Here is a 56,541-nt window from a genome sequence, read left to right as displayed (position 1 = left end):
TCCGGCGACACCGACCTGATCTGGACCGAGACGCCCGGCCAGTTCAAGCAGGCCGCCACCGACGGGCTGCGCAGCGCCACCGGGCCCGGCGCCACCACCACCATGGTCTTCAACACCACGTCGGCACCCTTCGACGACGTGCGGGTCCGCCGGGCCGTGCAGTACGCGATCGACCGCGAGGCCCTGGAGAAGGTCGTCTCCCTCGACCAGGGCGCCGTCTCGGACGGCCCGATCGGCTCCCGCTCCCCGTACCGCACCGCCGCCGGGTACCCGGCCCACGACCCGGCCAAGGCCCGGGCCCTGCTCGCCGAGGCCGGCCACCCCGACCTCGCCTTCGACTACCTCGTCGACAGCCGCCCCGAGGGCCAGCAGCGCGCCACCGTGATCCAGCAGATGCTCGGTGAGGCCGGGATCAAGGTGACCATCAAGCCGCTCGACGCCGCGGGTCTGGGCACCGCGATGCTCCAGCACAAGTTCCAGGTGATCGACTTCCCCACCAGCATGTTCGGCGACACCGACACCGCGCTCACCAGCCTCTACCTGCCCAACTCGCCCTACAACTTCATGGGTTGGTCCGACCCGGAGACCTCGAAGGCGATCGCCGAGGGCCGCGCCTCGACCGACCCCGCCAAGCGTGCGGCCGCCTACCAGCAGGCCGCCCGGCGGGTCGTCGGCGAGGTGCCGATGGCCTTCCTCACCGAGAACACCGTCGGCTTCCTCGCCGGCGCCAAGGTCGGCGGACTGCCCGACCTGTCCAAGCGCACCGTCCTCAACGTCTCCCCCGCCCCCCTGTGGGTGAAGCGGTGACCCCCCGCACCCGCACCGCGCTGCGCCACGGCGGGCGGCTCGGCCGCGCCGCGGCCGTGCTGCTGCTCGTCACCGTCGCTGCCCTGTACCTGCCCCACCTGATGCCGGGCTCCCCCGCCGTCGCCGCCCTCGGCCCCACCGCCACCCCCGAGCAGATCTCCGTCTACGAGGCCGGGCTCGGCCTGGACCGCAATCTGTTCGCCGCCACCTGGCAGTGGATCGCCGACGCCCTGCACGGCGACCTCGGCCACTCGCTGTCCACCGGAGCCGCCGTCACCACCGAACTCGCCGACCGCATCCCCGTCACCCTCGAACTCTTCCTCGCCGCCCAGCTGGTGGCGCTCGCCCTGGCCGTGCCCGTCGCCCTGCTCTCCGCCTGGCGCCCCGGCGGCACCTTCGACCGGATCGCCACCGCCGGCACCTTCGGCTGGCTCGCCGTCCCCGGCTTCGCCCTCGGCCTGCTGCTCATCTGGCTCGCCGCCGTCCAACTGCGCATCCTGCCCGCCACCGGCTGGACCCCGTTCACCGAGGACCCGGCCGAGAACCTGCGCCACCTGGTGCTGCCCGCCCTCACCCTCGGCCTCACCGAGGCCGCCGTGTTCACCCGCACCCTGCGCGGACAGCTGCTCGACACCCTCGACCAGCCGTACATCGCCGCCGCCCGCAGCCGCGGCATGGGCACCACCCGGCTGCTGCTGCGCCGCGCCCTGCGGCCCTCCAGCCTGCCGCTGGTCACCCTGGTCGGCATCGGCATCGGCACCTCGCTGGGCGGCTCGGTGCTGGTCGAGTCGCTGTTCGCGGTGCCCGGCGTCGGCAGCCTGGCCGCCGGGGCCATCTCCGGCCGGGACTTCCCCGTCGTCCAGGCCGTGGTGGTGGTCAGCGCCGTCGGCGTGGTCGCGGCCACGTTCGCGGTCGACCTGCTGTACCGCACGATCGACCCGAGGATCGCCCATGAGCACCGCTGAGACCCCAGTCGTGACCGTCGAGACGGTCGCGGCGCGCGCCACCCGCCGCCGGCGGCCCCCCGCCGGCGTGCTCGCCGCCGGGGCCTGGCTGGCCGTCGTCGCCCTCGCCGCCCTGCTGCTGCCCCTGCTGCCCGGCTTCGACCCGCTGCACGGCGACTTCGCCCACCCCGCCGCCGCCCCCGGCCCCGGCCACTGGCTGGGCACCGACAGCGCCGGACGGGACGTCCTGCAACGCACCGTCGCCGGCGCCCGCGCCTCCTTCACCGTCGCCGCCCTCACCATCCTGGTCGGCCTGCTCGGCGGCGGAACGCTCGGCCTCGCCGCCGGCTGGTTCCGCGGCCCGCTCGACAAGGCGATCGGCTTCGCGACCGACCTGCTGATGTCCGTGCCCAGCCTGATCCTGGTGATGATCGCGGTCTCGCTGCGCGGCCCCAGCCTCACCGTGATCGGCACGCTGATCGGGCTGTTCACCGTCCCCCACTTCACCCGGGTGGTGCGCGCCGTCGTGCTCTCGCTCAGCGAGCGCGGCTTCGTCCAGGCCGCCCGCATGCTCGGCACCGCCCCGCTGCGCGTCCTGCGCCGCGAGATCGTCCCGCACGTCGCGCCGGCCGCCCTCACCTTCGCCTTCACCGCCACCACCGTCGCCATCGTCGCCGAGGGCTCGCTCAGCTTCCTCGGCTTCGGGCTGCGCCCGCCGGAGCCCTCCTGGGGCGGCATCATCGCCGAGGGGCGCACGGCCCTCGGCAGCGCGCCGTGGATCTCGCTGGCGCCCGCGGCCGTGCTCTGCCTGACCGTCCTCGCCCTCAACTACCTCGGGGAGCACCTGCGTTCGGGTGGTCCCGCCGGCCCGAAGGGAGCGCGCGGATGACCTCCGCCCCCGACCTCGACGAACCCGTCCTCGACGCCCCCGACCTCGACGCCCCGGTGCCCGACGTCCCGGTGCTCGACGTCCGCTCGCTGGACACCGTCCTGCACACCCCCGACGGCCGCGCCCTGCACGTCCTGCACGGCGTCAGCCTCACCATCGCGGCCGGCGAGTGCCTCGGCGTGGTCGGCGAGTCCGGCTCCGGCAAGTCCGTGCTCGCCCGCGCCGTCCTCGGCGTCGAGTCCCGCACCACCAGGGCCGTCGCCACCGGCGAGATCCGGCTGAACGGCGAGGACCTGCTCGCCGCCTCCCGTACCCGCCGCGCCGAACTGCTCGGCACCGGCATCGCCATGGTCCACCAGGACCCGATGACCTCGCTCAACCCGGTGGTCCGGATCGCCGACCAGGTCACCGAGTCCCTCACCAACCGGCGCCGACTCTCCCGGCGCGAACGGCTGCGCACCGCCACCGAGTTGCTCGCCGCCGTCGACGTCCCCGACCCCGCCCGGCGGGCCCGCGCCCACCCGCACGAGCTCTCCGGCGGCCTGCGCCAGCGCGTCGGCATCGCCGCCGCCCTGGCCGGCGAACCCGCCCTCCTGCTCGCCGACGAACCCACCACCGCCCTCGACGTCACCGTCCAGCGCACCGTCCTCGACCTGCTCGACCACCATCGGCGCAGCCGCGGCCTCGCCACCCTGCTGATCACCCACGACATCGGCCTGCTGTACGGGCGGGCCCGCCGGATCGCCGTCATGTACGGCGGCCGGATCGTGGAGACCGGCCCCACCGAGGCCGTCACCCGCCACCCCCGGCACCCCTACACCGCGGCCCTGCTGCGCTCCGTACCCCGGGTCACCGGCCCGCTGCGCCGCACCCTGCCCGCGATCCCCGGCTCGCCGCCCGACCTCACCCGGCCCACCCCCGGCTGCCCCTTCGCCCCGCGCTGCGAACTGGCGACGGACCTCTGCACCACGACCGCGCCCCCCACCCACACCGCGGCGGACGGCCACACCGCCGCCTGCCACTTCCCGCTCACCGCGCCGCCTGACGCGCCGTCGCCCTCACCCTCCTCCGATTCCTCGCCCTCGCCCGATTCCTCGCCCTCGCCCTCGTCCTCGCCCGACGAACTGGAGCCCGCGGCATGACCACCGCCCCCGAAGCCGCTGCCCCCGAGACCGTCGCCCCCGGCGCCGCCGCTCCCGGAACGGCCGTCCTGGAGGCCACCGGCCTCAGCGTCGTCCACCGCACCCGCTCCGGCCCGCTGCACGCCGTCAGCGGCGTCGACCTGGCCCTCCACCCGCGCCGCACCCTCGCCCTGGTCGGCGAGTCCGGCTCCGGCAAGAGCAGCATCGCCAAGGCCCTGCTGCGGCTGCCCCCGCCCACCACCGGCACCGTCACCCTCGACGGCACCGACCTCGCCACCCTCTCCCCGCGCGCCCTGCGGGCCGTCCGGCCCCGCCTCCAGCTGGTGTTCCAGGACCCGCTCTCCTCCCTCAACCCGCACCGCCGCGTCCGCGACCTGGTCGCCGAACCCCTCGACGCCCACCCCGACCCGGCCCGCGACCGCGAACAGGTCGTCACCGAGCAGCTGGCGGCCGTCGGCCTGCCGCCCGCCCTGTTCGGCGACCGCCGCCCCCACCAGCTCTCCGGCGGGCAGGCCCAACGGGTCGCCATCGCCCGGGCCCTGGCCGCCGGACCGCGCGTCCTGATCGCCGACGAGGCGGTCTCCGCCCTCGACGTCTCGGCCCAGGCCACCGTCCTCAACCTGCTGCGCGGGCTCACCGAGGAACGCGGACTGGCCGGCCTCTTCATCTCCCACGACCTCGGCGTGGTCCGCGCGGTGAGCGACGAGGTGGCCGTGCTCCAACTCGGCCGCATCTGCGAACGCGGCCCCACCGAGGCCGTCCTCGCCGCCCCGGCCCACCCCTACACCGCCGCCCTGCTCGCCGCCGTCCCCGAACCCGGCCGCCCGCTGCGCGACACCGGCCTCCTCCCCACCGACCCGCCCTCCCCCCTCGCCCCGCCCAGCGGCTGCCGCTTCCGCACCCGCTGCCCCCTGGCCGACGCCCGCTGCGCCACCGAGGAACCGCAGCTGCGGGAGGTGGCACCAGGCCGCACGGTGGCCTGCCACCGGCCGCTGGTCGGCACTGCCGCGGGGGTCTGACCAGCCGGGCGCAGCACGGGCCGGCGTCCTGGCGTGACGGATGCGCCTTTCGCTCGCCGTCGAGCAGTCCCAGGGATATGTGAACGGCGGGCGACCGCAGGCCACTTCGACCTGTCGGCCGCCCGCCGCCCGCGTTCGCATTCGCGTTCGCGTTCGCGCCCACGGCGGCGCTACGACGGCGGTGGCGCTACGACAGCGGCAGCGCCCGCCTGAGCGCGCCGAAGGCCGCGTCCAGCAGGGCGCGATGATCGGGGTCGACCGCCGCCGCGCTCTCCCCCGCCAGCATCCGGCTCGCGGAGGTGAGGCAGCCGGTGCGGTAGGCGGCGACGGCGAGCGCGGCGGTCAGCCGGGGCTGCGGGTCCGGCGAGGTCCGCGCGATCACCTCGGCCAGCGCGCCCTCCAGCTCCTCGACGCCCTCGCGGGCCCGCGCCCGCAGCGACGGGGAGTCCACCACGACCTGCCAGAAAGCCGTGAAGCGATCCCGCAGAGCGGCCAACGGGTAGCCCTCGTCGATGAGTTCGAGAATCAGGCGGTGCAGCGCGGCGAGTGGGGACTCGGCGGCCGGGCGGTCGCGCACCGCGCTCGTGAACAGCTCGACGGCCTCCGGGATCCGGTCCAGGAAGAGGTCCTCCTTGCGCGGGAAGTAGTTGAAGACCGTCATGGTCGAGACCTCCGCCGCCTCGGCCACCTCGGCGACGGTGACCTGGTCGAACCCGCGCGCCAGGAACAGGGTGGTGGCCACGCCGGAGATCCGCTGCCGGGTCTGCGCCTTCTTGCGCTGACGCATCGTGAGGTTCCGGGACTGCGGTTCGTCGTCGGCATCTGGGGTCCTGGCTACATCCATGACCGAAATTATACCCACCACAGATTTTTAGTGACTACAGTGAAGTCATGAACACGGACATGCGCACAGACGCAGGCACCGACGCAGACACGGACGCAGGCACGGACTACGACGTGGTGGTGGCGGGCGGCGGCCCGGTCGGGCTGATGCTGGCCTGCGAGCTCCGGCTCGCCGGAACCTCGGTGCTGGTCATCGAACGGCTCACCGAGGTGGACCAGACGGTCAAGGCGGGCGCCATCAACACGCCCAGCGTGGAGGCCTTCTACCGGCGCGGGCTGCTGCCGGCGCTCGAAGATATCCACGCGCAGGCGATGGAGAGGTTCGCCCAGTTCGCCCGGCAGCGCCGCCCGGACGGGCCGTCCACCAACGGCGAAGCGCCCACCAACGGTGCGGTGCCCACGCGGGCGCCGCAGCGGATCGCCGGGCACTTCGCCGGGATCATGCTGAGCCTCGACCGCTTCGACCCCGCCGACGACCCCGACTTCGCCGACCGCGGCCCCGTCGACAAGGCCGCCCTGGTCCCGCAGGCCGCCCTGGAGCACGTGCTCGGCGAGCGCGCGGCCGAGCTGGGCGTCGAGCTGCGCCGGGGCGTGGAGTTGACCGGCTTCGACACCGACGAGCACGGGGTGACCGTGCACACCGACGGCGATGCGCCGATCCGAGCCGGCTGGCTGGTCGGGTGCGACGGCGGCCGCAGCACGGTGCGCCGGCTCGCCGGGTTCGACTTCCCCGGCACGGCCCCGGAGATCACCGGCCACCAGGCGATGGTGGAGATGACCGGCTCAGAGGCCCTGGGCGCCGGCTGGAACCGGACCCCGGTCGGGACGTACGTGCACGGGCCGGTGCCGGGCCGGATCCTCACCGTGGAGTTCGACGGCCCGCCCGCGGACCGCCAGTCGCCGGTCACCGCCGAGGAGTTGCAGGCCAGCCTGCGCAACGTCAGCGGCGTGGACGTGACGATCACCAAGGTGCACAGCGCGACCCGCTTCACGGACAACGCCCGCCAGGCGGGCACCTACCGCGCGGGCCGGGTGCTGCTGGCCGGCGACGCGGCGCACGTGCACTCCCCGTTCGGCGGCCAGGGGCTCAACCTCGGCATCGGCGACGCGATCAACCTCGGCTGGAAGCTCGCCGCCACCGTGCGGGGCTGGGCGCCCAAGGGCCTGCTGGACACCTACACCGCCGAGCGGCACCCGATCGGCGCCTGGGTCCTGGACTGGACGAGGGCGCAGGTCGCGCTGATGAGGCCCGAGCCGGGAAGCGGCGCGCTGCGCAACGTCGTCGCCCAGCTGGCCGACACCGCGGCCGGGACCACCTACTTCGTCAAGCAGCTCTCCGGCGTGTGGCAGCGCTACGACCTGCCCGGCGAACACCCGCTGGTGGGCCGCAGCGCACCGGACCTCGTACTCGCCGACGGCAGCAAACTGGCCGACCACCTGCACGACGGCCGCGCGCTGCTGCTGGACCTCACCGACGACCCCGAACTGCGCGCCCGCGCCGACGGCCACCGCGACCGGTTGCGGATCGTGACTTCCCACTGCCCCGAACAGCCCACGCCGGCCGCCCTGCTGGTCCGCCCGGACGGCTTCGTCGCCTGGGCGGGCGACAGCGGTGAGGCCTTGGACGGGCTCGACGAAGCCCTCGACAGGTGGCTCGGCGCAGCTCAGGGCTGAACTCAGGGCAGAACTCAGGGCTGAGCTCAGCCCTGGCGCAGGACGGCGGCTGCCAGGGCGAGCGCCGGGTCCCACCCCGGGCCGCCTTCAGCAAGCCGGCCTGCGCGGCCGGGGTCTCCACGTCGCCGGCCAACCCGGCGAGGGGCCTACTGGAACATGGAGGACAGTTCGCCTGCCTCAAACACCCTTTGAGGTCAGCAAGTCGAATGCGCCTCGGATGATGGTCTGGCCTTTCAGCGCCACGCCGGCCTTGTCAGGGGCTGTACCGGCGTCCGAGACCATCAGGCTGGTGACCAGAGTGCGGTCGTCGCTCGTGTGCGCCAGGTAGTTCAGCGTGATGACTCCGGGTTCGCTGCCGCCTTTGTACCAGACGGTCGGGAATCGGGATGGGGCCAGATTCAGTCCGTCGTCGTTGAGGGTGAGTGCGTGCTCGATCTCGGGCTGGTCGAACCGCCACAGCGCCGCGTAGGCGTTGCAGATGTCGATCGGTGAGGCGAACCATTCGATCTGGTCGATCTTCCTTGGATGGGGCCAGGTCTCGCGAACATCGGGCAGGGGGAGTCGTTCAAGCTCCCGCAGCGCGGCGGAGCGGTGGTGTTCGGGCAGTGCCAGGTACTCGTCCGCGCGGGCTGGGTACTGGTCGGCCTTGAGTTGGAAGAACGCCTTGGTGGTCAGGCACGGAATGTTCGCTCGGGACTGTTGGTGGCCGAACAGGTCCATTTGGTGCACCACCGCGTCCTGGCCGAGCCGGTGGATGAGGTGGTCGGTTGCGGTGTTGTCACTGAGGGAGATCATGCAGTCGGCGAACTCGGCCATCGTGATGGTGGTGCCGGCCGGGTGGTCCTGCAGTCGGCCCGAGGGCAGGCTCTTGTAGTCATCGCGGATGACCAGCGACTCGTCCCAGGACGCTCGTTGTTCGTCGACGGCCTGTGCGAGCGCGCCCAGCACGTACAGCTTGAACGCCGAACCGATCGGCCGCTGGGTGTCGGCGCGTACGCCGTGCACCAGCTCGCAGCGCCCATCCGGGCCGATCCGCGCTGCGGCGAACGACACACGGGCTCCCAAGTCGGCCAGCATGTCGTCGACTTGAGTCCACGACGAGAGCGGCGCCTCGTCGGGAGTCAGGCTCACATCATTCACCAGACCCGAGGGGGCCACGCGCACCCGCAGAAGGTAGTCGCCGTCACGGCCGCTGACCGCCGCCTGCACGTGATCCCGACCCGACTCGACAATCCTGTGCAGGGTGATGGGGCCCAGCTGGTGCAGCACCGCGTTGAAGGCGTTCGGACCGCCGCTGGCAGCCAGGAGCGGCGCAGCTATGTGGCCGTGGATCTCGGTGTCCGTCATCGGCGCCCGCGCCGAGGCGTCCACAAGCCAGTGCACCTGGGCCTGGGCGGTCGACGGTGGCGTGTCCGCGCCGGGTGTTTCGGTCATTCGTCCCCTCCGCGGGGTAGGGGCCGAGGGAGGCGGTCCCGCTCTCGGCGATTGAGTCAACTCTGCTGCTGCGAGGCACACTTGTTCACGCGAGAATGCTACCTTTCCAGTGGGGGATCTCTGGCGGCTACGACTACGGACAAGAAGTGGCCGCATTCGAACGGCGCCGGACTCTGGACGGCGGAACACCCGGCCGCCCCGACGCGGGGCCTCGGGGCCGTCCCACCGGCACCCGACGGTGCGCGTGCGACGGGCGAGCGAGGTCCGGGCTCGATCCTCGACGGTTCGCCAGCATCCTCGGCGTCGGCTGCCTACCGGACGCTCCGGGCACGGGAGCTCGTCACGGGGGCGGGTCGCGAGGAGACGGCCGAGGGCCCGTGGTCCCGAGCGATCACTGCGCCCCTGCCGCGGTGACGCGCGGGTCGGCCACCCGGTGGTAGATCGCCCGGATACCGTCGACCCACCGCTCGGCGCCGTAGACGCTGGTGGCGCGGTCCAGGCAGGCCTGTCGGCGCTCTGCCGCACCCGAGGTCAGTACGTCGACCAGCGCTTTCGCGAGCGAGGCCGGATTGCGCGGCGGCACCAGTACCCCGACGCGCGGGTCGGCGACACTCCAGCGCAGGCCGCCGACGCGGGTCGCGACCACCGGTGTGCCGCAGGCCATCGACTCCACGGCGACCAGGCCGAAGGGCTCGTAGTGGGAGGGCACGGCCGTGACGTTCGCGGCACTGTAGTAGCGGGCCGTGGCCTGGTGGGGAACAGGTCCGCGCAGGTCCACGCTCCCCGTCAGCCCGTGCCGCTCGACCAGCGCCGCCAGCGGACCGCGCCCGGTGCGCCGCTCCGGCGCCTCGCCGCCCACGACGACGAGAACCGCGCCGGGGAGCGCCCGGCGCACGAGGGCGAAGGCGGGGACGAGGTCCTCCCAGCCCTTGCGCTGTTCGAGCCGCCCGACGAACAGGACCACCGGGACGTCGGCCGGCAGGCCCAGTTCGGCGCGGGCGAGGGCCCGGTCGCGCGGGGTCAGGACCGCAGTGTCCACCCCGGGAGGCACCACGTGCAGTGTGTGCCGCGGCGTTCCCAACAGCTGCTGAAGGTCGGTGAGTTCGCCGGGACTGCTGGCCACGACAGCGGCAGCGCGCAGGCCGATGCGGCGTTCGATCCGGTGCCTGGCCGCGAAGTGCTCCCCGGCCTCGTCCGCCGCGTCCCGCCCGAGTGCCGCCCGGCGCACGGCCCCCAGGGAGTGGTGGGTGTGCACCAGCGGTACCTGGTGGCGGTCGCCCAGCCGCAGGGCGGCGACCGCGGAGTACCAGTAGTGACTGTGCACCACGTCGTATCCGCCCGCCTCCTTGTGGAGTCCGACGACACCCTCGCAGAACTCGTCGAGGACTTCGCCGAACCGCTCGCGCGGCAGCGGCCCGATCGGTCCGGCCGGTACCCGGACGGTCCGCGCGCCGGGGGCGATCGGCTCCCGCCGGGCCAGCCGCCCGTCCGCCCAGCGGGTGACGACGTCGACCGTGCAGCCGGAGCCGGCCAGCCGTCTCGCCAGTTCCCTGACATAGACGTTCTGACCGCCGCAGAACTCGCCTCCCGGAGTGGCCAACGGGTCGGCGTGGTCGGAGATGTGCAGGACGCGCATGGTGCTACCTCGCCGGTACGGAGCGGGTCGGGCTCGTCGGGTGTGGCCGGGGCGGCGGATGAGTGGGGAGACTACGATGTCAACCGTCGCCTGCGGAAAGCCTTTCAGGATCCGCGGAATCCGGCTACAGGCCAAATCCGACAAGTTGTCAGCAGGCCGCCAGGAACCGCAACGCAGCCGGGCCGGCTCCAACCGGCTCTCGTGGATGACAGGACCACCCGTCGTCGCCGATGCGTACCGGCCGGATCAACACCGCAGGCTCTGTACGCGCTCCGGGCACACGAGTTGGACTCTGAACGGCCTTGCCGAGGGGGAGGGTTACCGTCCGGGGCCATTGCCCGCAGAATCGTGGAGCGGCCCGCTCACTGTCCATTCTGTACAGGTACCGTCCATTTCGACGTGGAACCTACACGGCGCTCGCCGATGCCGTACTGGGCGGCCTGGAGCCGGTAGGCCTCGGAGTAGGTGGAGGGCTTGGCCATCAGCTCGTCGTGGGTGCCCTCTTCGATCAGGCGGCCGTGGTCGAGGACGTAGATGCGGTCCGCCTGCGCGGTGGCCGCGAGGCGGTGGGTGATCAGGACGATGCTGACGCCGAGTTCGGTCAGGGCGCGGATCTTCTCGAAGGCCTCGATCTCGGCTTTGGCGTCCATGGCGCTGGTCGGCTCGTCGACGACGATCAGGTGCGGGAGGCGGCCGTCCGGTGCGGGCGTGGTCATGCGGTGGCGCAGCCTGGCGAGGGCGACGCGTTGCCACTGGCCGCCGGAGATGCCGACGCCGCCTTCGAAGCCCTTGGCGAGGAGGGTGTCCCAGCCTTTGTCGAGTTCGGCGAGGACGGGGTGGAGGTCGGCGTAGTCGGCGGCGGCTTCCAGTTGCTGCTGGGTGGCGGGGGCGTCGGGTCGCCCGAGGAGGAGGTTGGCGCGCAGGGTGAAGGACCAGCGTTGGAAGTTCTGGGCCAACAAGGCGATGCCGGCGAACAGTTGGGCGCGGTCGGCGGTGGCGGTGTCGGTGCTGTCCCACAGGATGCGGCCCTGGTGGGGCTGGTAGACGCCGCACAGCAGGTGGGCATGGCACTCCTGCCGTAGGGGTACGGGCCGTGGAACTCACGGGGTCGAGGGCGCTGTTCGAGCTGGAATGCCCAGTGTCGGCGCCATGCCCGCACGTTGGGGCGGGCTCGTGCCGGATCACCCGAGTGGGTGACGGCGGACGGCGGGCGGCCGCTGCCCTCACCAACGCGGTGCGCCCGGTCCGGCCGGTCCTTTCGGTGCGCCGGCGGTCGGCCGCCGGTGGGCCCGGTGTGGGCTTCGGCGCCGGGGCCGAGGGGCCCGGCGGTGCGTGTCAGGCGGTCGAGACGATCGCCCGGATGACGGACGTGATCGCCGGGGTCGGGCGGCCGGGGAGTCGCGCTGCGAGAACGCGGCGGATCTCGGGAGGTGCGCCTTCGACGTGCAGCAGACTCACCCCGGGCGGCAGCACCGGGGAGAGCCGGGAGGGCGCCGTCGTCACCCCGAAGCCGCCGGCGACCAGTTGAAGCTTCGTCAGCCAGTCGCGCGCGCGGTGGACGATGTGCGGCCGTGCGGGCAGGCCGGGCCAGACGCCGAGCAGCGGCTCGGAGTTCGACGCCGGGGCGGCGATCCACGGGGCGTCGACCAGTTCGTCGACGTGCACCGCGGTGCGGCCGGCGAACGCTCCGGTCGAAGGCGCCGCAACGACCAGTTCGGTGTCCATGACGGTCTCGACGTGCAGGCGCGGCGACTCGCCGTCCAGGGGCCGGTGGGGCGGGCGGGACGTCAGTACGGCGAGGTCGATCGAGCCCGCGCGCAGTGCCCGGACCAGGGTGGGGGTGGCGCCCTCGGTCGTCGTGACCGTGATCTGCGGGTCGGTCGCCGCGAGGCGGGCGAGGGTGGGAGGCAGGATGGCCGCGCCCGCACTCAGGAACAGTCCCAGCCGCACCGGTTCGGTCCGCGGGGCGGTGCCGGTGAGGTCGTGCTCGGCCGCCGTCAGGCAGTCCAGGATCGTGCGGGCGTGGCGCAGCAGGGTCAGGCCCGCGGGGGTGAGCCGCACCCCGTCGGGGCGGCGTTCGAACAGGGTGGTGCCCGCGCTCCGTTCGAGGGAGGCGGCCTGGCGTGAGACCGCCGACTGGGTGTAGCCGAGCCGGGCGGCTGCCGCGGTGAAGCTGCCGGACGCGGCGATCTGCTGCAGGACCCGCAGGCCCGTGCTGGAGATGTCCATGCGGCATACGCATACCACAGATGCTTGATCATCGCTTCCGGCATGCTCTCCGGGCTCCTAGTGTCGAACTTGACGAACACGGATGAACGCGAATGAACACGGACGAACACGGAGGTCATCACGTGCGAGCAGCAGTCCTGACGCAGTTCGGCGCCCCGCTCACGGTGCGGGAGGTGCCCGACCCCGAGGCCGGCGGCGGCGAGGTGGTGGTCGAGGTGCTCGCCACCTGTGTGGCCCCGTACGCGGCCGAGGTCTTCGGCGGCCGGCGGAACTACCCCCTGGTGCCTCCCGTGGTGCCCGGGATCGGCGGGGTGGGACGGGTCGTCCACGTGGGCCCGGACGCCACCCGGCTGCGCCCCGGCGACCTGGTGTGGTGCGACTCCACGGTGCGCTCGCGGGACGACGCCCTGACGCCCGACATCACGCTCCAGGGCTGGAGCTCCCGCGGCGAGGGCGGCGCGCGGCTCGCCCGGCACCTGCACGACGGGTCGTTCGCCGAGCTCATGCGGGTCCCGACGGAGAACGTCTTCCCGCTGCCCGCGGCGGCGGGGGGCGACCCGGCCCGCTGGGCCGCGCTCGGCGTGCACCTCATCCCTTACGGCGGGCTGCTGGCCGGCGGGCTCGCAGCCGGTGAAACGCTGCTCGTCAGCGGGGCCACCGGCAACCTCGGCAGCAGTGCGGTCGCGGTCGCACTCGCCATGGGGGCGGGCCGCGTGGTCGCCCCCGGCCGCAACCGGGCCGCGCTCGACCTCCTCGCCGACCGGTTCGGTCCGTGGGTGCGCCCGGTCCCGCTGACCGGGGACGAGGCCGGCGACCGCGCGGCGATGTCCGCGGCGGGCGACGGCCCGATCGACATGGTGATCGACCTGCTGCCGCCGAGCGCACCCAGCTCGGTGGCGCGCACGGCAGCCATGACCGTGCGCGAGTACGGCCGCGTCGTTCTCATGGGTGGCGTCGGCATGCTCGGTGGCCACGACCTCGCGCTCCCGTACCCGTGGATCATGCGCAACTCGGTCACCGTGCGCGGCCAGTGGATGTACCCGCGTACGGCGAACGTCGGCATCATCCGGCTCCTCGCCTCGGGCACCCTCGACCTCGCCCCCGAACGGGTCCGGTCCTTCGGCCTCGGTGCCGTCAACGACGCCGTCGCGTACGCCGCCTCACACGGTGGCCCGTTCGACCGCACGGTCCTCACCCCACCGGCTCGCTGACCAGGGCCGACTGATCTCCGCAACCCGGCGCCACGGCCCACCCGCCCACCGCCCACCGCCCGTCAGGAGAGCCGGGCCGGCGCGTTCAGGCGGCTACTGGGCCAGCACCACGGTCCCGCCGACGAGCAGGACCATGGGGCCGAGGCCGAGGTGGAACTTCAGGTGGCCGGCGACGAGTTCGAGCGTGACGATGATGAGCACCGGCCCGAGATCGGACCAGTGCGGGCGGAATCTGTCTTTCCCCCGGAAGATCCGTTCTTTCACACTGCGCACACTACGCCGCCCTCGGCCCGGCGGGCCCGGCCTCACAGGGGGATGGGTCGACGGCCGTGCGGCTCCCGTCAGGGCAGGTCGAATACCGACGAGTCGGCTGGTACCCCTGCTGCCCGACGACGGTGAGCGGCGCGGCGTAGGCGCTGTGGTGGGGTCATGCCGGCCAGATTCCGGAGGAACCGCGGCGGTGGGAGTCCACCAGGTGGGTGTCGATGATGCCGATGGCTTCCATGAGGGCGTGCATGGTGGTCGGGCCGACGAACGCGAACCCCTGTGCGCGCAGTGCTTTGGACAGGGCCTGCGATTGGGGGGAGGTGGTGGGGATCTCGGCGAACGTGCGCGGTCTGGGGGTGTCGAGTGGCTTGAACCCCCACACGAAGTCGGTCAGGCCGCCGTGTTCGCGCAGCCGGACGGTCGCCCGGGCGTTGGCCACGGCCGCGAGGATCTTCGCGCGGTTGCGGACGATCCCGGCGTCGGCCATGAGGCGTTCGACGTCGGTGTCGCCGTAGCCGGCGACCCGGTCGGGGTCGAAGTCGTCGAACGCGGCGCGGAACGCCGGGCGCTTGCGCAGGATCGTCGCCCACGACAGCCCGGCCTGGAAGGCTTCCAGGCTGATGCGTTCGTACAGCCCTCGCTCGTCGCGTACGGGCATGCCCCACTCGGTGTCGTAGTACTGGCCGAGCAGCGGATCGGTGCCGGCCCACGCGGGGCGGGCGAGCCCGTCCTCGCCTATCACCACCCCGGGGTCGACGGAGCGTTCGGGGGCGGAGGCGGGGGCGGTGTCACCGGCCATCGGGAGGGTTCCTCGCTGTTCTTCAAAGGGGCGTGGGTTGCCGGGCGTTCGCGGTCGGGCCGCCCGGCCGGGGCGGCACCTCCGACAGGTCGGACAGCGCCGTCATCGTGATGTGCCGGGGTCGGTGACCGTGAGGCCGCCGTCGTCGGTGACGGTCCAGGTGGCGCCGTTCGTACCGGCTCCGGTCAGGCCGCGCAGCTGCCGGGCGCCGACCAGGGCCAGCGTGGCGGGGCGGCCGATGGCGGCGGTCGCCAGGGTGCGGTCGGGCCGCCAGGACGTGGACCACAGCAGCCGCCGGGCCACTTGGGCCCAGCCGACCTCCGGGCCGGTCATCACCCACACGTCGGCCGGCGCGTCGGCGAAGTGGCGGGCCTGGCACAGCCAGGAGGCTGCGGTCTCCGGCCAGGTGGTCGTGGCGGCCACGACGCCGCCGACGGCCTGCCAGGCCCGGGTGATCGCGTCGGCGCCTGCCAGCGCGGCCGGGGTCCGGCCGGAGCCGACGGCGATGCTCCGGGCGCCGCGCGCCTCGGCCAACGCGACCAGCACGGTGACTTCGGTGTCGGTGACTGCCAGGTCGGGGCCCGGCGGTGAGGGGTCGGTCAGCAGGGGGCTGGTCAGGGGGTCCATGGGGTGCCTTCCTCGTCAACGTTCTTCCACTGCCGGCAAGGGGCCCGGACGGCACACCCCGCCCAGCCGGTATCCGACCGCCGCGACACCGGCCCCGGCGGCGGGCACCGTCTGGCCGCGTCGGCGGCGGCACGGGCCGGTGAATGGTGGATGGTGAAGGCGGACAGGCCGCCGGGGACGCTAGGCGGCGTCGTGGAAGACCAGGGCCAGGGTGTGCCGGTGCCCCGAGCGGACCGCCGAGACGCCGTGCCGGACCGGGGCGGCGGACCAGCCGCGCGCGGAGCGCACGGGTCGGTCGCGGGTGGTGAACACGTAGCCGTGGCCCTGCGGGAGCAGGGTGGCGGTGCCGCGGGACTGGGCGCGGGGGCGCTGCTCGACCAGCAGGAACTCCCCACCGGTGTGGTCGGTGCCGGGCCGGTCCAGGTTGATCACGACCTGCAGCGGGAACACCAGGTCGCCGTACAGGTCACGGTGCAGCGCGTTCCAGTCCCCGGCGCCGTAGCGCAGCAGGATCGCGGTGGACTTGGACTGCCCGGCCGCGTGGCACATCCGCAGCCACTCGTCCAGGGTGTCCGGCCACGGCGCGGTGCGGCCGAGCCGTTCCCACCAGGTGCGGGCGATGGGCAGCAGCCGCGGGTACAGGGCCTGCTTGAGCCGCTCGACCGGCTCGGGGTAGGGGGCGTGGAAGTACTTGTACTCGCCGGACCCGAACCGGTGGCGGGCCATGTCGACGGTGGAGCGGAACAGCTCGGGCCGCCCGTACAGGTCCCGGAGCCGGCCGGCCTCGTCCGGGGTGAGCAGCTGCGGCAGCAGCGCGCCTCCGAACGCGTCGAGTTCGGCGGCCACCGCGTCCCAGTCCGCGGTCTCGGCCCGGCCGCCCCACGGCCCGCCCGCGGTGGCGCCGTCCGCGCCGGGAGCCGTTTTCCCCCTCTTCGCGGTGGTGACGGTGGTGACGGTGGCGACAGTGGTGGCGGTCATGCCGAGGCCTCCAGTTCCAGCAGTGCGGTCTTGGCCTCCAGGCCGCCGATGTAGCCGCCGAGGGTGCCGTCGGTGCGCAGCACCCGGTGGCAGGGGACGACCACCGGCAGCGGGTTGGTCGCGCAGGCCGTGCCGACGGCCCGCACCGCCTTGGGGCTGCCGACCAGTTCCGCGACCTGGCGGTAGCTGCGGGTCTGGCCGTAGCCGATCTCCGGCAGGTGCTGCTGGACCAGTTGCCGGAAGCCCTTGGACAGGGACAGGTCCAGCGGCAGGTCGAACGCGCGACGGCGGTGGTCGAAGTACTCGTCGATCTCCCGGGCAGCGGTGTCCAGCCGGCCGGGGGCGCGCAGGATGCGCGGGCTGACCTTGTCGGCCAGGGTCTGAAGGACTCGGTCGTGGTCCTCGACCGCGTAGGCGACACGGACCAGGCCCAGGTCGGTGGCGGCCAGCAGCAGAGGGCCGACCGGGGAGTCGACGACGGTGTAGGCGATGTCGACCAGGGCGGCGGCCTGGGCCTCGGCCTCCAGTCGGCGGTGCAGTCGGGCCAGGGTCCCGGCGTCGACGGGAGCCGACAGCACGTTCAGGACGTCATCGTGGGATCGGGTGCCGCTCATGTAGCTGCTCCTCTCGAGGTCGCGCCCGGATAGTGTTTTCGTAGATTCTTCAGACCGTCCGCCGCCGCCCGGCGCGCCGCCGCGGTGTTCCCACCCAGGACCGCCGCGATCTCGTCGTACGACATCCCGGCCAGATAGCGGAACGTGACCGCCTGCCGCTGCTTGCCCGGAAGACGCCCCACCATCTCCCACAGCTCGCCGTCGTCAGCGCCCGGAACGCCCGACGAACTGGGCGCCTCCGGCAACTCCTCGACCGGCAGCGGCCGGCGTCCGGCGGCGCGCAGCACGTCGATCGCCTTGCGCCGCGCGATCGTCACCAGCCACGCCTCCACGTTCGCCGCCTCCGGCAGCCCTGGCCAGGCCCGCATCGCCGCCAGGAACGTCTCCGACCAGGCGTCGTCCGCGTCGTGTGTCCCCAGCAGCGCCCGGCACACCCGCAGCACGGTCGCGCCGTGCTGCTCGACCGCCTTCTCGAACGGTTCCCTCATCCTCGCCCTGCCGTAGACCTTGAATCCGAACCGGTGTGTTCGAGCTCCCGAAACAGCAGGCCGGTCGCGGCCGGCACTGCCGTCCTCCACGTCCGGCGGCCTCCGCCCGGTCTTCGGGTCGTCGCCGTGCCCGGCCGCCTTCTGCACCTGCTGTCTCACCTGGAAGACGGTGCGGGTGCCGAGAACGTGAGATCCGGATTTCACCCGCCGACTCCGTGGATCCCGGCCTGCCGGCCTGCTGCCGCCGAGGACGAGCGCACGGGCGGACTCGGACGTACGGCCCGGGCGGAGCCCGCACCTCCCGGCGGGACCGGCACGCGCCGGGACGGCCTGGACGGCGGGCGGTCAGCGGTGGCTGACGATGACGGAGATGCCCCAGCCGATCGCCGCGAGCACCACCGCGAAGATCAGTCCCGCCAGGGTGGCGCCGACCGGCCCGGCGGCGGGCCGGACCGCAGCCGGCTCGCCGATCGAGCCGGTCGAGCCGGTCGAGCCGGTCGAGCCGGGCGGGTTGAGCAGGCGCAGGCCGAGGGCGAACAGCGCGGGCAGGCCGGCGCCGGTGAGCAGGCCCACCACGACGATCCTCCACACCGCGTCCAGGTTGATCCAGGCGTTCACGGGCTCACCTCGTCCGTGGCCTTGACGGGCTCCGGGGCCACCGAACCGGTCCACGCCGCGTTGACGTTCTCCGGCGTCACGGCCGGATGGCGGGAGGCGGCGAAGAAGGCGACCGACGCCGCCACCAGCACGCCGACGATCACCACCACGCCGGCCGTCCCGCCGATCCCGTTCGCGGCCCGGTAGGCCAGCGCGCCGACCAGGGCGGAAGCCGGCAGGGTGAGCAGCCAGGCCGTCACCATCCGGCGGGCGAGCTGCCAGCGCACCACGGCGCCGCTCCTGCCGATCCCCGAGCCCAGGATCGACCCGGTGGCCACGTGCGTGGTGGAGAGCGAGTAGCCGAAGTCGGTGGAGCAGAGGATCACGGCGGCCGAGGCCGACTCGGCGGCCATCCCCTGCGGCGGTTCGATCTCCACCAGCCCCTTGCCCAGGGCCCGGATCACCCGCCAGCCGCCGATGTAGGTGCCCAGGGCGATCGCCAGCGCGCAGGAGAGGACCACCCAGGCCGGCGCCTTCGCCCCGGTGGGCAGGGTGCCGTTGGCGATCAGGGCGAGGGTGATGGCGCCCATGGTCTTCTGCGCGTCGTTGGTGCCGTGGGCGAGCGAGACCATGGAGGCCGAGCCGATCTGGCCGATCCGGAAGCCGCGCCCGCGCGGGCCTTCGGGCACGTCGCGGGTGAGGCGGTAGACCAGGAGGGTGCCGACCGCGGCCACCCCACCGGCGATGAACGGCGACAGCGCCGCGGGCACGACCACCTTGGAGACCAGCCCCTGCCACTTGACGGCCGAGGCCCCGGCGGCCGCCACCGTCGCCCCGACCACCCCGCCGATCAGCGCGTGCGAGGAACTGGAGGGGATCCCGAGGAACCAGGTGGCCAGGTTCCACAGGATGCTGCCGACCAGACCGGCGCAGACGACCGTCAGGGTGACCTCTCCCGTGGCGACCAGGCCGTTGGCGATGGTCGCCGCCACGGCGGTCGACAGGAACGCGCCCACCAGGTTCAGCACCGCCGACACCGCGACCGCGACGCGCGGGGGCAGGGCGCCGGTGACGATCGAGGTCGCCATCGCGTTGCCGGTGTCGTGGAAGCCGTTGGTGAAGTCGAAGCCCAGCGCCGTGGCGACCATCAGCGCCAGGACCGCGTCGTTGCCGGTCACGGACCCGAACCTAGCCCGCGCACCGGCCGAGGCGGCGGCCGACCCGCCCTGGCCCGGGGCCGCGCACCCGTTCGTCCGGCCGTTCGTCCGGTTGCGGGGCCCTCGGTGCCGGTGCTCGTGTCACGTGAGACCGGCCGGCGGATCAGACCCCGCGGTGGGGGGCGACTCCCGCGGATTGCTCACGATCGAACACGCGCCCTGGCGCCGAACCGTTCCTGTACAGGGCCTCGGCCTCGGCCTGGGCCGCCGGGGAGAGCGGGAGGTGGTCCTTGCCGCGCGGGCAGGGTGGGGCCTCGACACGGGGCGGGCGGACCGGGCGTTGCAACACGATGGCCCTGTCGCGGTCGACCAGCCTCAGCCCAGCACCCGGCGGCGCCAGTGCGTAGCAGGCGATGACCGCTCCGCTCGCGGCGGTGATCGACAGGAACGATTCCCCGAGGCGTCGCTGGACGTGCACTTCCGCGCCGGTCAGATCGGCCGAGACCGCGTAGAAGTTCCCGCGATAGGGCACCAGGCCCTGCGGCATGACCGTGCGGTCGACGCAGCTCTGGAGCGGGTACGGGGTGCCCGGCAGGTCCAGCAGCGCCGTCGCCGGAGCCGACTGGTCCGGGTCGCCGACCGTGCGGCCGCGGTCGTCCAGGGCGGACGCGTACCGGTCGAGGATCTCCTGGGCACTCCAGAGGGAGCGACCGTCCGGAACGGTGAGCCACCAGTTCTGGACGGTGGCGCGATGGGCCGCGTCCATGGCACTGACCCGGTCGGACCGGCAGACCTTGACCGTCACGCCGTAGTACTTGGCCACCCGTGCGAAGGCCGGCGTCACCCGACCGGTGTCCACGCACCACACGGTCGGCGACCGGCGGAACCGCCAGCATCCGGTGGTACCGCCCAGCCGCCGCAGCACCTGGTCGATCCCCTCGACGAGCTGCGGGAGTTCTCCGCCTTCGACGATCACGGCGCGCCAACGATCCGGCCGGGTGACCGAGCCCAGTAGCAGCCGGGCCGGGCTCCTGCCGTCCCAATCCGCCGGTGGCCCGGGAAGCTCCAGCCACTCGAACCGGACCTTCTCGTCCGCCGGACGCGGGGCGACGGCGCCGGCACCGAACCCGGCTGAGCCGCAGAGCTCGCAGGCCGGCCGGACCCGGTGCTTGCGCAGGGCCCGGGTGAAGGTCGAGTATCCACCCGGATAGCCCAACGCCGAGACCTCGTCGAACAGCGTGGATGCCGGCAGGTGCGGATCGTCCGCGAGTCGCTGGCGGCAGTACGGGAGGAAAGCGGAGAGCTGGTCCTGGGCCGAGCTGCGGATCCCCACGGTCCGCTCCCCGCGGAGGTAGAGCCTTACCGTCTTGCGGTCGTGCCCCAGGTGCCGGGCGATGGCCGAGATGGACCACCCCTGCAGGTGCAGGTCCCGCACATTCTCGTATTCCTCCTTGGTGAGCATCCACTGCTCCTCACAACCTGGACTTCACCAGCAGACGGGGCTCCGAATTCGAGCGGTCCCCGTACGGCCGCAAATGCTACACGACCACTCCGGACGAATAGGGGGAGGATCGAGCGCCGGGCGTGCGCCCTGGGGAATTTCAGAGAGCGCCGCCATCGAGATGAATTACGTCACGGCCCGTATCCCCGGGGAGGTTTGACGAGCCGCGCCGGAAACTCATATGGGACGACGCCCATATTCCACGGTAATCGGCCGGCGGGCAGCGGCTCACAGGATCGACCATTCGCCACCCGGGAGGCAGGTGGAAATCAGGATTCACCGGAAATCCATTTTCCGGCACCGAAAGTAAAGGGCCGGTCATGTGAGTCCGCAGGTAGCGGCGGCACCAAGGGCGCGGGCCAGGCCGTCACGAACGCGGCACGGCTCCGGTCGAACATCGAGAACCGGGTCCACTCCGGCCACGACACCGCCTTCACCACCGGTGCCGGCACACCTCCCACTGGCCCTTCACCCGCCCGCTCGACCGCCTGGACATCCCCCGAGGGCCCGTCTGCACCGGCACGGGAATTTGCGACAGCCCGGGCGGGCCCCGGAGCGCGGCCGGGCCCGAACCAGTCCGGGTATTTTCGGAGAGCGCCGGAATGCTGAATATGGAACGACGCCCGGATGCCGGATACGCGTCCCGGCAGCCATTTCGTTGATGGGGCATGAGTTCAATGTGCCAACCAATGACTCTGCCGCACCGCCCGCCGAAGGAGCCGGCGACCAGGCTCGGCGAGTGGTTCTTCGTCCCGGATCGGCGGAACCCTGCGGGTGACGTACGGATCGGCTACTTGTCATGCAACGGCGAACGGGTCGTCCTGCACCACTGCTCCAGCTACCTGGCCGACTTCCTGCGGACGCTCCGTCAGCTCGAGGAGGACTTCGGCCGACGCTGTGGCGCGGAGCCGGTCCCGACCGGCGCATGACGACCGAGATGCGCGCCGAACGGGCAACCGTCGCCCGGCGGAGACGGCAAGGACATGGAGGGCGCCGTGTATGACCCGAGAGCCGCTTTCCTCCCCCCGCACGGTGGTGCCACCCAGTTCGAACCAGAGGACTTGCCCACGTACCCGACCATCGAAGCCTTGGGCACCTGGGACCCGGGGAGTCCCTTCGTCCCGCACCCCCGCGCTCCCGTCAGCGATCCAGGCCTGTCCGGCGCCGGCCCCGGACGCCCGATCTCCCGACACCGACGGCGCACGCCCCCCGCCGAGGCCACCTGGTCACAGGTCCTCGGCTCGCTGTTCCTGGTACTCAGCACCATGACCGTCATCGCGGTGTGCGTGCTGGGCTGGTTACTCGCCTACGACCCACTGCGCAACCTGGCGCTCGACCGAGCGCCGGGCGGACTTCCTCACCTGTGGCCGCTGGTCATCTACGGGCCGTGGCTGGTGGGCTGCCTGTCGGTACTGCACGCCGCACTGGACGGACGTCGGCCCGTGCACTCGTGGGTCGTGGTGGTCGCCTTCTCCGCCACGGCGGCCGGTCTGTGCGTGGCCGACGCCTCACCGACCGTCCCCGATGTGATCGTCGCAGGCCTGCCACCGATCACCGGGGTGGTTTCGCTGCACCAGTTGGTGCGTCAACTCCTCTCCGGAAAGCGACCGCAACGCCCCACCTCCCACAAGGCGGGCCCTTCGAGGCGGGTGCGGCGATGACCGCCGTCCCATGCGGACGAGGTGTGGCACGGCTCGTCAGGAGGCCGCCCAGGTGGCGGGAGTGACCGGGCGGACGCGGCGGCGTTCGCCCTGACCGCCGGGCGCCGAAACGCCCGACGCCGGCCTCCGCGGGTGTTCGCGGAGGCCGGCGTCGGGGGTGCTGCCCGCCTGGCCGTCAGGTCAGCGGGATCAGCTTCCAGGACTGGTTCGCGCCGCCGTTGCAGTCCCAGATGCCCATCTGGGTGCCGTTGGTGCCGTTCCAGCCGGGTTCCTCCAGGCAGCGCCCGGAGGGGGCGTCGGTGGCCGCCAGGCTGGTGATCCGGCCGCTGGCCGGGTCGTAGCGCCACTGCTGGGCCGCGGCGGTCGGCTTGTCCGTGTCACCCGACACGCATGGGGCGAGCACCACCTTGGTGCCGTTGCCGGTCGCGTTCTGGGCCAGCGTCACGCAGACGCCGCCCGTCTGGAGGGTGCCGTCGAAGGCGAAGGTGAAGCGCTGGTTGGTACCGCCCCAGCAGCTCCAGACGTCGACGATGTTGCCGGCCGCCGGGCCGCCGTAGGCGTCCAGGCAGGGGCCGGGCGACCAGGCGTTCTGCACCGCGACGGAGCCGTTGGCGTAGCCCATGACCGCGGCGTCCTGGAAACCGGTGACCTGGTTGGTCCCGGCGGTGCCGTTGGTCGTGGCGCCCTTCCAGATCGCGAACCGGCCGCTGCCGTCGACGGTCCACAGGTCCGGCAGGCCGTCCCCGTCGAGGTCGCCGGAGGAGCCGATCCTCGGGTAGTTGGCCGCGGTGGTGCCCCTGCCGTCCAGGATCACCGCGCCGCCGGCCGGGCCGGCCAGCGCGCCGTAGTCGGGTGTGGCGCCGCCGGTGACGGCGTACGAGCGGATCTGGCCGGTGGCCTGGTTGCGGGCCCACAGGGTGGCCTGCGCGGTGCCGGCCGCCGGGCCGGGGTTGATCAGGTCGTAGCCGTTCCACACGTTGTCGGCGGACAGCTTGCGGGCGTTCTGGAGGGTGCCCGCCGCGGTGGGGCTGTACAGCCAGAGCGCGCCGTTCTCGACGCTCAGCAGCACGGTCTGGGAGATCGTGTACTTCGTGACGGTCTGCCCGGGGTTCTGCGGGTCCGGCAGGGTGACCGGCTTGGTGACCTCACCGGTCGGTGTGCCCAGCGCCAGGACCTGGCTCGCCTGCGCCCAGTCGCCCGGGTAGTTCAGCGTGCCGCAGTCGGACGCGAGCACGTTGTCGGTGCCGTAGCAGGCGGTGGGCTTGGCGAGGTCGGTCGGGATGCCGTCGAAGTGGCCGTTGCCGTCGTTCTTCACCTTGTACAGGTGCTTGGCCAGCTCGCCGCCGCCGGTGGTGTTGTGCGCCAGGACGTCGTCGACGAAGCTGCCGCGCTGGAGGCTGCCGCGGTGCGTCACTTGGTAGTTGGACCAGTTGGTGCCCCGGAAGGCCGGGTCCTGGGCGCCGGGCGCGGCCGCGGCCGGGGCGGCCGGGACGTTGCCGGGATCGGTGTTGGCCTCCATCACCCGCAGGTTGCCGTTGGCGTCCGGGGTGAGCACGTCGGGGCGGCGGCTGCCGGTGACGTTGCCGAACACCGGGGTGGCGTTCTTGTTCCAGGGCGCGTAGAAGGTGTACGAGCCGACCTGGCTGTAGTTGCCGGCGTTGTCCTGGGCCTGGAACCAGACGGTGTTGGTGCCCCAGGTCCCCGGGCTGTAGCGGAAGGTGCCGTTGCCGCCGGCGACGACGCCCTCTCCGTTGCCGCTGCCGCCCCCGCAGCCCCAGCCGGTCTGGTTGGCGTGGGTGGGGACGGTGGTCCAGCGGATGCACGCCACACCGGAGGAGTTGCCGCCGGCGGGGGCCGGGTCGGTGCCGGTCAGGGTGAAGGTACCCGGGTTGCCGGGGTCGCTCGCGAAGAACTTCGGGCTCGGGTTCGGTGTGCCGGACGGCGGGAAGTCGGCCGAGCCCAGCGAGACGGTCGGCGGGGTCTTGTCGACCCGGAAGTAGCACCAGTTGGTGTCGGGCGAGGTCAGGCCGCCGTCGGTGGAGTTGGCCAGCCAGCCGTACTGGTGGCCGTCGGTCAGCGAGCCGACCGGGACGCTCAGGGTGTTCCAGGCGCCCGCCCACGCGGAGCCCTGCACCAGCTGCCAGCCCTTGTCGTTGTCGTCCCACACGTGGAAGTTCGACTGGAGGTTCTGCCCGGACGGCGACCAGCTGTTCGCCGACAGGGTGATGTTCTGGTTGGCGCCGATCCAGCCCGGGTTGTCCCAGGGGCGCCCGGTGTTCGGGGTCTGGCAGGCGGCGTTCAGCGAGGGGTTGGACGCGAAGCCGGGGGTCGGCGAGGTCGCCGGGCCCCAGGTGCTGGGCGCGATGTCGTACCAGGTGGTGATGTGCGGGTTGTTGCCGAGGTGGACGCGGTAGAGCTTGTTCCGCTCGTCGTCCGGGATCAGCGCGATGGTCCAGTTGCCGGCGTGGCCGGCGGCCAGCTGCTGCATCGAGGTGGTGACGTCGAAGTTCAGTCCGCCGGTGCCGGTGACCGTCGCGCCCGCCACCTTGTTGCAGTTGCCCAGGTTGTCCCAGCAGGGCTGCTGTTCCCAGGTGGTGTTGCCGTCGATCGGCGGGGTCCAGTAGACGCCCAGCGGCGTCTGGGTGCCCGGGGCGGCCTGGCTGGTGACGTTGGTGTACAGCGTCGAGTTGTAGACCGTGGGGGCGGCCGGGGCGCCGCCGGGCTGGGTCCAGATCGCGGCGTTGATGCCGAGCTGGTAGTAGGCGCGGTAGCGGCCGTACCCGTTGCAGTCGGAGTAGCCGCAGTACCCGGTGCCGAGCTGGCCGAGCGCGTTGTAGTTCTTGGTCTTCGGGAAGTTCTCCTGGACCTGGACGGAGGCCTGGGAGGGGCTGTCGGCGCTGATCGTCGGGTCCAGGTACCACGGGCCGGTGCCCTGGCCGAAGGTGGCCGGATCGGGCGTCAGGTCGATGCCGTCCGCCGTGACGGCCGTGGCGATCGGCGCGACCACGGCGGCCCCGCCCGGTGCCTCCGCGGTGGACGGGGCGGCCGGCGCCGGCGGCGCGGCGGGTGCCTCGGCCGGGGCGGCGGCGCGGGTCAGCGAGCGCGACGCCGCGACGGTCCGCAGGCTCGCCGGGGCGGCCGCCGGAGCGGCAGCGCCGGACTGGGCGGCCGTCGGAGCGGCCGGGGCCGGCTGGGTGGTGGAGTCCCACTGGAAGGCGGTCGGGGCGTGGAACCGGACCGCCCCGGCGGCGTCGGTGAACGACAGGTTCCCCGCCTCGTCCTGGTGGGCGCTCAGGCCGTCCGCGCTCAGCGGGAAGTGCAGTTTGGCCAGTGCCGGGTCGGCCGCGGCGGCGGCCGTGCGCACCACGATGACGTCCCGCCAGCCGCCGTCCGGCCGCGCGGTGACCTGGAGGTCGACGTCCGGGCCGAGCACGCCGCGGTAGGTCGCGGTGGAGCCGGCCAGCTCCGGCCTGGGCAGCGTGAACGGGCTGCCGATCGCCAGCTTCTTGCCGTCCCCGGTGGTCAGGGTGGCCAGCATGCCACCGCCGCCCCCGGAGAGCGCGAGCGCGTTCGGGGTGACGGCCGGGCTGACCGTGCCGTCCGCGTTGGCGTGCAGCGTGGTGTCGACGGCGGCCCAGCCGGCGTCGCGCTTGACCCGGACGGGCTCCGCGTAGCTGGTGGTGGCGAGCCGGCCGTCGGGGGCGACGGTGGTCTCGGTGGCCTCGGTGGTCAGCGCGTCCACGGTGACGGGCTGTCCGCTCGCCTTGGCCTTGGCCCGGGCGTCGAGCAGGGCCCGGACCTGCGGGTCCGGGGCGGGCCCGGCGACGGGTTGGGCGGCGGGCGCGGGCGCCCCGCCCGGGGCATCGGCACCGGCGGCGGGGACGGCGGCCAGGCCGAGGCCGAGGAGCGCGCTGGTGGTCAGGGCGAGCAGGCGTCTGCCCCGCCGACGGGTCGTGATGACCGGCGGGGCTGGGGTGGTTCTCATGCTGGTTCGGGAGGTCCCTCCGAAGGGCCCGCGCCGGTTTCGTGCGGGCGATCGAGGATGAACGATCGCGAGTGAAAAGCCGCAGGTCAAACCGCATGTGATCTTGTGTGCAGTTGTCCGCTTTGTCACCCGTGCCCAGGTAAATGCTCGGCAAAATATGAGGGCTCGACGAGGCTCGTTCAGCTTGACCCTCCGTCACGCGCCTAGGGTCCTGGACGATCACTCGATCTCATTCGTGATCAATCATTCGATACGGATCTCACTTGGAGAGTCACGTGGGTGTTTGGCGTGCCCGAATACGGTTCGGGCGCTGGATGATGAGACAGGACCACCCCTGGCTGGGGCTGCTGTCGGTGCTGGTCGTGGCGGTCACGCTGCTCAGCGCACCCCCCACCGAGGCCTGGGCGGCACACCGGCCGCACGGCAAGACCTGGATACCCCCGCACACCCCCCTGGGTGCGCGGACGAACTCCGTTTCCGGGACGGACCAGGGCCCGGGAACACCCAAGGCACCGGCATTCCCGGTGCCCGACGAATGGCGGCCCGCCGCCACCGCGACACCGACCGGTACCGCCGAGGTCACCATCGGGGCCGACTCCCCCGAGGCCCGGGCGGCCCAGCGCGCCACCGGCGGGTCTGCGGCGGCCTCCGGCGGACGCACGCCGGTCCGGGCCGGCGACCTCCCGGTGGCCCTGTCGCCCACCGCCGACGACCCCGGCACCGCACACCCGGTGACGGTGCAGGTCGTCGCCCCGGCCAAGGGCGCGGCGGCCGGGGTGAACGGTCCGCTGATCTCGCTGACCGAGGGCGCGGCCCCCGACGCCACCGGCTCCACCGGCGACCGCAAGGTGACCGTCGACGTCGACCTCAAGGCCCTCGGCCAGGGGCTGTCCGTCGACCGCACCCGGCTCGTCGCCCTCCCGGCCTGCGCGCTGACCACTCCGGACCTGCCCGAGTGCCGCACCCAGACGCCGGTCCCCACCACCACGGACGCGCCCGCCGGCAAGCTCACCGCCGACGTCGCACTCCCCCGGGGCCCCACCGCGACCGTCCCCGCCACCGCACCCGCGCACACCGGGGCCGTCGTCCAGGCCTCGCTGCGCGAGGGACCGGGCATCGTCCGGGCCTCCGCCGCCGGCGCCGCGCCGATGGTGCTGGCCGCCACCACCGACTCCGCCGGGGCCGGCGGCTCGTACGCCGCCACCTCGCTCTCGCCCTCGATGGCCTGGAGCGGAGGGTCCAACCTGGGCAACTTCACCTACACGTACCCGATCCAGCTGCCGGCCGGGCTGGGCGCCAAGCCCCCGACGGTCGCGCTCTCCTACGACTCCGCCACGGTGGACGGGCTGACCTCGTCCACCAACGCGCAGGCCTCCTGGATCGGAGACGGCTGGAACTACGCGCCCGGTTTCGTCGAGCGTTCCTACAAGTCCTGTGCCAACGCCGGGATCGCAAACTCGCGCGACCTCTGCTGGGGCGGGCAGAACGCCAGCGTCTCGCTGGCCGGCCACACCGGCGCCTTGGTGCGCGACGACGCCACCGGCGCCTGGCGCCTCCAGGGCGACGACGGCACCAAGGTCGAGCAGCTGACGGGCGCGCCCAACGGCCTCGACAACGGCGAGTACTGGCGGATCACCACGGGTGACGGCACCCAGTACTGGTTCGGCCAGAACCACCTGCCGGGCGGCGACGGCACCGACCCGGCCAGCAACTCCGCCTGGGGCGAGCCGGTCTACGCGCCGAACGCCGGCGACCCGTGCAACTCCACGGCGGGCCAGGGCTCCTGGTGCACCATGGGGTGGCGCTGGAACCTCGACTACGTGGTGGACACCCACCAGAACCTGGTCAGCTACTCCTACGCGACCGAGACCAACAGCTACAACCGCGGCGGCGGCCAGAACAACGGCAAGGGCACCGCGACCGCGTACGTGCGCGGCGGCTACCCGCGCCAGATCGCCTGGGGCCAGCGCCTGCCGGAGCAGGTCGCGGCGCACGGCTCGAAGCAGCCCGCCGCCCAGGTGCTCTTCTCGACCGCCGAGCGCTGCCTGCCCTCGGGCACCATCACCTGCGCCGAGGCGCAGCGCACCACCGCCAACGCCGCCTCCTGGCCGGACGTCCCGCTGGACCAGGCCTGTGACGGATCGTCGGCCTGCACCGGCAACGGCCCGTCCTTCTTCAGCACCAAGCGGCTGACCGGCATCACCACGCAGGTGCTGGCCGGTTCGGCCTACCGCACCGTGGACAGCTGGGCGCTGACCCACTCCTTCCCCGACCCCGGCGACGGCACCAAGCCCGCACTGTGGCTGGCCTCGGTCCAGCGCACCGGCTCCAACGGCCAGGCGAACGTGACGACCCCCGCCGTGACCTTCACGGCGCGGGAGCTGCCGAACCGGGTGGACGGCCTGGTGCCGGCCGCGCCGATCTTCAACCGGCCGCGCATCCAGCAGATCACCGGCGAGACCGGCGGCCAGATCGACGTCCGGTACAGCCAGCCGGAGTGCTCCCGGGTCAACAACACCATGCCGCCGTCCGAGGACGGCAACACCATGGCCTGCCGCCCGGTCAAGTGGTACCTGCCCGGTTCCTCGTCGACCACCCCGGTCAACGACTGGTTCAACACGTACCTGGTCACCTCGGTCAGCGAGCAGGACGCCGTGACCGGTTCGGTGATCTCCGCGATCGCCTACAGCTACCACGGCGGCGCCGCCTGGCACCGCAACGACTCCGAGCACATCGACCCCAAGACCCGCACCTGGGACTCCTTCCGCGGCTACCAGTCGGTCGACACCGTGACCGGCAGCGGCTACACCGGGGAGGCGCCCAGGACCCAGCAGACGGTCACCTACCTGCGGGGCATGGACGGCGACGTCAAGTCCGACGGCACCAGGCGGAGCGTGACCGTCACCAGCCCGCTGGGCAACCAGGTCACCGACGCCGACTGGCTGGCCGGCGGCAAGCTCGCCACCCAGGTCTACGACCAGGCCGGCGGCTCGGTGGTCTCGCTCACCGGCAGCACCACCAACGGCCAGCAGACCACCGCCACCCACAAGCAGTCCGACGGCCTGCCCGACCTGATCGCCCGCTACCCGGCCTCCCAGGTCACCGCCGTCACCAAGGAGAAGCTCTCCGGCGGCGGCTGGCGGACCCAGACGAAGATCTCCACCTCCGACCCCGCGCAGGGCAACCGGGAGATCCAGGTCGACGACCAGGGCGACGGCACCGCCGGCACCCCCGAGATCTGCACCACCACCTCCTACGCCGTCAGCAGCGCCAACCCGATGCTGCTGAACCTGTCGAGCGAGAAGCGGGCGGCCACCGGCCCCTGCGGCACCCCGGCGACGGCGACCACCGTGGTCACCGACGTCCGCACCCTCTACGACAACCTGCCGTTCGGCCAGGCGGGCGTGCTGGCGGAGCCCACCGGCGCGCAGCAGCTGGACCACTACGACGCCGCCGGCAAGCCGGTGTTCGTCAACGCGGGCCACTCCGGCTTCGACGTCTACGGGCGCCCGGCCTCCTCCAGCGCGAACGACGGCTCCAGCTACGACGACCGGGGCAACCAGCTCTCCGCCCCCGACCCGGCGGCTCCGGCGGCCACCACGACGGTCGCCTACTCCCCGGCGACCGGCGCGCTGCCGACCACGGTCACCTCGACCGGCCCGATGGGCACCGCCTGGAGCACCACCGTGGTCCAGGACCCGGGCCGCGGGCTGCCGTTGACCTCCACCGACGTCAACGGCCGGGTCACCACGCAGCAGTACGACGGCCTCGGGCGCCAGACCGCCGTCTGGCTGCCGCAGCAGCCGGTCAAGGGCAACCCGACCTACAAGTACTCCTACGCGGTCAACGGCCTCACCGGGCCCTCGGTCGTGACCAGCCAGGCGCTGCGCGAGGACAACACCTACTCCTACAAGACCGAGCTGTACGACGGCATCGGCCGGCTGCGTCAGACCCAGGCCACCTCGCCGACCGCCGCCACCGGCCGGCTGATCACCGACACCGTCTACGACTCGCACGGCTGGGCGATCAAGAAGTCCGCGCCGTACTACGAGAAGAGCACCTTCCCCAACGGCACCGTCTTCGTCCCGCAGGACGCGCAGGTCCCGTCCCAGACCTGGCTGAGCTACGACGGCCAGGGCCGGGTCACCACCTCGGCGTTCGTCTCCTACGCGCAGCCGCAGTGGTCGACGACCACCAGTTACCCGGGGGTGGACCGCACCGACGTCGTCCCGCCCCAGGGCGGCACGGCCACCTCCACGTTCACCGACGCGCGCAAGCACGTCAGCGCGCTGTGGCAGTACCGCGGCCCGACCCCGACCGGCAACGCCGCCGACGCGGACGTCACCGGCTACGGCTACACGCCGGGCGGCCAGCCCGCGACGCGGACCGACTCGGCGGGCAACACCTGGTCCTACGGCTATGACCTGATGGGTCGCCAGACCACCGCGACGGACCCGGACACCGGCACCACCCACACCTCCTACGACGTCAACTCGCGGGTGGACCACACCACCGACGCCGTCGGCAACACCCTCTCCTACACCTACGACCTGCTGGGCCGAAAGACCGGCAGCTACAACGGCCCGGTGGCGCCCGCCAACCAGCTGGCCTCCTGGAGCTACGACACACTGGCCAAGGGCAAGCCCACCGGCTCGACCCGCTACGTCGGCGGCGCCGGCGGCACCGCCTACACCAAGGCGGTGACCGGCTACGACACCGCCTACCGCCCGCAGGGCACGACGGTCACCGTCCCCTCCGCCGAGGGCGCGCTGGGCGGCACCTACACCACCGGCAACACCTACAACAACGTCCTGGGCACGCTGGCGACCACCACCCTGCCGGCGCTCGGCGGCCTGCCCGCCGAGACCGTCACCAACGTCTACGACACCGCGGGCAACCTGCAGAACACCGCGGGCAACGACACCCTGGTCCACGACGTCCAGTACGACGCGTTCGGCAACACCGTGCGCACCACGCTGGGCGACTACGGCACCCAGGTCGTCTCCACCCAGGTCTACGACGTGGCCACCGGCCACGTGGTGTCCTCGTTCCTGGACCGCCAGGTCGGCACCACCTCGCTCGACCAGACCACCTACACCTACAACCCGGCCGGCAAGCTCACCTCGGTCACCGACCTGCAGAACGCCTCGGCGAGCGACCGCCAGTGCTTCAGCTACGACTACCTGGGCCGACTGACCCAGGCGTGGACCGACACCGGCGGCGTCACCACCAAGCCCACCGGGGCGTGGAGCGACTCCTCCGGCACCGGCTACGGCTCCGGCGGAGCCACCTCGGTGCCCGGCATCGGCGGCTGCGCCAACGCCAACGGCCCAGCGGTGAACGGTGGTTCGCCGAGCGTCGGCGGCCCTACCCCGTACTGGCAGTCCTACGGGTACGACGCCACCGGCAACCGCACCCAGCTGGTGCAGCACGACGTCACCGGCAACACCTCCAACGACGTCACCACGACGCAGACCTTCGGCGCCCAGGGCCAGCCCAACACCGGCACCGGCGGTCCGCACGCCCTGCTCTCCGCCACCAGCGGCTCGCCGAGCACCGGGACGGCCACCACCTCCTACCAGTACGACAAGTCCGGCAACACCACCGGGATCTCCGGCCCCGCCGGGACCGCGAACCTGGCCTGGACCGGCGAGGGCAAGCTCGCCGCGGTGACCCCGGCCCAGAAGGGCTCGGCCAACGGCGCGACCTACCTCTACGACGCGGACGGCAACCTGCTGCTCCGCTACAACCGGGGGTCGACCACGCTGCTGCTGGGGATGGACGAGCTCACGCTCGACACCGGCACCAAGGCCATGTCCGACGTCCGCTACTACCCCTCGCCCGGCGGTCTGACGATCACCCGGCTCACCGCCACCACCGGCGGGGGTGTCCTGGTCTACCAAGCCTCCGACCCGCACGGCACCGCCGGCGTCCAGATCGGCACCGACCCCGGCCAGGCGGTCGTCCGCCGGCCGACCGACCCCTTCGGCAACCAGCGCGGCACCCAGCCCGCGCCGGGCAGCTGGCTGGGCGCACGGGCCTTCGTCGGTGGCGAACTGGATCCGGCCACCGGGCTGGTGAACCTCGGGGCACGCGAGTACCAGCCGTCCACCGGCCGGTTCCTCAACCCCGATCCACTGCTCAAGCTCGACGTGCCGCAGCAGTGGAACGGCTACGCCTACTCCGACAACGACCCGGTCAACAAGACCGACCCGACCGGCCTGAACTGGTTCAACGCCCTGCCCAAGCTCATCGAGCGGGTGATCTCGGAGGTCTGGTCGTTCAAGAACGAGGTCGCCACCAAGTACACCCCGGCCCATGACTTCGTCACCGAGGGCTACGCACTGAAGCTGCGGATGTCGCAGCCGCACGGGGGCGGCAAGGTCACCACCGACCTCTCGTACATCGGGAAGGGGATCGACTCCGAGAACTACATCCCCGGTGCCGCGAAGGGAAAGAACGCGGGCAACCTGAAGGTCAACGGCAAGGCCGACCTCATCTACTGGACGGACAGCAAGGTCTACGTCTGGGACACCAAGAACGGGGGCGGCCCGGCGGAGAAGGACGGCGGGAAGGAGGTCGCCAACTACGTCAAGTACCTCAAGATGAAGCTGGAGGCCGCCGGTGACCACCGGGACGTCGAAGCCGGGTTCGACCTGGGCTCCTTCGCGGGCCTCAACCCCTACCGGCCCACGGAGTTCGTCGTGGCCAGGTCCTCGACCGTGAGCCAGGGCGTCCTCGCCTACAAGATCTACGAAACCCCCAAGGGGCCGCTGGAGCTCCAGCCGAAGCCCGTGCCCAACCCGGTACCGGCGCCGAACGCCCACCCCGTCCCCAACCCGTCCCCCGGCCCGGCCCCGAACCCGAACCCGGAGCCCCAGGGGACGGTCCTCGACCCGCCCGCGCCCAGCCTCAGCTGGCCCGACCTCAGCTTCAACATCCCGCACCCCAGCATGCAGACGGTGGAGTACAGCACCATGCTCGTCGTCGGCTTCCTCGCCACCGTCGCCACCGGCGGCGCCGCCACCGAGTAGGCGGGCGGCGGGGGCGGGCCACCGGCACGCCGGTGGCCCGCCCCCGGGCCGACACCACCCGGGCACACCTCGTAGCATGCGGCAGGACGCCCGCACCGCACGCACCGTATGAACAGCATGAACAGCACGAACCGTATGAACAGCACGAAATGAACGGACAACCATGAACCTCCTGATGCGACGGGTCGACCGTGACGTCACTCGCCTCGACCCCGACGACGTGCTGGCGCGCTTCCCCAGCCGGCTCTCCATCGAGCAGTACCGCGAGGGCGAGGAGAGCGGCGAGCTCTGCGAGCTGGAGGAGTCGTGGCTCTTCCTGGACAAGTCCCTGCGCCGCTGCCCCGGGGCCGACCTCGCCGAGGTCGTCACCGGCGGGGACCTGCTGAAGGAGTTCCCCGAGGACGGGACCACGCTGGTCTTCGTCACCCCGGAGCGCACCGCCACCGCCTCCGCCGCACTCGCGGCGCTGGACCAGGACGTCCTGCGCACCCGGATCGGCGAGGTGCTCGCCGAGAACGTCAACGGCGAACTGCCGCCCGGGCTGCTGGACGAGATGCTCTACCGGATGGCGGAGCTCACCGCATTCTTCCGGCAAGCCGCCGAGTCCGGCCAGGGCGTGCTGAAGAACGTCTACCTCTGACCCGCCCCAGCTGTAGAACTGGCGGACGTCGGTCACGCACGGGTCTCCGACCATGACGGAGACCTGCGATGCCCCTTCGCCGCAACGGCAGCAGGACCGCCAGGCCCAACGGCGCCCGGCGGTCCTGTGCCACCCCCCGCGAACAAGACGCCCGAATCGAACAGATATCCATCGGCGGTGACGGTGGCGCCGAGGAGCGGGAAGCGGCGGTTGTACATCTGCGCGGACAGGATCGCGTTCGCCCCTCGAAGCACCCGCCCCGGGTCAGCCGAGCGAGGATCCGGCTGCGCCGAGGGTGTCCCGCAACCACTGCTCGACGCCTGCCACGTGCACCGTCGCCCAGGCGTGCGCGAGGTCGGGGCGGCGGTGGGCGATGGCGTCGAGGATGGCGCGGTGCTGCTGGCGGGTCCGGTCGACCGCGCCTTCCTCGGTCAGCCCGCGCCAGATCCTCGCCCGGGCGGTCGGGCCGGACAGGCCGTCGACGAGCGAGCACAGGACGGTGTTGCCCGAACCGGCCGCGATCCTGTGGTGGAACTCGAGGTCGTTGTCGATCAGCTCTTGCAGGGGGGCGTCGTCACGCAGGCTCTCCAGGACCTCTCCGAGCGCGGCGATGTCCTCGTCCGGCATCACGCGGGCGGCCATGGCCGCGGCGGCGGGCTCCAGGATGCGGCGGACCTCCAGGAACTCCAGCACCGAGTCGTCCTGGTGAAAGTCGACGACGAAACCCAGCGCGTCCAGCAGCAGGTTGGGCTCCAGACTCGTCACGTACGTGCCGTCTCCCTGGCGCACGTCGAGCACCCGGATGAGCGAGAGGGCTTTCACCGCCTCACGCAGGGAGTTGCGCGACAGACCGAGCCGCTCGGCCAGGTCGGCCTCCTTGGGGAGTCGCGAACCGGGGCGCAGCTCACCACTGACGATCATGGCTTTGATCTTCTCGATCGCCGAGTCGGTGACTGGCACGCCGATGCCTCCCTGGTCCTGATCCCTGCAGCATAGTCTCCCCGGCACCCACCCGGAGCTGGCCTTGATCGCGACAGGTCAAGACCATCCGGCACGTCCCTCCGCAGGCCGGCGCGGGGCGCCGAGCCCGTACACGCGGACCGCGTTGTGCCGGAACACCGCGTCCTCCTCCCCCGCGCTGAGCCCGTCCGCGAGGTGCCGGGTGATCCGGGCGACCTCGGCGTAGCCGGCCTCCAGGGTGCACACCGGCCAGTCGGAACCGAAGAGGAGCCGCTGCAGGCCGAAGGCCTCCAGGGCGATGTCGGCGTAGGGCCTGAGGTCCGCCGTCCGCCACCGGCCGGGGGCGGCCTCGGTCACCAGGCCGGAAAGCTTTCCCACGGTGTTGGGCAGCGCGGCCAGGCGACGCAGGTCCGCGGCCCAGGGGTCGAGCGCGCCGTCGGCGATCGGGGGCTTGCCGAGGTGGTCGAGGACGAACGTCAGGCCGGCGAGCCGGGCGGCCGCGAGGGCGGCGGCGGGCAGCTGGTGCGGCTTGACGACGAGGTCGTAGGCGAGACCGGCCTCGGCGACGGCGAGCAGGCCGCGCTGGACGTCGGGGCGCAGCAGCCACTCGGGGTCGGGCTCCTCCTGGACCTGGTGCCTGATGCCCACCAGCCGTTCCCCGCCGGGGAGTTCACGCAGGGCGGCGATCGCGTCGGCAACGCCGGGGGCGGTGAGGTCGGTCCAGCCGACGACGCCGGCGATCAGGTCGCTGCCGTCGGCCAGCGCCAGCAGTTCGGCGGTCTCCTCGGGGACGCAGACGGTCTGGACGACGACCGTGGCGACCACTCCGGCCTCCGCGGCTTCGGGGGCGAGGTCGACGGCGGTGAAGGAGCGGGCCAGGGGAGCGAGGGCCTCGCCGCTGATCCAGGGCTGCGGCCGCGTGCCGAGGTCCCAGACGTGGTGGTGCGCGTCGACGATCTGACGCCTGGTCACAGTTCCCACACGGCCGGGAGCCCGGCCCCGGCGCCGGCGTCCGAGTAGTCGTGGCTGATGTCGAGCAGTTCGCCCATCCTCTCCTGCCAGGCGGTGTTGGCCGGGAGGTGCTCCAGTTCGGCGAGGAGCCGGGCGTAGTCCTCGCACTCCAGCAGGTGGAACAGCTCGCAACCGCTGCGCCAGATCGTCCACGAGGTGGCGCCGGCAGCCCGGATGGCTGCGACGAGTTCGGCGGGCACGTCCCGGTGGGCGGCCTCGTACTCGGCGATCCGGTCCGGGCGGAGGCGGGTGTGCAGGGCGACTCTCATGGCTGCTCCGGGTGGGTGGGGTGGTCGACGATGACGACGTGCAGGGTGCGGGGGCCGTGCACGCCCTCGACGCGGTCGAGTTCGATGTCGCTGGTGGCGGACGGTCCCGAGATGAAGGTCAGCGGCAGCGCGGGGTCGAGGCGGGCGAGGGCGTCGGGGACGTCGGCGGCGATCTGTCCGGCGCGGATGACGCACAGATGGTAGTCGGGGACGAGGGTGAGGGCGCGGCGGCCCTGGCCCGGGCCGGTGTCGAGGACGATGGTCCCGGTGACGGCGATGCCGGCGGCGGCAAGGGTGCAGACGCCGTCCAGGGCGTTCAGGGCCTGGACGTCCAGCGGTTCCGGGTGCCACTGCCAGTCGCCGGGCGGCAGCAGCTCGACGGGAAAGCCGCTGGGCAGTGCCAGGTTGCTCGCCCCGGATGCGGTGAGCGCGGCGGCGATGGCGGCCGGCAGGCCCGCCCGGTCGGTGCGGGTGACGTTCGCCCGGTAGTCGGCGACCCGCTCGGCGAACAGGGCGACGGTGTCCTCGCCCGGCTCGGTGTGGCTGCGGCGGTAGGTCCGGGGTACGGGGACGTCGTCGGGCCGTTCGTCGGCGGGGACGTCGGCGAGCGCCGCCCGGATGCGGCCGAGAACCGCCTCACGGCTGCTCATCGTTCACCTTCCCTGTTCTTGCGCCACCAGGTGCGGAAGGACTCTGCCGGAGGTGCGGGGGTGTCGCGGGTGTCGGACCAGCCGTGCAGCGGGCCCGGCAGCCGGCCGATCCGCCCCTCCCTGGCGAGCGCCCTGCCGCCGAGCGCGGCGGCCTTCTGGGCCGCGGAGAGCAGGCGCGGGGAGTCGAGGACGGTGGCGGCGGCCTTCATGGCCAGCGCCTCGGCTCCCCTCGGCCCGCTCTCGACGGTCTTGGCCCGCAGGTGGGCCAGCACCTCCGGGATGTCGATCTTCACCGGGCAGGCGTCGTAGCAGGCGCCGCACAGGGTGGAGGCGAACGGAAGGGACGCCGCGTTCTCCACGCCGACCAGTTGCGGGGTGAGGACGGCGCCGATCGGTCCTGGGTAGACCGAGCCGTAGGCGTGGCCGCCGGTGCGCTCGAAGACGGGGCAGACGTTGAGGCAGGCCGAGCAGCGGATGCAGCCGAGTACCTGCCGTCCGACCTCGTCGGCGAGGGTGTCGGTGCGGCCGTTGTCGAGCAGCACCAGGTGGAACTCCCTGGGGCCGTCACCGTCGGTGGTTCCGGTCCAGGTGGAGGTGTAGGGGTTCATCCGCTCACCGGTGGAGGAGCGGGGCAGCAGTTGGAGGAAGACCTCCAGGTCCTGCCAGGTCGGGACGGTCTTCTCGATGCCCATGACGGTGATGAGGGTTTCGGGCAGGGTGAGGCACATCCGGCCGTTGCCCTCGGACTCCACGACGACGACCGTACCGGTGTCGGCGACGGCGAAGTTGGCGCCCGAGACGGCCACCTTGGCGGTGAGGAACTTCTCCCTCAGGTGCAGGCGGGCGGCTTCGGCGAGTTCACGCGGGTCGTCGCCGAGGTTCTCCGGTGCGGGCTGCCCCCAGTGGGCCATCTCGGCGAGGAAGAGGTCGCGGATCTCGGTCCGGTTGCGGTGGATCGCGGGGACGAGGATGTGGGACGGGCGGTCGTCGCCGAGTTGGACGATGAGTTCGGCGAGGTCCGTCTCGTAGGCGGTGATGCCGGCTTCGGCGAGGGCCTCGTTGAGGCCGATCTCCTGAGTCGCCATGGACTTGATCTTCACGACCTCGCGTTCGCCGGTGGCCCGCACGAGTTCGGTGACGATGCGGTTGGCCTCGGCGGCGTCCGAGGCCCAGTGCACGGTGCCGCCCGCGGCGGTGACGGCGGCCTCCAGCCGGACGAGGTAGCGGTCGAGGTGGCGTGAGGTGCGGTTCTTGATCGCGGCGGCGGCGTCGCGCAGGTGCTCCCAGTCGTCCAACTCGGAGGCGACGGCGAGCCGCTTGTCGCGGATGGTGGTGGTGGCGCGTTTCAGATTGGCGCGCAGCCGGGTATTGCCGAGCGCCTCGCGGGCGGCGTCGGGAAAGGACGGGGAACCGAGCCAGACGACGCCGCGGCCGCCGGGCTTGCTCATCGTGCGGTTCCTTCGGTGGCGGCGAGGATCTCGGCCAGGTGCAGGGTCCGCACCCTCGCGCCCCGGCGGGACAGCCCGCCGCCGATGTGCATCAGGCAGGAGTTGTCGGCGGCGCACAGGACCTCGGCTCCGCTGTCCAGGACGGCGGCGTTCTTGTCGGCGAGCATCGCGGCGGAGGTGTCGGCGTTCTTCACGGCGAAGGTGCCGCCGAAGCCGCAGCAGGAGTCGGCCGCGGGCAGGTCGACCAGGTCGATGTCCTCGACGGCGCGCAGCAGCCGGTCCGGGCGATCGCCGAGACGCAGGCCGCGCAGGGAGTGGCAGGTGGGGTGGTAGACGACGCGGTGCGGGAAGCGGGCACCGACGTCCGTGACGCCGAGCACGTCGGTCAGGAACTCGGTGAACTCGTGCACCCGGGGCACCAGTTCGGTGACCTGTCGGAGGAGCGGGGCGGTGCCGTGCCGTTCGGCGAGCAGGGGGTGGTTGTCACGGACCATCCCGGCGCAGGAGGCGGACGGCGTGACCACGGCGTCGTAGTCGGCGAAGGCCCGGGCGAAGCGGGTCACCAGCGGGACGGCGTCGGGGCGGTAGCCGGTGTTGAAGTGCATCTGGCCGCAGCAGGTCTGTTCCCGGGGGAACTCGACACGGTGGCCGAGCCGCTCCAGCACCGTCACCACCGCGCGGCCGGTGTCGGGGAAGAGGGTGTCGTTGAAGCAGGTGATGAACAGGGCGATGCGCATCAGCCCGCCTCCCCGGGGGTCGGGACGTCCGCGGGAAGCAGTCCGCGGTGCTTGAGCTCGGCCCAGAGCGCCGCCGGAACGGGGTGGTCGAGCATGGCGGCGGCGTCCCGGGCCTCGCCGGCGCTGCGGGTGCCGACCAGCACGCTCGCCACCGCCGGGTGCCCGAACGGGAACTTCAGGGCGGCGGCGCGCAGCGGGACACCGTGCCGCTCGCAGACGGCCTTGAGGTCGGTGGCCCTGGTGAGCAGGTCTGCGGGGGCCGCGGCGTAGTCGAAGGTGGCGCCGGGCCGCGGGTCGGCGAGCAGGCCGGAGTTGAAGACGCCGCCGATCACGACGCCGACGCCGCGCCGGTGGGCCAGGGGCAGCAGTTCCGCAAGGCCCTGCTGGTCGAGGAGGCTGTAGCGGCCGGCGAGCAGGACGGCGTCGAGGTCGGTCTCGCGGATGAACCGGGCGGGCAGCCCGGCCTGGTTCATGCCGACGCCGATCGCTCCCAGGACGCCTTCGGCGCGCAGGCGTTCGAGTTCCGGGTAGGCCTCGGCGAGCGCCTGTTCGGCGTGGTCGTCGGGGTCGTGCAGGTACGCGATGTCGATCCGGTCGAGGCCGAGCCGGTCCAGGCTGTCCTCGATGGAGCGGCGCACGCCCCGGGCGCTGAAGTCCCAGACGCGGTGGTGGGTGGCGGGCACGGCGAAGCCGTCGGTCAGGTCGTCGGCCAGGTCGTCGCCGTCGCCGGAGGGGGCCGGCTCCAGCAGGCGTCCGACCTTCGTGGAGATCGTGTACTGGTCCCGGGGGAACGCGCGCAGGGCGGCGCCGAGTCGCCGCTCGGACAGGCCCAGGCCGTAGTGCGGGGCGGTGTCGAAGTACCGTACGCCGGACTCCCAGGCGGCGGTGACGGCCTGTTCGGCCTGCTCGTCGGTGACCGGGGTGAACAGGTTGCCGATGCCGGCGGCGCCGAAGGCGAGTTCGGTCACCTGGGCCCTGCTGCGGCCGAGGGGGTGGTGGCGCGGCTTCACGGGCGTGGCTCCGGTCGCAGGCGCAGGCCGGCCATGCCGCCGTCGACGGCGAGCGCGGTGCCCGTGACGCTGGCGGCGGCCGGGGAGGCGAGGTAGGCGATGGCGGCGGCGACCTCCTCGGCGGTGACCAGCCGGCCGGTGGGCTGGCGGGCGTTCAGTGCGGAGCGCTCGGCGGCCGGGTCGTCGGCCGCGTCGAGCAGCCGGCCGACCCACGGGGTGTCGACGGTGCCCGGGTTGACGCAGTTGACCCGGATGCCTTCGCGGACGTGGTCGGCTGCCATGGCCAGGGTGAGCGAGTGGACGGCGCCCTTGCTCGCCGCGTACAGCGCGCGCCGGGGCAGTCCGGCCGTGGCGGCGATGGAGCAGGTGTTGACCACCGAGGCGGCGGCGGAGCGGCGCAGGTGGGGCAGGGCGGCGCGGGTGGTGCGGACGATGCCGAGCACGTTGACGTCCAGGACGTGGTGCCACTGCTCGTCCGAGTTGTCCTCCACGGTTCCGGCGGCGCCGATGCCAGCGTTGTTGACCAGGATGTCGATCCCGCCGAGCGCCTCGGCCGCCGCCCGGACGGCCTCGCGTACGGAGCGGTCGTCGGCGACGTCGGCGGTGAAGCCGCGCAGCGGGGCGCGGACGCCGCTCGGGTCGAGGTCGAGGACGGCGACGTCCGCTCCGCGTGCGCCGAGCAACCGGGCGGTGGCCAGTCCGATGCCGGAGGCACCGCCGGTGACCAGGGCGGTGAGCCCGTCGAGGTCGGTCGTCATGAGCGCTCCTCCTTGTCGCCGCCGGCCAGGTCGGCTGCCCAGAACGTGCCGTCGGGGTAGGTGTAGGTGTCGATGGCCACCTGGTGCATGGTGGCGGAGAACCCGGGCGCGGTGGGTGCCCGGTAGCGGCCGCCGTCGATGACCACGGGGTCGAGGAAGTGCTGGTGGAGGTGGTCGACGTACTCGATGACGCGGTCCTCGGTGGTGCCGGAGAGCGCGACGTAGTCGAACATCGACAGGTGCTGGACGAGTTCGCACAGGCCCACGCCGCCGGCGTGCGGGCACACGGGGACGCCGAACCTGGCGGCGAGCAGCAGGATGGCGAGGTTCTCGTTCACGCCGGCCACCCGGGCCGAGTCCAGTTGGAGGATGTCGATGGCGCCGGCCTGGAGCAGCTGCTTGAAGACGATGCGGTTCTGCACGTGCTCGCCGGTGGCGACCTTGACGGGGTGGACACCGCGCCGGACGGCGGCGTGGCCGAGCACGTCGTCCGGGCTGGTCGGCTCCTCGATCCAGTAGGGGTCGAACTCGGCGAGCTCGTTCGTCCACTCGATCGCCTCGGCGACGTTCCAGCGCTGGTTGGCGTCGATCGCCATCCGGATGTCCGGACCGACGGCCTCGCGGGCGGCGCGGCAGCGGCGGATGTCGTCCTCCAGGTCCGCGCCGACCTTCAGCTTGATCTGGGTGAAGCCGTCGGCCACCGCCTCCTTGGCGAGGCGGGTGAGCTTCTCGTCGCTGTAGCCGAGCCAGCCGGGCGAGGTGGTGTAGGCGGGGTAGCCGCGGCGCAGGAGTTCGGCGGCCCGCCCGGGTGCGCCCTGTCTGCCCTTGCGCAGCAGTTCGAGGGCCTCATCGGGCGTCAGCGCGTCGGCGATGTAGCGGAAGTCGACCTGGGACACCAGCCATGCGGGGTCGGCGTCGGCCAGCAGCTGCCACAGCGGCTTGCCCTCGCGCTTGGCGGCGAGGTCCCAGACGGCGTTGACGACGGCTCCGATCGCCATGTGCATCACGCCCTTCTCGGGTCCGAGCCAGCGCAGCTGGCTGTCACCGATCAGGTCGCGGTACAGGGAGCCGGGGTCGGCGCACAGCTGGGCGACGGACCGTCCGACGACGTGCGGGCGCAGCGCGTCGATGGCGGCGACCTGGACGTCGTTGCCGCGACCGATGGTGAAGGTGAACCCGTGGCCCTCGTGGCCGCCCGCGGAGGCGCGCAGGACGACGTAGGCGGCGGAGTAGTCGGGGTCGGGATTCATGGCGTCGGACCCGTCCAGCTCCCGCGAGGTGGGGAAGCGGATGTCGAAGGTGTCGACGGCGGTGATCCGCGCTGTGGTTGCGGACAACGTGGTGCCTTTCAGGCGTTGGAGAAGGTCTGGCGCTGGGTGCCGAGGCCGTCGATGGCCAGTTCGACGGTGTCGCCCGCGCGCAGGTAGGGGGTGCCGGGCAGCCCCAGGGCCACGCCGGCCGGGGTGCCGGTGTTGATGACGTCTCCGGGCCGCAGCACCATGTACTGGCTGAGGTACCAGACCAGGTACGGGACGTCGAAGATCATGTTCTTGGTGCTGCCGCTCTGCCGCTGCTCGCCGTTGACGGCCAGACGGAGGCCGAGGGCCCGCACGTCGCCGGCCTCGTCCGGGGTGACCAGCCAGGGGCCGAGCGGGTTGAAGGTCTCGCAGGACTTGCCGAGGTCCCACTGCCCGGAGTACTCGAGCTGGAACTCCCGCTCGGACACGTCGTTGCTGATCGCGTAGCCCGCGACATGGGCGAGGGCCTGTCGGGGCGAGTCCAGGTAGCGGGCCTCGCGGCCGATCACGACCGCGAGTTCGACCTCCCAGTCGGTCTTGGCCGAGCCGCGCGGGATCAGCACCTGGTCGCAGGGACCGACCACGGCGGACGGGTCCTTCATGAAGACCACCGGCCGGGCGGGGACGGCGGCGCCGGTCTCCTCGGCGTGGTCGCGGTAGTTGAGGCCGATGCAGACGACCTTGCCCGGCCGGGCGACGGGGGCGCCGATCCGCAGGCCGACCGGGTCGATCGGAGGGAGCTCTCCGGCGGCCAGGGCGGCGCGAACGCGGTCGATCCCGTCCGAGGCGAGGAACGCCCCGTCGATGTCACCGGTCAGGCCCGAGAGCGCGAAGACCCGGCCGTCGTCGCCGAGGGCTGCCGGAGCCTCTTCTCCCGCCGGTCCGATCCGCATGAGCTTCATGCCATGGCTCCTGTCATAGGTCTGCGGGCCGGGGCTCTTCACCGGGCCGACACATCGGATGAATCCTCGACGCCCTGACCATACGAGTGTCGGCCACGCACCGCAAGAAGTCCTCCGATGTCTGTCGGCGCCCGTCGGGGCCAGGAGCCGAACCTCTCCTAACCGTTCATCAAATCTCCAGCTCAGAAAGGAGATGACAGCTCGTTATCATCCAACATGGAGGCCCGGACGTTACGGTTGAGATTCGCCCGAGGTTTCCCTATTGTCAGTCAGGTGCCAAGCTCGTATGGTCCTCGTGATCGCAAGCCATCCGATGACTGCGGAGAGCACGATCCAGCGCGCCTGCCACGACCCGCCGCATCCACGGCCTCCCTCCTGGATGACGACCGGGAAGGGAGGTCCGGCCCAACCGCCCCCGCTCCACCTCCCGGGGGGACAGGCCTCTCCGCCTCCCACCACACCGGCTCCCCGCCCTCGCAGGGGAGCCCGGACATCCCAGCCAAGGAGATCAGCACCATGAAGCCTCGCTCCTCCAGAATCGCGGCCACGGCCGCCGCCGTAGTCGTCCTGGCGGGGGCCGCCACGGCCTGCAACCGCGGCAGCACGACGGACTCCGCCGCCGGCGGCAAGCCGGCGCTCGGCATCGACCTGCCGCGTGCGGACTCCGACTTCTGGAACTCCTACGCGCAGTACATCAAGCAGGACGCCTCCGCCCAGGGCCTCAACACCCTGCCGGTGAGCAACTCGCAGAACGACGTCACCAAGCTGGTCGCCAACGTCCAGGTCTTCCAGAACACCGGCGCCAAGGCCGTCGTCATGGCCCCGCAGGACACCGGCGCGATCGCCTCCACCCTCGACCAGCTGACCGCCAAGAAGATCCCCGTGGTCAGCATCGACACCCGCCCCGACAAGGGGAACGTCTACATGGTGGTGCGCGCCGACAACAAGGCGTACGGCACCAAGGCCTGCGAGTTCCTCGGCCAGCAGCTCGGCGGCAAGGGCAAGGTCGCCGAACTCCAGGGCGCGCTGAGCTCCGTCAACGGCCGCGACCGCTCCGAGGCCTTCGCCGCCTGCATGAAGGAGAAGTTCCCCGACATCCAGGTGATCGAGCTGGCCACCGACTGGAAGGGCGACGTCGCCTCCGCCAAGCTCCAGTCCACCCTCGCCGCCAACCCGGACCTGGGCGGCGTCTACCTCCAGGCCGGCGGCGTCTTCCTGCAGCCCACCATCGCCCTGCTCCAGCAGAAGGGCCTGCTCAAGCCCGCCGGCCAGCCCGGTCACATCGCCATCGTCTCCAACGACGGCATCCCGCAGGAGTTCGACGCGATCCGCAAGGGCGACATCGACGCGACCGTCTCCCAGCCCGCCGACCTCTACGCCAAGTACGCGCTGTTCTACGCGCAGGCCGCGGCCGAGGGCAAGACCTTCCAACCCGGTGCCACCGACCACCAGTCGACCATCATCTCCCTGCCCAACGGCCTGGAGGACCAGCTCCCCGCTCCCCTGGTCACCAAGGAGAACGTCGACGACAAGTCCCTCTGGGGCAACGGCGTAGGCAAGTAGCCCACCGACCCCTCGTGCGTGGCGGCCCGGCCCCCCCTTCCCGGGCCGCCACTCGCGGATCCCGCGGAAAGGACATCCCCGCCATGGCGGACCCCAGCCCCGTCCGGGGCCCCGTCGTCGAGGCCGACGGGATCAGCAAGCGCTTCGGCGCCACCGTCGCCCTCAGCGACGCCCGCATCTCGGTCGCGCCCGGCGAGTCGCACGCCCTGGTAGGCCGCAACGGCGCGGGCAAGTCCACGCTCGTCTCGATCCTCACCGGCCTGCAGCACCCCGACACCGGCACCCTGCGCTTCAACGGCGAGCAGGCCCCGGCCCCCGGTGACACCGACGCCTGGCGGTCCCGGGTCGCCTGCGTCTACCAGCGCTCCACCATCATCCCCGCGCTGACCGTCGCCGAGAACCTCTTCCTGGACAGGCAGAGCAGAGGCGCCCTGCGCCCGATCAGCTGGAAGCAGCTGCGCGGCCGCGCAACCGAGCTGCTCGCCGAGTACGGCGTGGACGTCGCCCCGACCGCGCGCGCCGAGGACCTGAGTGTCGAGCAGCGCCAGTTCGTCGAGATCGCCCGGGCGCTGTCCTTCGGGGCCCGCTTCATCATCCTGGACGAGCCCACCGCCAAGCTCGACGCGCGCGGCATCGAGCGGCTCTTCGACAAGCTGCGCTCACTGCAGGAACAGGGCGTCGCCTTCCTGTTCATCTCCCATCACCTGCAAGAGGTCTACGACCTCTGCACCACCGTCACGGTCTACCGCGACGCCCGGCACGTCATCACCGCGCCAGTCGCCGAACTCGACCAGCAGGCCCTGGTGGAGGCGATGACCGGCGAGAGCTCCCGGGACAGCGGGCCTGCCTGGTCGGTGACCGGCCGGACGCGCCCCGACGGTGCCCCGCTGCTGGACGTCTCGGGCCTGAGCCTGGCCGGCGCCTACCAGGACTTCTCCCTGACCGCGCACGCCGGCGAGGTCGTGGGCCTGGCCGGCGCGGCCGCCAGCGGCAACGTCCGGCTCGGCGAGACCATTGCCGGTCTGCACCGCCCGCAGGCCGGCACGATCACCGTCGCGGGCCGCCCGGTGCGCACCGGGCGCGTTCCCGCCGCTCTCGCGGCCGGCATCGGGTTCGTGCCCGAGGACCGGCACATCCAGGGCCTCATCCCGCAGCGCAGTGTCGCCGAGAACGCCACCCTGACCGTCACCGACCAGCTCGGGCCCTTCGGCACGGTGCTGCCCTCCCGTACCCGGGCCTTCGCCGAACGGATGATCGGCGACCTCGACATCAAGACACCCGGCCCCTCGGCCCCGGTGTCCGCGCTGTCCGGCGGCAACCAGCAGAAGGTGGTCATCGCGCGGGCCCTGGCCACCGAGCCGCACGTCCTGGTGGCCATCCGGCCCACCAACGGCGTCGACGTCAAATCCAAGGAGTCCCTGCTCGGCACCGTCCGCGAGGTCGCCGACGCCGGGAGGAGCGCTCTGATCGTGTCCGACGAACTCGACGACCTGCGGGTCTGCGACCGCGTCCTGGCCATGTTCCACGGCCGCGTCGTCGCCGAGTTCGAGCACGGCTGGAGCGACGAACAGCTGGTCGCAGCCATGGAGGGCATGTCCGGCCCGACCGACACGAAGGAACGCAATGTCTCCCACCACTGAGGTCCACCCGCGCGCGGCCACCGCCGGCACCGCACCGGCCGGCCGGCGCTTCGACCTCGCCCGCTACCGCGACCTCTCGCTCGTACCGGTCCTGCTCGTCCTCGGCGTCATCGGCTTCGTCGTCTCACCCGCCTTCCTCACCTCCGACAACCTCCTGGGCGTCGGCCAGCAGGCCACCGAACTGAGCCTGCTGGTGCTGGCCGAGGCGCTGATCCTGGTCGTCGGCCGGATGGACCTGTCCCTGGAATCCACGATCGGCGTGGCCCCCGTCATCGCCGTCTGGCTGGTCCTCCCCGACCACGGCGCGCGCTTCAACGGCCTCGGGCTCCTGCCCTCCTGGACGGCCATCCCGCTGTGCCTGGCCGTCGGCGCGCTCATCGGGGCGATCAACGGGTTCCTGATCCTCAAGCTGCGCCTCAACGGCTTCATCGTCACCCTCGGCGCGCTCACCCTGCTCCGCGGCCTCCAGGTCGCGATCTCCGAGGGCCAGTCGATCGTCAACCTGCCCGGCTCCTTCACCTACCTCGGCAGCACCAGCTGGCTCGGCGTCCCCGCGGCGATCTGGATCTGCGCCCTGCTCTTCCTGGCCGGCGGCTGTGCCCTCGCCTGGCTCCGCCACGGCCGCGCCCTGTACGCGATCGGCGGCAACCCCGAGGCCGCTCGCGCCGCCGGCATCCGGGTCGACCGGATCACCTGGATCGTGCTGGTCCTCGGCGGCCTGCTGGCCGCCTTCGCCGGCGTCCTCTACACCGGCCACTACGGCTCCATCTCCGCCGACCAGGGCAACGGGTGGATCTTCCAGGTCTTCGCCGCCACCGTCATCGGCGGCGTCAGCCTCAACGGCGGCCGCGGCACCCTCTTCGGCGCCCTGACCGGTGTGCTGACCCTCCAGCTCGTGGTCAACGTCATGACCCTCGCGGGCGTGCCGCCGCTGTGGAACCAGTTCCTCAACGGCGCGATCATCATCGTCGCGCTGATCATCTCCCGCTTCGCCTCGGGCGAGAAACAGGAGTGACGGGGTCCCCCGGCCCGAGAGCCACCGAAGCGGCGCGACCAGCCCCGCGGGAACCGGTCGCGCCGTTTCGGCCTCCCCCACCCCGCCCCCTCGACCGACCAGCACTCCCAGGCCCGCACGCAGGAGGCGAACACCATGGCGGTGACCGACCAGGCCATCGAGAAGATCAAGGAAATGATCGTCTCCGGCGCCCTGCTGCCCGGCGCGCGACTCCCCAACGAAGCCGACCTCGCCGACCAGCTCGGGCTGTCCCGCAACTCGCTGCGCGAGGCCGTCCGGGCGCTCACCGCGATGCGGATCCTCGTCCCCCGGCAGGGCGACGGCACCTACGTCTCCGGCCTGGAGCCGCACCTCCTGCTGGAAGCCATGGCCTTCGCCTCCGACGTCTCCCGCGGGCACACGGCCCGGCAGCTCCTCCAGGTACGGCGCCTGCTGGAGCCGCAGGTCACCGCCCTCGCCGCCGGCCTGCTCACCGACGACCACCTGCGAACGCTGCGGGCCGTCCTCGACCAGAGCGCCGCGGCTGCCGGCATCGAGGAGTTCATCGAGCTCGACATCGAGTTCCACCGCACCATCGCCGATGCCGTCGGCAACCCCGTGCTGTCCACCCTGCTCGGCATCCTCTCCACCCACACCCAGCGGCTGCGCATCGTGCGCGGTACGCACGACGCCCCTGCCCGCGAGCAGGCACACCGCGAACACGAGGCCATCTGGCGGGCCCTGGTCGACCACGACGCCGTCCTCGCCGCCAGTGCCAGCACCGTGCACGTCGCCGCCGTCGAGGACTGGCTGGCCGCCGGCACCGACCCCCCGGACCTCGACGCCATCGCCTGACGGCGGCGTGCCGAATCCCGCACATCCGTTCCCCTCCCCCTCAGCGCGCAAGACCCCCACGACCCAGGACGGTCTGACACATGAAGAGCCGAACCATCCGGACCACCTGCACGGGCTGCATCGCCGTGTTGCTCGCCGGCTGCCTCACCGCCTGCGGTGGCACTGATGACCCCGGCGCCCGCCCCCAGATCGGCATCGACATCCCCCGCGCCGACTCCGACTTCTGGAAGGCGTACGCGAAGTACCTCCAGCAGGAGATCAACGACCAGCAGCTGAGTGTCCTGCCCCCGACCCGTTCGAACGGCGACGACGCGACGTTCACCGCCAACGTCCAGTCGCTGGCCGCCCGACATCCCAAGTCCATCGTCATGGCGCCGCAGAACACCATGACCACCGATTCGACACTCTCCGAGTTGTTCCGTGCCAACATCCACACGATCAGCGTGGACACCGAACCGGAGCACGGCAGCGTCTACATGGTGGTCCGCACCGACAACAAGACGTACGGCACCAAGGCCTGCGAGTTCCTCGGCAAGCAGCTCGGCGGCAAGGGCAAGGTGGCCGAGCTCCAGGGCGCACTGACCTCCATCAACGGATACGAACGCTCCGAGGGGTTCGCCGCCTGCATGAAACGCAACTACCCCGGTATCCAGGTGATCGCGCTGCCCACCGACTGGAAGGGCGACGTCGCCTCCGCCAAGCTCCAGTCCACCCTCGCCGCCAACCGGGACCTGAACGGCATCTACCTGCAGGCCGGCGGCGTCTTCCTCCAGCCCACCCTCGACCTCCTGCGCCAGAAAGGCCTGCTCAAGCCCGCCGGCCAGCCCGGCCACATCACCATCGTCTCCAACGACGGCATCCCGCAGGAGTTCGACGCGATCCGCAAGGGCGACATCGACGCGACCGTCTCCCAGCCCGCCGACCTCTACGCCAAGTACGCCCTGTACTACGCCAAGGCCGCGGCCGAAGGCAGGAAGTTCCAACCCGGGCCCACCGACCACCAGTCGACCATCATCACCCTGCCCAACGGCCTGGAGGACCAGCTCCCCGCTCCCCTGGTCACCAAGGAGAACGTCGACGACCCGTCGCTCTGGGCCAACCACGCCGCGGGCTGACCGAGGGCCGCACCGTACGAAGTGCACCGGTGGTCAGGGCGGTAGTCGCCCTGGCCCTGGTCCGGGCGCACCCCGGCCGCAGCGCCGCGCCCGCCCCGGGCAGGGCCCGCACGTCGACGGTCAGGGGCCGGCGCTGCGTCTCGGGCACGTCCGCGTGGCACATCGTTCGACTTCTTCGGTTCGTCCGTGTTTTGGCTCCGGGCAGCAGGGCACGTGCCGGTCAGGGAGGTCCGGATCTACAAGCGGAGGACCCAAATGTCGACAGGGACCCTCATCGCAGTCATCGTCATTCTGGTCGCGTGCGCGCTGGTGGCGACGTTCGCCATCCGCCGCCGCCATCTGCGGGAGCGGTTCGGCCCGGAGTACGACCGGACCGCGGAGGCGAAGGACGGCCGTTTCGCCGCCGACCGGGAGCTGCGCAAACGCGAGTCGCGCCACGACTCGCTGAACATCAAACCGCTGTCACCGGGTACCCGTGACCGGTACGCCAAGGACTGGGCACGGGTGCAGGAACAGTTCGTCGACCGGCCCGACGACACGGTGCACGAGGCGGACCGGCTCGTCACCACGCTCATGAGCGAGCGCGGATACCCGACCGAGGGGTACGAGCAGCAGCTCAAGGACCTCTCGGTCGCACACGGGAGCGTGCTGACGCACTTCCGGTCCGCTCACGAGGTCAACGACCGCAGCAGCCGCCACCAGGCGACCACGGAAGAACTGCGGGGCGCCATGGTGCACTACCGCACCCTGTTCGAGGAACTGCTCCACAACGGTGACCGTCCGCAGGGCAGCCGTGCGTGAGCCCCGGACCGGCGAGTCGAGCCGACGGGACGCACCCGGCGACGGCCGCCGACCGGAACCGCCGAGAGGGAAGTGAAGAGATGCACAGCCGAGCAACATCCGAACCGCGCGAGGGCGGCCTGTCCACGGAGGATCTGGCCGGCGCCCGACAGGACACCGACGAACGGAGCGATACCTCCGGGGCGGATTCGCCACCGGCGTTCCCCGGGGAAGCCACCACCGAACAGCGGAGCGGTGAGCAGGAGTTCACGCTCGAAGGCCGCGACCGCGAGCAGAGCTACGGGCAGGAACGCGGACAGGAAGAGGATCAGGAAAGGGGCTACACCCAGGCATCCGAGCCGTCCGAACCGTCCGAACCGTCCGAGCGCACCAAGGACCCGGAAGCCGCCGAGAACGAACCGCTGCTGGGCGGGCAGCAGGAGGAGTTCCGCTCCCGGTGGCAGAAGATCCAGGGCGAATTCGTCGACGACCCGCGCAGTGCCGTGTCCGCGGCCGACAATCTGGTCGCCGAAGCGATGCAGGCACTCGCCACCACCTTCTCCGCGCACAAGCAGGACCTCGAAGGCCAGTGGCACCGCGGCGACGAGGTGCCGACCGAAGAACTGCGCGTCGCGCTCCGGCGCTACCGCTCGTTCTTCAACCGCCTGCTCAACACCTGAAGCAACGGGGCCGAAGCAACGGTGCCGAAGCCACTCCCCCGACCTGCGACGATCGAGTTCCGTTCGGTCCTCGCCCAAGAAAACCGAACAGGTTCTTCGGGCCTCCTGCGAACTTCAGGAGGCCTGCTGGCTGATCGGACCGGGCGACAGCAGGCGCGACACGAGGGTGCGGGTCCATTCGGCGGTCAGGGGCAGGGCGGTGAAGACGGCGCGGTAGTAGAGGGGCGCGAGTACGGCGTCCGCGGCGTGTTCGAGGGTCGGGGGCTGTTCGCCCCGGGCCCGTTCCCGTCCGAGGATGGCTTCGAGCCCTTGCTCGCGCTCTCCGCGGCACGCCGCGGCACCCTGTTCTCCGCCCGTGCCGATGGTGGCCCGCACCAGGGCGAGGGTGTCCGGGTCGCCGAGGTCCTTGGCGAGGTCGGACGCGTAGCGCTCCAGGTCCCCACGGAGGCTCCCGGTGTCCGGCACCACGATGTCTCCGGTGAAGCGGCTGGTCGCGACGTCGGCGAGCAGTTCGCCGACGGAGCCCCACCGGCGGTAGACCGTGGTGGCGTGCACGCCCGCGCGGGCGGCCACCACCGGGATCGTCAGCACGTCGGGGGAGCCTTCGGTCACCACTTCCTGGACGGCCCGGTGCACAGCCGCTCGGACTTTCGCGGAGCGGCCGCCGGGCCGGCTGCCGTTGCCGGACGGAGGGGGCGTCGTAGCGGTCACGCGGCCAGTATCGCATCGATCACTGCTTTTTAAGTTTTCCCCGGGTAGTCCTCTGACCTGCGGAAACGCTGACCAGTTGGCCACTGACCTGCGAAAATGCCTCTCTGGGACTCTCGCGATCTCTCCGCGTTTCTCGGCCTCATGTGTGCCGATTCCGTGCTGCGCAGCGGTCCGCTGTCCTCCTGGCCGCCGCCCACGCCTCTCCGCTCGGCCGCTCGGCGGCCCTACAAGTATCGCAGGCCCACCGCTCCCTCGCGGGCACCGAGCAGGGCTGGACATCACTGCGAACCTGCGAGTGGCAGCGCCCCCTCACCCAACCCAACTATCACGGAACGTAACCAAGGAGCTGACCTTGCACATCGACACCATCACCCCTCGGCGATTCAACGAACTGCTCTCGGACGCGACCATTCCTGTCGCTCACCGCGCCTTGTGGGTGGCGCTGCGTCGTCGAGGTCCCAAGTTGGAGCCGCTGCTCCTCTCCGTCGACGAGCGGGCGGAGTTGGAGCGATGGATCCGGCGGGCGACATCGGCCCAGGCGCTCGCGTTGCGGTCGCGGATCGTGCTGGCATGTGCGGGTCCCGAGGTGCCCGCGATCGTCGTTGTTGCACGGGAGTTGGGGATCGCCGCCGACACCGTGCGCAAATGGCGGCGGCGCTTCCTGGCCGAACGGCTGGACGGCCTCGTCGACGAACCACGACCGGGCCGGCCACCCACCATCGCCGCGGAGGAGGTGGAGGCCGTGATCGTGGCAACCCTGGAGGAGATCCCGAAGAACGCCACACACTGGTCCCGCAGTTCGATGGCGGACCGCAGCGGCCTGTCCAAGTCCACCATCGGGCGAATCTGGAGGAAGTTCCAGCTCAAGCCCCACCTGACCAGCACGTTCAAGCTCTCCACCGACCCCCTGTTCGTTGAGAAGGTCTACGACGTGGTCGGTCTGCACTTCAACCCGCCCCAGGGTGCCGTGGTGCTGTCGGTCGACGAGAAGTCCCAGACGAGCCCCTGCCCCGACCGGACCCCCGGGCCCGGCCGGGGCAGGGGCCGGGCCGATAATGGACCGGACGGTTCCGTGGGCGGGACGTGGTGAGACGTGGCGAGAGGTGACGCATGACCAGCAGGTTGCGGGTGCTGAGGCAGCAGAACCGGCTCAGCCTGGAGGCGCTCGCCGAGCAGGTCGGGGTGACCAAGAGCTACCTGTCCAAGGTGGAGCGCGGGATCAGCGAGCCGTCGATCTCGACGGCGCTCAAGCTGGCCCACGCGCTGAAGGTCGACGTCGGCCGGCTCTTCTCCGACGAGGTGGAGCCGGAGCTGGTGACCGTCGTACGGGCCGGCGAGCGAACGCCGATGGGCGACAGGGGCGGCGCCGGCGCCTCCCGCTACGAGGGCATCGCGACGGGCCTCAGCGGCAAGCGGATGGTGCCGTTCGTGATGCACCCGCCGTCCGGGCCGGTGGACTCGCCGTACAAGTCGCACGCGGGCGAGGAGTTCTTCTTCGTCCACGCGGGCACCGCCGTGCTGGAGTTCCCCGAGCGCAGCGTCGAACTCGGCCCCGGGGACAGCGTGTACTTCAACTCGGCGCTGCCGCACCGCTGTCGGAGCACCGGGCCGGAGCCGGCCGAGATCCTCGTGGTCATCCACGACGACCCGGCCGGCCCCTCGGACCGGGTGCCCACCCTGCCCTGACGCCCCTCAGACGAAGGTACGGATCCCGGCGGCCGCGAGCAGCTCGGCCAGGCGTGCCGTCCCCGCCTCGTCCAGCGGCAGCAGCGGGCGCCGGGGATCGCCGACGTCCAGGCCGCCCAGCACCAGGCCCGCCTTCACGGTGGTCGGCAGGCCGCCGTCGAGCAGGAACCGGAGCACCGGAAGCTGCCGGTAGAACACCTCGCGGGCCGCGTCCAGGTCGCCGTCGCGCACCGCCCGGTACAGGCCGAGGGTGAGGTCGGGGATGACGCAGGGCGCGGCCGTGCACCAGCCGGCCGCCCCGGCGGCGAACGCCTCCAGCGCCAGCGGGTTGGAGCCGTTGTAGAACGGCAGCGCGCCGTCGGAGAGTTGGGTGAGCCGGTGCATCCGCTGGATGTCGCCGCTGCTCTCCTTGACCATCGTGATGTTCTCCACCCGCTCGACCAGCCGGTGCATGAGTTCCGGGCTGAGGTCGACGCCGGCGGTGGCGGGGTTGTTGTAGATCATCAGCGGGATGCCGACCGCGTCGGCGATCTCGGTGTAGTGCCGGGTGATCTCGCGCTCGTCCAGCCGCCAGTACGAGAGCGGCAGCACCATCACCACGTCGGCGCCGGCCTGTTCGGCGAACCTGGCGCGGCGTACGGCGCTGCGGGTGGTGAGGTCGGCGATGCCGACGACGGTGGGCACCCGGCCCGCGACGGCCGACACCGAGGCCTCGGCGACGGCGTGCCACTCCCGGTCGTCGAGGTAGGCGCTCTCGCCGGTGGAGCCCAGCGGGGCGACGGCGTGGCAGCCGGAGCGGACCAGTCGGTCGATCAGCTCGGTGAGCCGGTCGAGGTCCGGGCTGCTGTCGATGGGTGAGAACGGGGTCACCGGGTAGGCGATGATCCCCTCCAGGGTGGTGGCGCCCATCTCAGGCCTCCGTACGGGTGGTCGGGGCGTCGCCGTGGCCGGCGCGCAGGGCATCGCCGTGGCCCGCCCGCAGGGCGCGGCGGGCGTAGTAGGCGAAGTTCGCCTGGCCGCGCCTGGGGGTGGAGATCCAGTCGTGCGCCTCCTTGGCCAGCAGCTCGGGGATCTCCTGGATCTTCCCGGCAGCGCTCGCGAGCAGTTGGAGCCTGGCGGCCCGCTCGAAGAGCAGGGCCAGCGTGCACGCCTCCTCCACCGTGCCGGTGGCGACCAGCTGGCCGTGGTGGGCGAGCAGGAGCGCGCGCTTGTCGCCGAGGGCGGCGGAGATGATCTCGCCCTCCTCGTTGCCGACCGGGATGCCGGGCCACTTCTCCAGGAACGCGCAGTCGTCGTAGAGCGGGCACATGTCCATGTGCGAGACGACCAGCGGGGTCTCCAGCATCGACAGCGCGGAGACGTGCAGCGGGTGGGTGTGGATGATGCAGTTGACGTCCGGGCGGGCCCGGTAGACCCAACTGTGGAACCGGTTGGCCGGGTTGGCCATCCCGTCGCCCTCCAGGACGTCGAGGTTCTCGTCGACGAGCAGCAGGTTGTCCTCGGTGATCTCGTCGAAGCCGAGGCCGAGGCGCTGGGTGTAGTAAGTGCCGGGGCGTTCGGCCCGGGCGGTGATCTGGCCGGCCAGCCCGGAGTCGTGGCCGGCGTCGAACAGGATGCGGCAGGTCAGGGCGAGCTTCTGGCGCACCGTCCAGTCGTTGTCGGGGATCGCGCTCTGCATGCGGTGGTGGGCCAGGTTCACCAGGTCGGACTTGCCCGTCTCGAACGTGTCGGCCATGGCCGTGGTTCTCCTTCGCTCGTCGGTCGCGGAGGTCGCGGAGGTCGCGAGGTCGCGGCGGTCCTGCCGGGGCGTCGAGCGGTGGGCACGGGCGCAGGGGCGCACGGGCACACGGCGGAAGCCCGACGGTGAGGACACGCGATTCACTTTAGGACACCTTGTGTCCTCACGTCGAGGGTTCACCCCGGACATCGCTTCCCGAACGCTCCGAGCGGTCGCCGCCGCGCGGCCGGACGGCCGTCACACGCCGCCCCCGGAAGGGCTCACTCCCGGCCCGCGGCCACCAGACCGTCGATCAGCACCGCCAGAGCGGTGCGCAGCTCGGCGCAGTGGGCGCCCGGGCCCAGGTAGGGGGCCGTCGTCCGGGCGAGCGCCAGGGCGGGGAGGGCCCGGGCGTCGGCTGCGGCCAGCGAGTCGGTCCGCGGGCTGGGCCGGCGCGGGCGGTCGACAGGGTGTTCGGAGAGGAGTTCGCCGACCAGGAGCTGCCAGCAGGAGCGGTAGGCGGCGGCCGGGCGCTGGCCTCAGTCGTCCAGCGTGGGCAGACCCGTGAGACCGGTGTCGTGCATCATGCGGTCGACCGTGTCGTGGAGGGGGCTGTCGCTGCCGATGACGGTCTCGATGCCGCCGGACAGGAGGTCGTGCTCGCGGTACCAGTCCCGCAGCTCCCGCTCGGTGACCCGCGTGAGGTACTCGGCATCGGTCTTCGAGGCATGCCGCGCGAGGGTCTCGTGGAACGGGACGTCGAGGTAGTAGCAGCGGGAGACACCGCGGTGGTCGCCCACCAGGCCCGCGAGCATGTCGCCGTAGTGGTCGGCGTACAGGATGCCTTCGATGATGACGTGGTAGCCGGCATCGAGCGCGTAGCGTGCCACGGTGTCGATCAGGCCGATGTTCGCGCCGCCGGGCCGGTCGCGTTCGCGCAGCACGGTCCGGCGGAGGTTGTCCTGCGCGACCAGGGCCAGGCCGCGACCGAACCGCTGCCGGACCCCGGCGGCCACCGACGACTTGCCGCTGGCGGAGTTTCCCCGGACGACAACGAGGCGGGTCTCCTCGCCTCCCGCCATCACGCGGCCGGCAGCAGGTGCCGGGTGGCTCGGGGTGCTCATGTCGGCCGGCCGACCAAGTGGACTTTCACAACCAGCCTGTGAGCCATCGGATTTCTTCCTCTCGAAGCGGCGGAGAGCGGATATGAAGGGTCGCCCGGCCGGACCAGGGCGCGGCGAAGCCGTGATCGGGCATGTGATCGATTGTCGTATGTGAGTGCGTCGGCAGGTGTTCCACCATAGGCGGCTGGGCGGGGCCGTGTCGGCGTGTCGCGTCGGATGACACACGATCTGGTGAACGACCCCAACTCGCAGGACTGATTGGGATGTTGTTGATCGCCTCGGACACTGCGCCGGGGCTGCGCCGAGCCCGGCGGGCCGCGGGGCCGGTGAGCGCGGGTCACTGGTGCAGCAGGGCGAGGAGCCGGTTGTGGAGGAGTTCCTCGTCGCGGGTGGCGCCCAGGTTCCGGTACTGGTCCTGGCTGGCGGTGTACCAGTTGACGGCGGCTTCGGCCTGTCC

At 72.2% G+C, this 56,541-nt stretch carries 49 protein-coding genes (2 of these 49 only partly in view); 20 read left to right on the top strand and 29 right to left on the bottom strand.

Annotation, left to right across the window (positions count from 1 at the left end; all coding sequences use genetic code 11):
* The 5 genes in view from ABT015_RS02790 to ABT015_RS02770 are tightly spaced (each overlapping or abutting the next) and all read left to right on the top strand, a layout consistent with a single transcriptional unit that may run on beyond the window.
* Positions 1 to 807, top strand: the 3' portion of a protein-coding gene (locus tag ABT015_RS02790) for an ABC transporter substrate-binding protein (RefSeq protein WP_350876044.1). 741 nt of this gene lie to the left of the window's left edge; 807 of the gene's 1,548 nt are visible here — the last part of the coding sequence; its start codon lies off the left edge, out of view; it ends in the stop codon at positions 805 to 807.
* Positions 804 to 1,772, top strand: a complete 969-nt coding sequence (locus ABT015_RS02785) for an ABC transporter permease (protein ID WP_350876042.1) — start codon at positions 804 to 806, stop codon at positions 1,770 to 1,772. The genes ABT015_RS02790 and ABT015_RS02785 overlap by 4 nt, the downstream gene beginning before the upstream one ends.
* Complete coding sequence (locus ABT015_RS02780) at positions 1,759 to 2,640, top strand: ABC transporter permease (RefSeq protein ID WP_350876040.1); 882 nt, start codon at positions 1,759 to 1,761, stop codon at positions 2,638 to 2,640. Before ABT015_RS02785 ends, ABT015_RS02780 begins: the two co-directional genes overlap by 14 nt.
* Entirely contained in the window at positions 2,637 to 3,782 is a 1,146-nt protein-coding gene (locus tag ABT015_RS02775) for an ABC transporter ATP-binding protein (RefSeq protein WP_350876038.1), read from the top strand. Before ABT015_RS02780 ends, ABT015_RS02775 begins: the two co-directional genes overlap by 4 nt.
* A complete protein-coding gene (locus ABT015_RS02770) occupies positions 3,779 to 4,801 on the top strand; it encodes an ABC transporter ATP-binding protein (RefSeq protein WP_350876036.1) in 1,023 nt (340 codons plus the stop codon). Before ABT015_RS02775 ends, ABT015_RS02770 begins: the two co-directional genes overlap by 4 nt.
* A gap of 187 nt (positions 4,802 to 4,988) precedes the next feature.
* Here the strand turns inward: ABT015_RS02770 and ABT015_RS02765 are convergent, their stop codons facing one another.
* Complete coding sequence (locus ABT015_RS02765) at positions 4,989 to 5,645, bottom strand: TetR/AcrR family transcriptional regulator (RefSeq protein WP_350876034.1); 657 nt, start codon at positions 5,643 to 5,645, stop codon at positions 4,989 to 4,991.
* 59 nt (positions 5,646 to 5,704) lie between these two features.
* Between ABT015_RS02765 and ABT015_RS02760 the strand changes: the two genes are divergently transcribed.
* The gene (locus tag ABT015_RS02760) at positions 5,705 to 7,318 is read left to right on the top strand and encodes an FAD-dependent oxidoreductase (protein ID WP_350876032.1); all 1,614 of its coding nucleotides are present in this window, start codon (positions 5,705 to 5,707) and stop codon (positions 7,316 to 7,318) included.
* A 177-nt stretch (positions 7,319 to 7,495) separates the two neighbouring features.
* On the opposite strand, the gene ABT015_RS02755 is transcribed toward ABT015_RS02760, so the two are convergent.
* The 4 genes from ABT015_RS02755 to ABT015_RS02740 form a co-directional block, all read right to left on the bottom strand.
* Entirely contained in the window at positions 7,496 to 8,752 is a 1,257-nt protein-coding gene (locus tag ABT015_RS02755) for a serine hydrolase (protein WP_350876030.1), read from the bottom strand.
* 391 nt (positions 8,753 to 9,143) lie between these two features.
* A complete protein-coding gene (locus ABT015_RS02750) occupies positions 9,144 to 10,388 on the bottom strand; it encodes a glycosyltransferase (protein ID WP_350876028.1) in 1,245 nt (414 codons plus the stop codon).
* Between the two features lie 362 nt (positions 10,389 to 10,750).
* Entirely contained in the window at positions 10,751 to 11,443 is a 693-nt protein-coding gene (locus ABT015_RS02745; protein ID WP_350876333.1) for an ATP-binding cassette domain-containing protein, read from the bottom strand.
* 280 nt (positions 11,444 to 11,723) lie between these two features.
* Positions 11,724 to 12,617, bottom strand: coding sequence for a LysR family transcriptional regulator (locus tag ABT015_RS02740; RefSeq protein WP_350876026.1), 894 nt, complete (start codon positions 12,615 to 12,617; stop codon positions 11,724 to 11,726).
* A 122-nt stretch (positions 12,618 to 12,739) separates the two neighbouring features.
* Between ABT015_RS02740 and ABT015_RS02735 the strand changes: the two genes are divergently transcribed.
* Complete coding sequence (locus ABT015_RS02735; RefSeq protein WP_350876024.1) at positions 12,740 to 13,828, top strand: alcohol dehydrogenase catalytic domain-containing protein; 1,089 nt, start codon at positions 12,740 to 12,742, stop codon at positions 13,826 to 13,828.
* A gap of 427 nt (positions 13,829 to 14,255) precedes the next feature.
* Here ABT015_RS02735 and ABT015_RS02730 read toward each other — a convergent pair whose 3' ends face one another.
* The 8 genes from ABT015_RS02730 to ABT015_RS02695 all read right to left on the bottom strand — a co-directional run bounded on the left by ABT015_RS02730 (position 14,256) and on the right by ABT015_RS02695 (position 20,817).
* Positions 14,256 to 14,894, bottom strand: coding sequence for a DNA-3-methyladenine glycosylase I (locus tag ABT015_RS02730; RefSeq protein ID WP_350876022.1), 639 nt, complete (start codon positions 14,892 to 14,894; stop codon positions 14,256 to 14,258).
* A gap of 102 nt (positions 14,895 to 14,996) precedes the next feature.
* On the bottom strand, positions 14,997 to 15,521 hold the full coding sequence (locus ABT015_RS02725; RefSeq protein ID WP_350876020.1) for a hypothetical protein: 525 nt from the start codon (positions 15,519 to 15,521) through the stop codon (positions 14,997 to 14,999).
* A gap of 180 nt (positions 15,522 to 15,701) precedes the next feature.
* On the bottom strand, positions 15,702 to 16,499 hold the full coding sequence (locus ABT015_RS02720; protein ID WP_350876018.1) for a 2OG-Fe(II) oxygenase: 798 nt from the start codon (positions 16,497 to 16,499) through the stop codon (positions 15,702 to 15,704).
* Positions 16,496 to 17,113 carry a methylated-DNA--[protein]-cysteine S-methyltransferase gene (locus ABT015_RS02715; protein WP_350876016.1) on the bottom strand — a complete coding sequence of 206 codons (618 nt, stop codon included), beginning with the start codon at positions 17,111 to 17,113 and terminating at the stop codon, positions 16,496 to 16,498. The genes ABT015_RS02720 and ABT015_RS02715 overlap by 4 nt, the downstream gene beginning before the upstream one ends.
* A complete protein-coding gene (locus ABT015_RS02710) occupies positions 17,110 to 17,760 on the bottom strand; it encodes an RNA polymerase sigma factor (protein ID WP_350876014.1) in 651 nt (216 codons plus the stop codon). Before ABT015_RS02710 ends, ABT015_RS02715 begins: the two co-directional genes overlap by 4 nt.
* 186 nt (positions 17,761 to 17,946) lie before the next feature.
* Positions 17,947 to 18,219, bottom strand: coding sequence for a hypothetical protein (locus tag ABT015_RS02705; protein ID WP_350876012.1), 273 nt, complete (start codon positions 18,217 to 18,219; stop codon positions 17,947 to 17,949).
* Positions 18,216 to 19,376 carry an inorganic phosphate transporter gene (locus tag ABT015_RS02700; protein WP_350876010.1) on the bottom strand — a complete coding sequence of 387 codons (1,161 nt, stop codon included), beginning with the start codon at positions 19,374 to 19,376 and terminating at the stop codon, positions 18,216 to 18,218. Before ABT015_RS02700 ends, ABT015_RS02705 begins: the two co-directional genes overlap by 4 nt.
* A gap of 142 nt (positions 19,377 to 19,518) precedes the next feature.
* Positions 19,519 to 20,817, bottom strand: a complete 1,299-nt coding sequence (locus ABT015_RS02695) for a terminase gpP N-terminus-related DNA-binding protein (protein ID WP_350876008.1) — start codon at positions 20,815 to 20,817, stop codon at positions 19,519 to 19,521.
* 728 nt (positions 20,818 to 21,545) lie between these two features.
* Here ABT015_RS02695 and ABT015_RS02690 point away from each other — a divergent pair.
* Together ABT015_RS02690 and ABT015_RS02685 are read left to right on the top strand one after the other, a co-directional pair.
* On the top strand, positions 21,546 to 21,785 hold the full coding sequence (locus tag ABT015_RS02690; RefSeq protein WP_350876006.1) for a hypothetical protein: 240 nt from the start codon (positions 21,546 to 21,548) through the stop codon (positions 21,783 to 21,785).
* Between the two features lie 336 nt (positions 21,786 to 22,121).
* The gene (locus ABT015_RS02685) at positions 22,122 to 22,517 is read left to right on the top strand and encodes a DUF2637 domain-containing protein (RefSeq protein ID WP_350876004.1); all 396 of its coding nucleotides are present in this window, start codon (positions 22,122 to 22,124) and stop codon (positions 22,515 to 22,517) included.
* Between the two features lie 175 nt (positions 22,518 to 22,692).
* Here ABT015_RS02685 and ABT015_RS02680 read toward each other — a convergent pair whose 3' ends face one another.
* Positions 22,693 to 26,502, bottom strand: coding sequence for a ricin-type beta-trefoil lectin domain protein (locus tag ABT015_RS02680; protein ID WP_350876002.1), 3,810 nt, complete (start codon positions 26,500 to 26,502; stop codon positions 22,693 to 22,695).
* Positions 26,503 to 26,816: 314 nt separating this feature from the next.
* Between ABT015_RS02680 and ABT015_RS02675 the strand changes: the two genes are divergently transcribed.
* Complete coding sequence (locus tag ABT015_RS02675; RefSeq protein ID WP_350876000.1) at positions 26,817 to 33,536, top strand: RHS repeat-associated core domain-containing protein; 6,720 nt, start codon at positions 26,817 to 26,819, stop codon at positions 33,534 to 33,536.
* A gap of 163 nt (positions 33,537 to 33,699) precedes the next feature.
* Positions 33,700 to 34,176 carry a DUF1877 family protein gene (locus ABT015_RS02670; RefSeq protein ID WP_350875998.1) on the top strand — a complete coding sequence of 159 codons (477 nt, stop codon included), beginning with the start codon at positions 33,700 to 33,702 and terminating at the stop codon, positions 34,174 to 34,176.
* A 264-nt stretch (positions 34,177 to 34,440) separates the two neighbouring features.
* Here ABT015_RS02670 and ABT015_RS02665 read toward each other — a convergent pair whose 3' ends face one another.
* From ABT015_RS02665 to ABT015_RS02620, 10 genes are all read right to left on the bottom strand, one after another.
* Positions 34,441 to 35,136 (bottom strand): FadR/GntR family transcriptional regulator, encoded by a 696-nt coding sequence (locus tag ABT015_RS02665; protein WP_350875996.1) that lies wholly within the window; start codon positions 35,134 to 35,136, stop codon positions 34,441 to 34,443.
* Positions 35,137 to 35,214: 78 nt separating this feature from the next.
* Positions 35,215 to 36,108, bottom strand: a complete 894-nt coding sequence (locus ABT015_RS02660) for an amidohydrolase family protein (protein WP_350875994.1) — start codon at positions 36,106 to 36,108, stop codon at positions 35,215 to 35,217.
* A complete protein-coding gene (locus ABT015_RS02655) occupies positions 36,105 to 36,416 on the bottom strand; it encodes an L-rhamnose mutarotase (protein WP_350875992.1) in 312 nt (103 codons plus the stop codon). The genes ABT015_RS02660 and ABT015_RS02655 overlap by 4 nt, the downstream gene beginning before the upstream one ends.
* Positions 36,413 to 37,066 (bottom strand): LutC/YkgG family protein, encoded by a 654-nt coding sequence (locus tag ABT015_RS02650; RefSeq protein ID WP_350875990.1) that lies wholly within the window; start codon positions 37,064 to 37,066, stop codon positions 36,413 to 36,415. The genes ABT015_RS02655 and ABT015_RS02650 overlap by 4 nt, the downstream gene beginning before the upstream one ends.
* Positions 37,063 to 38,514, bottom strand: coding sequence for a LutB/LldF family L-lactate oxidation iron-sulfur protein (locus ABT015_RS02645; protein WP_350875988.1), 1,452 nt, complete (start codon positions 38,512 to 38,514; stop codon positions 37,063 to 37,065). Before ABT015_RS02645 ends, ABT015_RS02650 begins: the two co-directional genes overlap by 4 nt.
* Positions 38,511 to 39,251: a (Fe-S)-binding protein gene (locus tag ABT015_RS02640; RefSeq protein ID WP_350875986.1), complete on the bottom strand. Its 741-nt coding sequence runs from the start codon at positions 39,249 to 39,251 to the stop codon at positions 38,511 to 38,513. Before ABT015_RS02640 ends, ABT015_RS02645 begins: the two co-directional genes overlap by 4 nt.
* A complete protein-coding gene (locus tag ABT015_RS02635; RefSeq protein WP_350875984.1) occupies positions 39,251 to 40,261 on the bottom strand; it encodes an aldo/keto reductase in 1,011 nt (336 codons plus the stop codon). Before ABT015_RS02635 ends, ABT015_RS02640 begins: the two co-directional genes overlap by 1 nt.
* A complete protein-coding gene (locus ABT015_RS02630; RefSeq protein ID WP_350875981.1) occupies positions 40,258 to 41,019 on the bottom strand; it encodes an SDR family NAD(P)-dependent oxidoreductase in 762 nt (253 codons plus the stop codon). The genes ABT015_RS02635 and ABT015_RS02630 overlap by 4 nt, the downstream gene beginning before the upstream one ends.
* Entirely contained in the window at positions 41,016 to 42,356 is a 1,341-nt protein-coding gene (locus ABT015_RS02625) for an L-fuconate dehydratase (protein WP_350875979.1), read from the bottom strand. Before ABT015_RS02625 ends, ABT015_RS02630 begins: the two co-directional genes overlap by 4 nt.
* An 11-nt stretch (positions 42,357 to 42,367) precedes the next feature.
* Positions 42,368 to 43,219: a fumarylacetoacetate hydrolase family protein gene (locus tag ABT015_RS02620; protein ID WP_350875977.1), complete on the bottom strand. Its 852-nt coding sequence runs from the start codon at positions 43,217 to 43,219 to the stop codon at positions 42,368 to 42,370.
* Positions 43,220 to 43,735: 516 nt separating this feature from the next.
* Here ABT015_RS02620 and ABT015_RS02615 point away from each other — a divergent pair.
* From ABT015_RS02615 to ABT015_RS02585, 7 genes are all read left to right on the top strand, one after another.
* A complete protein-coding gene (locus tag ABT015_RS02615; protein WP_350875975.1) occupies positions 43,736 to 44,782 on the top strand; it encodes a sugar ABC transporter substrate-binding protein in 1,047 nt (348 codons plus the stop codon).
* A gap of 83 nt (positions 44,783 to 44,865) precedes the next feature.
* The gene (locus ABT015_RS02610; protein ID WP_350875973.1) at positions 44,866 to 46,422 is read left to right on the top strand and encodes a sugar ABC transporter ATP-binding protein; all 1,557 of its coding nucleotides are present in this window, start codon (positions 44,866 to 44,868) and stop codon (positions 46,420 to 46,422) included.
* Positions 46,406 to 47,437: an ABC transporter permease gene (locus ABT015_RS02605; RefSeq protein ID WP_350875970.1), complete on the top strand. Its 1,032-nt coding sequence runs from the start codon at positions 46,406 to 46,408 to the stop codon at positions 47,435 to 47,437. Before ABT015_RS02610 ends, ABT015_RS02605 begins: the two co-directional genes overlap by 17 nt.
* 135 nt (positions 47,438 to 47,572) lie before the next feature.
* Positions 47,573 to 48,271: a FadR/GntR family transcriptional regulator gene (locus ABT015_RS02600; protein WP_350875968.1), complete on the top strand. Its 699-nt coding sequence runs from the start codon at positions 47,573 to 47,575 to the stop codon at positions 48,269 to 48,271.
* 80 nt (positions 48,272 to 48,351) lie between these two features.
* Positions 48,352 to 49,386: a sugar ABC transporter substrate-binding protein gene (locus ABT015_RS02595; protein WP_350875966.1), complete on the top strand. Its 1,035-nt coding sequence runs from the start codon at positions 48,352 to 48,354 to the stop codon at positions 49,384 to 49,386.
* A 255-nt stretch (positions 49,387 to 49,641) separates the two neighbouring features.
* Complete coding sequence (locus ABT015_RS02590) at positions 49,642 to 50,187, top strand: hypothetical protein (RefSeq protein ID WP_350875964.1); 546 nt, start codon at positions 49,642 to 49,644, stop codon at positions 50,185 to 50,187.
* An 80-nt stretch (positions 50,188 to 50,267) separates the two neighbouring features.
* A complete protein-coding gene (locus ABT015_RS02585) occupies positions 50,268 to 50,846 on the top strand; it encodes a hypothetical protein (protein WP_350875962.1) in 579 nt (192 codons plus the stop codon).
* Between the two features lie 114 nt (positions 50,847 to 50,960).
* On the opposite strand, the gene ABT015_RS02580 is transcribed toward ABT015_RS02585, so the two are convergent.
* Positions 50,961 to 51,458, bottom strand: a complete 498-nt coding sequence (locus ABT015_RS02580; RefSeq protein WP_350875960.1) for a TetR-like C-terminal domain-containing protein — start codon at positions 51,456 to 51,458, stop codon at positions 50,961 to 50,963.
* Between the two features lie 451 nt (positions 51,459 to 51,909).
* Between ABT015_RS02580 and ABT015_RS02575 the strand changes: the two genes are divergently transcribed.
* The gene (locus ABT015_RS02575) at positions 51,910 to 52,647 is read left to right on the top strand and encodes an IS630 family transposase (RefSeq protein ID WP_350875958.1); all 738 of its coding nucleotides are present in this window, start codon (positions 51,910 to 51,912) and stop codon (positions 52,645 to 52,647) included.
* 20 nt (positions 52,648 to 52,667) lie between these two features.
* Complete coding sequence (locus tag ABT015_RS02570; protein ID WP_350875956.1) at positions 52,668 to 53,243, top strand: helix-turn-helix domain-containing protein; 576 nt, start codon at positions 52,668 to 52,670, stop codon at positions 53,241 to 53,243.
* 6 nt (positions 53,244 to 53,249) lie between these two features.
* On the opposite strand, the gene ABT015_RS02565 is transcribed toward ABT015_RS02570, so the two are convergent.
* The 4 genes from ABT015_RS02565 to ABT015_RS37950 all read right to left on the bottom strand — a co-directional run.
* Complete coding sequence (locus ABT015_RS02565) at positions 53,250 to 54,152, bottom strand: dihydrodipicolinate synthase family protein (RefSeq protein WP_350875954.1); 903 nt, start codon at positions 54,150 to 54,152, stop codon at positions 53,250 to 53,252.
* A gap of 1 nt (position 54,153) precedes the next feature.
* Positions 54,154 to 54,978 (bottom strand): aldolase, encoded by an 825-nt coding sequence (locus tag ABT015_RS02560; RefSeq protein ID WP_350875952.1) that lies wholly within the window; start codon positions 54,976 to 54,978, stop codon positions 54,154 to 54,156.
* A 521-nt stretch (positions 54,979 to 55,499) separates the two neighbouring features.
* Positions 55,500 to 56,084, bottom strand: a complete 585-nt coding sequence (locus tag ABT015_RS02555) for an AAA family ATPase (protein ID WP_502897255.1) — start codon at positions 56,082 to 56,084, stop codon at positions 55,500 to 55,502.
* A gap of 337 nt (positions 56,085 to 56,421) precedes the next feature.
* Positions 56,422 to 56,541: the final stretch of a tetratricopeptide repeat protein gene (locus ABT015_RS37950; protein ID WP_502897259.1), read on the bottom strand. Its footprint extends 390 nt past the window's final position; 120 of the gene's 510 nt are visible here — the last part of the coding sequence; its start codon lies beyond the right edge, outside the window — the gene reads right to left on this strand; its stop codon occupies positions 56,422 to 56,424.

The organism is Kitasatospora sp. NPDC094016 (assembly GCF_040304045.1).
GTDB lineage: Bacteria > Actinomycetota > Actinomycetes > Streptomycetales > Streptomycetaceae > Kitasatospora.
Note: the sequence above shows the minus strand (reverse complement) of the source record. Positions and strands in the feature narration are given on the sequence as shown.

What these genes read in the sequence shown, in the direction of transcription:
- ABT015_RS02780 (WP_350876040.1), top strand. Translation starts at nt 1,759, where the DNA reads ATGAGCACCGCTGAGACCCCAGTCGTGACCGTCGAGACGGTCGCGGCG.
- ABT015_RS02775 (WP_350876038.1), top strand. Translation starts at nt 2,637, where the DNA reads ATGACCTCCGCCCCCGACCTCGACGAACCCGTCCTCGACGCCCCCGAC.
- ABT015_RS02770 (WP_350876036.1), top strand. Translation starts at nt 3,779, where the DNA reads ATGACCACCGCCCCCGAAGCCGCTGCCCCCGAGACCGTCGCCCCCGGC.
- ABT015_RS02765 (WP_350876034.1), bottom strand. Translation starts at nt 5,645, where the DNA reads ATGGATGTAGCCAGGACCCCAGATGCCGACGACGAACCGCAGTCCCGG.
- ABT015_RS02760 (WP_350876032.1), top strand. Translation starts at nt 5,705, where the DNA reads ATGCGCACAGACGCAGGCACCGACGCAGACACGGACGCAGGCACGGAC.
- ABT015_RS02755 (WP_350876030.1), bottom strand. Translation starts at nt 8,752, where the DNA reads ATGACCGAAACACCCGGCGCGGACACGCCACCGTCGACCGCCCAGGCC.
- ABT015_RS02750 (WP_350876028.1), bottom strand. Translation starts at nt 10,388, where the DNA reads ATGCGCGTCCTGCACATCTCCGACCACGCCGACCCGTTGGCCACTCCG.
- ABT015_RS02740 (WP_350876026.1), bottom strand. Translation starts at nt 12,617, where the DNA reads ATGGACATCTCCAGCACGGGCCTGCGGGTCCTGCAGCAGATCGCCGCG.
- ABT015_RS02730 (WP_350876022.1), bottom strand. Translation starts at nt 14,894, where the DNA reads ATGGCCGGTGACACCGCCCCCGCCTCCGCCCCCGAACGCTCCGTCGAC.
- ABT015_RS02725 (WP_350876020.1), bottom strand. Translation starts at nt 15,521, where the DNA reads ATGGACCCCCTGACCAGCCCCCTGCTGACCGACCCCTCACCGCCGGGC.
- ABT015_RS02720 (WP_350876018.1), bottom strand. Translation starts at nt 16,499, where the DNA reads ATGACCGCCACCACTGTCGCCACCGTCACCACCGTCACCACCGCGAAG.
- ABT015_RS02715 (WP_350876016.1), bottom strand. Translation starts at nt 17,113, where the DNA reads ATGAGCGGCACCCGATCCCACGATGACGTCCTGAACGTGCTGTCGGCT.
- ABT015_RS02695 (WP_350876008.1), bottom strand. Translation starts at nt 20,817, where the DNA reads ATGCTCACCAAGGAGGAATACGAGAATGTGCGGGACCTGCACCTGCAG.
- ABT015_RS02690 (WP_350876006.1), top strand. Translation starts at nt 21,546, where the DNA reads ATGACTCTGCCGCACCGCCCGCCGAAGGAGCCGGCGACCAGGCTCGGC.
- ABT015_RS02685 (WP_350876004.1), top strand. Translation starts at nt 22,122, where the DNA reads ATGACCGTCATCGCGGTGTGCGTGCTGGGCTGGTTACTCGCCTACGAC.
- ABT015_RS02680 (WP_350876002.1), bottom strand. Translation starts at nt 26,502, where the DNA reads ATGAGAACCACCCCAGCCCCGCCGGTCATCACGACCCGTCGGCGGGGC.
- ABT015_RS02675 (WP_350876000.1), top strand. Translation starts at nt 26,817, where the DNA reads ATGATGAGACAGGACCACCCCTGGCTGGGGCTGCTGTCGGTGCTGGTC.
- ABT015_RS02670 (WP_350875998.1), top strand. Translation starts at nt 33,700, where the DNA reads ATGAACCTCCTGATGCGACGGGTCGACCGTGACGTCACTCGCCTCGAC.
- ABT015_RS02655 (WP_350875992.1), bottom strand. Translation starts at nt 36,416, where the DNA reads ATGAGAGTCGCCCTGCACACCCGCCTCCGCCCGGACCGGATCGCCGAG.
- ABT015_RS02650 (WP_350875990.1), bottom strand. Translation starts at nt 37,066, where the DNA reads ATGAGCAGCCGTGAGGCGGTTCTCGGCCGCATCCGGGCGGCGCTCGCC.
- ABT015_RS02645 (WP_350875988.1), bottom strand. Translation starts at nt 38,514, where the DNA reads ATGAGCAAGCCCGGCGGCCGCGGCGTCGTCTGGCTCGGTTCCCCGTCC.
- ABT015_RS02640 (WP_350875986.1), bottom strand. Translation starts at nt 39,251, where the DNA reads ATGCGCATCGCCCTGTTCATCACCTGCTTCAACGACACCCTCTTCCCC.
- ABT015_RS02630 (WP_350875981.1), bottom strand. Translation starts at nt 41,019, where the DNA reads ATGACGACCGACCTCGACGGGCTCACCGCCCTGGTCACCGGCGGTGCC.
- ABT015_RS02620 (WP_350875977.1), bottom strand. Translation starts at nt 43,219, where the DNA reads ATGAAGCTCATGCGGATCGGACCGGCGGGAGAAGAGGCTCCGGCAGCC.
- ABT015_RS02615 (WP_350875975.1), top strand. Translation starts at nt 43,736, where the DNA reads ATGAAGCCTCGCTCCTCCAGAATCGCGGCCACGGCCGCCGCCGTAGTC.
- ABT015_RS02610 (WP_350875973.1), top strand. Translation starts at nt 44,866, where the DNA reads ATGGCGGACCCCAGCCCCGTCCGGGGCCCCGTCGTCGAGGCCGACGGG.
- ABT015_RS02605 (WP_350875970.1), top strand. Translation starts at nt 46,406, where the DNA reads ATGTCTCCCACCACTGAGGTCCACCCGCGCGCGGCCACCGCCGGCACC.
- ABT015_RS02600 (WP_350875968.1), top strand. Translation starts at nt 47,573, where the DNA reads ATGGCGGTGACCGACCAGGCCATCGAGAAGATCAAGGAAATGATCGTC.
- ABT015_RS02595 (WP_350875966.1), top strand. Translation starts at nt 48,352, where the DNA reads ATGAAGAGCCGAACCATCCGGACCACCTGCACGGGCTGCATCGCCGTG.
- ABT015_RS02590 (WP_350875964.1), top strand. Translation starts at nt 49,642, where the DNA reads ATGTCGACAGGGACCCTCATCGCAGTCATCGTCATTCTGGTCGCGTGC.
- ABT015_RS02585 (WP_350875962.1), top strand. Translation starts at nt 50,268, where the DNA reads ATGCACAGCCGAGCAACATCCGAACCGCGCGAGGGCGGCCTGTCCACG.
- ABT015_RS02570 (WP_350875956.1), top strand. Translation starts at nt 52,668, where the DNA reads ATGACCAGCAGGTTGCGGGTGCTGAGGCAGCAGAACCGGCTCAGCCTG.
- ABT015_RS02565 (WP_350875954.1), bottom strand. Translation starts at nt 54,152, where the DNA reads ATGGGCGCCACCACCCTGGAGGGGATCATCGCCTACCCGGTGACCCCG.
- ABT015_RS02560 (WP_350875952.1), bottom strand. Translation starts at nt 54,978, where the DNA reads ATGGCCGACACGTTCGAGACGGGCAAGTCCGACCTGGTGAACCTGGCC.
- ABT015_RS02555 (WP_502897255.1), bottom strand. Translation starts at nt 56,084, where the DNA reads ATGAGCACCCCGAGCCACCCGGCACCTGCTGCCGGCCGCGTGATGGCG.